The organism is Actinospica acidithermotolerans (assembly GCF_018139625.1).
GTDB classification, from domain to species: Bacteria; Actinomycetota; Actinomycetes; order Streptomycetales; family Catenulisporaceae; genus Actinospica; species Actinospica acidithermotolerans.
Window position 1 is genome coordinate 1 of record NZ_JAGSOH010000043.1, and the last position, 51774, is coordinate 51774.

The window sequence follows — 51774 nt, forward strand, 5'->3', positions numbered from 1 at the left end:
GGGCAGGGTGTGGCGACCGCCGGGCGCTGCCGAACCGGCATCGCCCGGCGGTTGGTTCAGTGGGGGAGGGCCGTCTGTTTCGGTGGCGGGGGCCGTCAGCCGCCGAGGGCGTGGACCATGTCGACGATCGCGGTCATCTGGGGGGCGGACTTGACGGCGAAGTTCGCGCCGTCGTACCCCCACCAGTCCCAGCAGCCTTCGGGGTTGACGGGCAGGACGCTGGCAACGGCCTGCGGATAGAGGATGACGAGGTTGTTGGTGTCGGCGTAGGTGTCGAGATTGCCGAGTTCCGGAAGCAGGTCGCCGATCAGGTACTGGCCGGAGAGGCACCCGTGCAGGGCGACGACGAGCTTGCATGCGGCGCCGGCGGCGCAGGAGGGCGGGGTGTAGAGCATTCCGCTGGAGTCCATGGACAGTGCGCCCGCATTCCCGCCGGGGGCATATGCGTCCTGGTCGAACTGGCTCAGGGTGCCCTGCGGGGTGCCGTCGTTGGCCGCGTTCACGTGGCCGAGCCACTGGGTGAGCATCTCGCGCTCGGGGTCGTCGAGGCAGTTGTTGAGGAACGGCGCGGATGTGGCCGCGCAGGGGACGACGCCGAGCGGGGTGACCCAGGAGTGGCCGGCCGGGTCCCAGTCGTGATAGTCGACGTTGGCGCCGAAGTGCTGGTAGAAGGAGACGCCGGCGTTGGCGATCAGCGTGTTGACGACGGGGTCGAGGACGCCGTGGTAGGTGTAGACCGGCTTGCCCTGGAGGTTCGCGAGGGGGTCGATCTGGCCCTGCGCGGCCCAGGTCTGGGCTTGGGCCTCGAGTTGGGCGTCGCTGATGCCGAGGGCGCAGGTTTCGAAGTCGATGACGTTGCCCTCGCCGCAGTCGTACGGGCCGGCTGCGAAGATTCCGGCGCCGTCGAACGTGCCGGAGTAGGCGACCTGCAGTTGGGTGGCGAGGAATCCGCCGGAGGAGACTCCGGTGACGTACACGCCGGTGATGTCGTAGTGCGGCAGCGGGCCGGGCGTGGCGGCGTGTCCGGCGGCCGGTGCGGTCAGGACGAGGGCGGCCGCGGCGGCCGCGGTCAGGGCCCTGCGTAGCGGGGTGGTGGGATGCGTGGATCGGGAGGAGCGGAACGCCATTGAACACACTCCGAGGGGGTCGGGTCGGGTTGGTCGCCCGTGGGCTCGCGGGTCTGCACGCGAGCCCACGGGCCGTCCGTGCGGCGCTGCGTTGCGCTGCGCGGAGGCGGTGGGCCTGGAATCAGGCGGGCTGGTCGGCGGGTGGCTGGATCTCGCGTTTGAGGATTTTTCCGGTCGGGCCCTTGGGCAGTGTCTGGAGGATCCACACGTGGCGTGGGTACTTGTACGGAGCCACCAGTGCCTTGACGTGTTCGCGGAGATCTGCGGCGGTGGCGGTGGCGCCGGGGCGCAGTGCGACGGCCGCGGCGACTTCTTCGCCGTGGGTGGGATGCGGGATGCCGATGACGGCGGCCTCGGCTACGTCGGGGTGTTCGTAGAGGACTTCCTCGATTTCACGCGGGTAGACGTTGAAGCCGCCGCGGATGATCATGTCCTTCTTGCGGTCGACGATCCGGAAGTAGCCCTCGTCGTCGCGCACGCCCACATCCCCGGTACGCAGCCAGCCGTTCGAAAGAGCGCCGAGGGTGGCGTCCGGCCTGCGCCAGTATCCCTTCATGACGTTGTGGCCGCGGATCTCGATCTCGCCGACCTGTCCGTCGGGCACTTCGCGGCCGTCGGCGTCGACGATCCGCATGTCGACCGCCTCGATCGGGGTGCCGATGGTGCCGGGCTTGCGGACGCGGCCGGGGTGGTTGAAGCAGGCGACGGGGGAGGTCTCGGATAGCCCGTAGCCTTCGAGGATGATGGTGTCGAAGGCCTCTTCGAAACCGTGGAGCACTTCGACGGGCAGTGCCGCGCCGCCGGAGACGCACACCCGCAGGCTCGAGAGGTCGTGCTGCGCCCGCCTGTCGTGGGCGAGCAGGGACATGTACATCGTCGGGACGCCGAGGAACACGGTGACCCGGTCGCGTTCGATCACTTCGAGCGCCTTGCCGGCGTCGAAGCGGGCGATCAGGCTCAAGCACGCCCCGGAGGCGATCGCGCAGTTGAGTGCGACTGTCTGGCCGAACGAGTGGAACAGCGGCAGCCCTCCGAACAGCTTGTCGTCCGGCCCGCACTCGAGCAGCGTGCGCACTGTGACCTCGGCGTTGCGTGAGAGGTTGTCGTGGGTGAGTTCGGCGCCTTTCGGCCGGCCGGTCGTGCCGGAGGTGTAGAGGATCACTGCGGTGTCGGAGGGATCCCGCGGCGTGAGCGCGGGTGCGGGAGGGTGCCCGGCCAGTTCCGTGGCGAAGGCTTCGGGGTCGATCACCACGCAGGGCACGCCCGCGCGTGCTGCTCCCTCGGCCGCCTCCGTTGTGACCGTGTGCCAGCAGAGCACGCCGGCGGACTGTGCGTCGGCGAGGTGGTAGGCGACCTCGCGGGCCTTGAGCAGCAGGTTCATCGGCACCACCACGCCGCCTGCACGCAGGATGCCGTAGTAGAGCACCGCGAATTCGGGCACGTTCGGCAGCATCAGCCCGACCTGCGATCCGGGTTCGATCCCGCGGGAGCTGAGGAAGGCGGCTACCCGTGAGCTCGCGGCGTCCAGTTGGGCGTAGCTGAGGACCTGTTCGTCGAGTTTGATCGCGGCGTGCCCGGGGTGGCGGGCCGCAGACGTGGTCAAGATCGCGGCCAGGTTGGCCTCTGGGCTGCTCACGGGGCGCTGCTCCTTTGCGGCGACGAGATGGGGGACCGGAAGCGCACCAGCCGACCGGCGAGCCGAGTTAGCCAAGCAATCGATTGGTTGTGTCCGAAGCGTTACGGGACACCATCCGCCCTCCGCGCTACGCTGTCAACCAATCGATTGGTTGCAACTCGGTATCGCGTACCGTCTGCGAAGGAGTGAGCGTCAGTGGACGTGCCGGACTGGAATCCGCGCCGCGTGGCCGCCGTCGAGGCCGCCCTGCCCGAGGGCGCCACCCCGCCGGGCACGCGCGGAAGGATCCTGCACGCCGGGCTGGCGCTGTTCGCCGAGACCGGGTTCGCCGGCACCTCGATCCGCGCGATCGCCGAGCGTGTCGGGATCAACTCCGCGACGCTCTATTCGCACTATCCGTCCAAGGAGCAGGTGCTCGCCGACCTCGTTCTGCTCGGGCACCGTGAATTGGCAGACCGGCTGACGTCGGCGGCCGCGGCGTTGCCCGGCGATGCCGCGGCCGATGCCCGGCTGACTGCGCTGGTGCGCGCCCACGTGCGGGTGCACACCGACTTCCCGCTCCTGGCCACCGTGACCAACACCGAGCTGCACGCCCTCGCGCCCGCGCTCGCCGCCCCGGCGCTGGAGTTGCGCGCCGAGTGTCGCAGGATGCTGATCGACATCCTGGAGCACGGGGTGAAGGACGGCGTGTTCGCCGTGCCGGACCTGCTGCTCACGGCCACCGCGATCGGCGCGATCGGCATGCACGTGGCCTCCTGGTTCGGCCCCGATCAGCCGTTCACCGGCGAGCAGGTCGCTGATACGTATGCGGCCCTCGCTCTGCGCATGGCCGGGATCCCCGAGCCGGCCTGACCCGACCAACACCAGCCGCCGACGGCTCGCCACCGGCCCGCACTCCCCGAGGACCCCGTTCATGCAGCCTTCAGTGGAAACCGCCTGCGGGACCGTACGCGGCACCGTCGTCGACGGTCGGATAGCCGTGTTCCGCAACATCCCTTACGCGGCAGCGCCGATCGGGGCCCGCCGCTTCCAGCCGCCCGCGCCCCCTGCGCCGTGGCCGGGGGTGCGCGTGTGCGACGCCTTCGGCTCCACGGCGCCGAAGGCTCCTTACGCGCCTCCGTTCGACGTCTTGCTGCCGGAGACGGACATCCCCGGCGACGACTACCTCAACCTCAATATCTGGACACCGGATGTCGACGGGCGCGCGCCGGTCATGGTCTGGCTGCACGGTGGCGCCTTCACCAACGGCTCCGGATCAGCCGCCTGCTACGACGGCGCGGCCTTCGCCCGCGACGGGGTGGTCCTCGTCACGCTCAACTACCGGCTCGGCGCCGACGGGTTCCTGTACTTCGAGGAGCCGGACGCGAGCGCGAACCTCGGCCTGCTGGACCAGATCGCGGCGCTGCGCTGGGTCCGCGAGAACATCGACTCCTTCGGCGGGGATCCCGCGCGCGTGACCGTGTTCGGCGAATCGGCCGGCGCTATGAGCATCGGAGCGCTGCTGGCCATGCCGCAGGCCGCAGGCCTCTTCCACCGCGCCATCCTGCAGTCCGGTGCCGCTCACCACTGGCTCGACCCCGACTCCGCGACCCTGATCACCGGGCGTCTGGCCGAGATCCTCGGCGTCGCCCCGACGAGGAAGGCGTTCGCCCAGGTCGAAAGCGCCCGTCTGCTGCGGGCGCAGCAGGCACTGCGCGCCGAGATCTCCGCCGAACCGACGCCGGCCCGCTGGGGCCGGGCCGCGGTCAACCTCATGCCCTTCGAACCCGTCGTCGACGCAGTCGCGCTCCCGCGAGACCCCGCCGCAGCCGCCGTCGACGGCGACCTGCCCGACGTCGAGATCCTCATCGGCACCAACAGCGACGAGTTCCGGCTGTTCACCGTGCCCACCGGCCTGATCGATGGGATCGGCGAACCCCTCGTCCGCGCCACCGCCGCCGCGTACGGCCTCGATCCGGGAACCGCTGTCGCCGTCTACCGGGAACACCATCCGGAGGACAGCTTCGGCGCGACCCACGCCCGCCTGGTCACCGACTGGTTTTACCGCATCCCCGCTCTGCGCCTGGCCGAAGCCTGCTCTCGACGCCGTCCCGGGTCCGCGTACCTCTACGAATTCGCCTGGCAGCCCCCGGCGTTCGGCGGCAGACTCGGCGCCTGCCACGCCGCCGAAATCCCGTTCGTCTTCGACTCGCTCAAGCAGGGAGATTTCGCCGGGCTGCTCGGGCCCACCCCGCCGCAACATCTGGCCACCGCGATGCACGCCGCGTGGGTCGCCTTCGCCACCCATGGCGCACCCGGCTGGCCCGCCTACGACGAGCAGCGCCGCACCACCATGTACTTCGACCTCGAACCGCACGCGCAGCACGACCCCCGTGCCCGGGAACGCGAACTGTGGGAGCACGCCCGCCCGTAGCATCCGGTGTCGCCCGCATGCCCGAGCATCCGGGGGGTCGATCGCAGAGCCCAGCTGATCCAGCTCACCACACGCGGGCGCGACACATTGAAGCTGATAGATCCCGCGTGCGGACCGTCAACTGCTGGACGGTCAGCTGCTGGCGCGCTGGACGACGACGGCGTGCGCCGGGTTCTGCGGGACTTTGGTGCCTTCGGGGAGTCTGCCGAGGAGGGCTTGGATGTGCAGGAAGAGGTGCTCGGCCAGTTCGGGCACGCCGAGGGCGACCGAGGAGAGCGCGGGGCGCAGGTAGGAGGCGATGGGCTGGTCGTCCGCGCCGATGAGGGCGACGTCCTCGGGGATGCGCAGGGCGCGGTCGGCCAGCGCGGCGTGGAGGAGGGCGCCGTATTCGTCGTTGTAGGTGAACACGGCCGTGGGGGCGCCGGGCTGCGCCAGTGTTTCGGCGGCTTCGGCGGCGGCCGAGGGGGATTCGGCCAGCGGGATGTGCGTGACGCGCACGCCTGCGCCCTCGGCCGAGGCCCTGTTCCCATCTGCGCGGGCATCGCCCTGGTCGGGGCGCTGGCCGTCGTCTTCGTCAAGTCCGTGCGCTGACCAATGCGGTGGCGCAGGGCGGAGCTTTCTGGCCCGGCTTACCGTTGATCAGGCGCCGATCCGCGCGAGGCGCCGGACGCCCTCGGCCAGTTCGTGCTCGTTTGCCGCTGCGGCGAATCCGAGGCGCAGGAACGCGCCGTCCGGCTCGGCCGGGAAGAAGCGCGTGCCCGCGTTCACGGCGACGCCGAGGGTGCGGGCCGCGTCCGCGGCCGGGCCGTCCGCGAGGCCGTCGGGGAGCTCGAACCACAGGTGGAGTCCGGCTGCCGGATACCCGGCCGTGCGCCATGCCGGCAGTTGAGTGGCGACCGCGGCCGACAGTGTCGCGCAGCGGTCGCGCAGCGCCGTCGCGAGTGTGCGCAGGTGCCGGTCCCAGGCCGGGGTGCTGAGCATTTCGATCGCGGCTTCCTGCAGGGGGCGGGCGGTGAAGAAGTCGTCGACATACCGGAGCGTCTGGAGTCGTCGCATGACCGGGCCGCGGGCGATCACGGCGCCTATCCGCAGGCTCGGCGCCGTCGGCTTCGTCAGCGACGTCAGATACACCACGGTGCCGTCCACGTCCTCGGTGAGCAGGGGGCGCGGGAGGGGGCGGCCGTGGCCGAGGTGGCGGCCGAAGTCGTCCTCGATCAGGAACGCGCCTGCCGCGCGTGTCACGGCGATCGTCTGATCCCGGCGGTGCGCGGCCAGCACGGTTCCGGTCGGGTTGTGCAACGACGGCTGGCAGTACAGCACGCGCGCGCCTGTCATCGCGAAGACGTCCGCGAGCAGGTCGGGGCGTATGCCTTCGGCGTCCATGGGTACGGCGACCGGCCGCAGCCCGGCTGCGCGCGCGGCCGCCAGGGCGCCCGGATAGGTGGGTGATTCCACCAGCACGGGTGCGCCGGGCGCGGCCAGGGCACGGAAGAGCAGGGCGAGCGCTCCTTGACCGCCGCCGGTGATCAGCACGTCCTCCGCGTCGACGGCGCCTGCGGGGTCGGCCATCCGCGCGAAGATCGCCCGCAGTGGGGCGAGTCCCGCAGCGGGCGCGCGGTGCCAGGCGTCCGGGCGGCGGGCGGCCCGGGCGAGCGCGGCCGCGAGGGCGCGTGTCGGCTGGAGCGCGGCGTGCAGGTAGCCGCCTGCCATCGAAATCTCGCCGTCCGGCGCGACCGCCTGCGCCTCGACCGGCATGACGGCCGCGGAGGTGTCGATGTCCCGGCCGGCCAGCGCCACCGTCTGCCACGAGGTGTCCGCGCGGCCCGCTCGTGCCGGTGTGGAGCGTGCGGCCACGTAGCTCCCGGCCCCGGGCCGCGTCACGACGAGGCCTTCGGCCGCCAGCTGTGCGATGGCCCGCGAGACTGTCACCGGGCTCACGCCGTGCCGGGCGACCAGGTCCCGGCTGCTCGGCAGCTTGTCTCCGGGGGAGAGCTGTGCGAGCAGCCGCTTGAGGCTGGCGATGACGGAATCAGTACTGCTACTGTCTGGCATGAGGACACAGAATAGCGCTACAGTCTCCGGGCGGATACCGCTTCCCCCTCTGTCGACGGCGGTCGAACTGGACGCCGGGGACATCGCGGCACTGCGCGCCGACACCCCCGGCTGCGAGAACGTGCTCCACCTGAACAACGCCGGGTGCGGCCTGATGGCCCGGCCGGTGCTGCAGGCCACGATCGAGCACCTCGAACGCGAAGCGGAGATCGGCGGCTACGAGGCGGCCGCGGCCGCAGCCGAGAACGTACGCGAGTTCTACGCGGAGACCGCTCGACTCGTCGGTGCCGAGAGCCCGGCGAACATCGCCTTCGCCGGCAGCGCCACCCATGCGTACAGCAAGGCCCTCTCAGCGGTCCCGTTCGAGCCCGGCGAGGTGATCCTGACCACCCGCAACGACTTCGTCTCCAATCAGATCGCGTTCCTGGCGCTGCGCAAGCGGCTCGGAGTGGAGATCGTGCACGCGCCTGATCTGCCGGACGGGGCGGGCGTCGATGTCGAGGCGATGGCTGTCCTGATGCGCACGAGGCGCCCGCGTCTGGTCGCGGTGACCCACGTGCCGACGAATTCCGGGCTCGTCCAGCCGATCGCCGAGATCGGCAGGTACGCGCGTGAACTCGACCTGCTCTATCTCGTCGACGCCTGCCAGTCCCTCGGCCAGATCCCGCTCGATGTGGCGCGCATCGGCTGCGACATGCTGACCGCGACATGCCGCAAATTCCTGCGCGGGCCGCGCGGTTCAGGCTTCCTCTACGTCTCGGAACGGGTCCTGGCCGGCGGATACGAGCCGCAGTTCATCGACATGCACGGGGCCCGGTGGACCGAGACCGGCGACTACCGTCCGGCCACCGGCGCAGCCCGGTTCGAGGAGTGGGAGTTTCCTTACGCCACGCTGCTGGGCTGCGCGGCCGCGGCGCGCTACGCCCGGCGTGTCGGCATCGAGCGCGTCTCGCCGCGGGCGCAGACCCTGGCCGCCCGGCTGCGCGGCAGGCTCGAGCAGCTCCCGGGGGTGCGCGTGCTCGACCGCGGCCGGGACCTGGCCGCACTGGTCACCTTCACCGTCGAAAGGTGGGACCCGCGGCCGTTCAAGCAGGCGATGGATCGGCGCGGCATCAACTCGGCGCTCAGCTTCCGGGAATTCGCCCTCTTCGACTTCGGCGACAAGGACATCGACTGGTGCCTGCGCCTCTCACCGCACTACTACAACACCGAGGACGAGGTGGACGAGGCCGCTTCCGCGGTCGCGGAACTCGCGGGAAGCGCAGCATGACCCAGACGGACGAACCCGTCCAGGCGCAGCCGGGCGCCGGAGCAGCGGGGGAGCCCTTCCCCGATCGGGTCCCGAGCCTTTGGCAGAACCGGGCGTTCCTCACCTTCTGGTTCGGCGAGAGCATCTCCCTGCTCGGCACCCAAGTGACCACCCTCGCGCTGCCGCTCACCGCGATCGACGCGTTCCACGCCGACGATCGGGAAGTCGGCGTCCTGCGCTTCTGCCAGCTCCTGCCGTACATCTGCCTCGCGCTGCCGATCGGCGTGTGGACCGATCGCATGCGCCGCAGGCCCCTGATGCTCGCGGCGAACACCGCCCGGCTCCTGCTGCTCGCCCTCGTTCCCGCGCTCTACCGGCTGCACGCGCTGGACTTCGCCCTCCTGCTCGTCATCGCCACCACCGTGGGGATCGCGTCCGTGCTGTTCGACCTGTGCTGGATGTCCTACGTGCCTGTTCTCGTGCGCAGCCCGGCGATGTACGTCGAGGCGAGCGCGAAGATGGGCGTCAGTTCCTCCGCCGCCGACGTCGCGGGCCCGGGTATCGCCGGAGCGCTCATCGCCGCGATGAGCGCTCCGCTGGCGATCCTCGCGGACGCGGCCTCCTATCTCGTATCAGTGGTCTCCCTCCTTCTGGTGCGGGCACCGGAACCCGCGCCGGAACCGAGCGGTCCGCGCAGCGTCACCGGCGAACTGCGCGACGGCCTCCGGTGGGTCTTGGGCGACCGGCTGCTGCGCGCCTTGGCGCTCGTCGGGGCCTGCTGCAACTTCTCGATGGTCACGGTATGGACCATGTTCCTGCTCTACGCCTCGGCCACGCTTCACCTGGGCTCCGCGGAAATCGGTGGCATCTTCGCCTCAGCCTCGGTCGGAGGGCTTCTCGGTGCGACGATCTCCCGCCCGGTGATCAGCCGGTTCCGCGCCGGCCGGGTCTACCTCGTCGCCCAGTCGGCGCTGCTGCTCGGACCCGTCCTGGTTGCCGCGGCCCCGGCCGGCGGACCACGCTCGCTGCTGCTCGGACTGTGCGTGGCTTCGTTCTTCCTCACCTACCTCGGCCTCGGCGTCGCGGGAGTCATCATCGTCAGTCTGCGTCAGGCCATGACTCCGCAGGCGATGATGGGCCGGATGACCGCGGCGTTCCGGACGCTGCTGTTCGGCGGCGGCGCGCTCGGCGGCCTGTTCGCCGGCCTGCTCTCCGGGGCCGTCGGCGCCCGCACCGCGCTCGTCGTCGCCGCGGGCCTTTCGGCGTTCGCGGTGCTCGGACTCGTTCTCTCCCCGGTGAACCGAATCACCGCCATCCCGGGCACGGCGCCCAGATGATCACCTGGTCCGCAGCGCCCCAGACACCTGCAAGCAACTCGACCATCCGCGATGAACCGAACATGTGGAGGACACAGGCATGCCAGTAGACGATTACCGCGTCGGAACGGTGCGGTCGGCGGACGGCACCGACATCGGCTACCGCCGACGTGGCGAGGGGCCCGCAGTCGTGCTGCTGCACGGTTCCATGGAATCCGGGCTCAATCACGTGGCCCTCGGTGACGCCCTCGCGAACGAGTACACGGTGGTCCTGCCGGACCGGCGCGGACGCGGCCTGAGCGGGGCGCACCGTCCCGGGCACGACATCGGCACCGAGGTAGCCGACCTGTCCGCGGTGATCACGCACTGCGGCGCCGAACGCGTCTTCGGCGTCAGCGCGGGCGGACTGGTCGCGCTCGAGACGGCTCGCCGGCACCCGGAGATCAAGAGGCTGGCGCTCTACGAGCCCGCGCTGCTGTCCGCGGCCGTTCCTTTCGACTTCGACTGGATCGGACGCTTCGACGACGAGATCGCGGCAGGCAACGTACCGGCCGCGATGGTCACCTCGATGATCGGCCTGAAACTCGGGCCCGGGGTGCTGCGTTTGTTCCCGCGCTCTCTTCTCGCCGGCCTGACGAACATGATGCTCAAAGCCGAGGACAAGAAGGCCGGGCCGTCGCAGGTCACCCTGCGCAAGCTCGCCCCGACGATCCGGTACGAGGGCGTCATCATCGAGCAGCGGCGTGGAGCAGAGCAAGAATACGCGGCCGTGGCGGCCGATGTGCTGATGATGAGCGGTGGCAAAGGCCTGCCGTGGCTCAGACCGGGCATGGACGCGCTGGCACAACGGCTGCCGCGGGTACGCCGCGTCGAGTACCCGGACCTTGACCACGGCGGCTCAAGCGACGTGACGAAAGCCAACCCGAAAGGTCGACCGGACCTCATCGCGAAGGACATCCTGGAGTTCTTCCGGGGCTAGTCCCCGGCCGACCTCTTGACGGCCCGACCTGCGTATCGAATGGCTGCAGGTCACCCCGGGGGATATGCACCCGAGGAACTCCGCGTCGTCCGGAAAGGCGATCACATGATCGCCTTTCCGGGCTGGCTGAGCCGGCGGACCTGCTCAGTCCATGTCATCGAACGTGGGCGGCTCTCTCCTTGCGCAGCCGGCCGGAAGACGCGAAGGACCGTGCGGACATGCGGCCGCCCTCAGGTCTGCGTCTGTCGATTCGCCGGGGTGATGGGTCGACGCGCCGAGGGGATCACCGGGGAGGCTGGGGGACGAAGGCGTACAGGGCGTCCTGCCCCTTTCGAACCACCCCGTACGACGCCTCGGGCACTTCCTGCCAGGCGCCGGGCAGGTTCCCGACCGGTTCGGATACCACCAGGCGGGTGTCGTCGGACACTTCGTGCAGAATGTTCGCCTCAGGGTACTGCTCGCGCAGTGTCGGTACGTCCCTGGTGAAGAACAGGGTCCGCGACGTGCCCTCGCTGGAGTAGCGGAACGCCCACATCGACTCGCCGTCGCTGGTCACGATCGTCCCCTGGTAGGGGTACTCGACGCCGGCCTGCCGCCCCTGGGCCTCGACGAACCCGATCGCCTTGGCCACGGCCTCCGCCGGGTCGTCCTCGAGGCCGAAGGTGAGCGCCAGGTAGAACATGAGCTCGCTGTCGGTGGTCCCGGCGATGTGCGGGTAGTACTCGGGTTCGACGGCGAAGGCCAGGTCGCGCTTGATTTTCGCGTATCCGTCGATGAATCCGTTGTGCATCCACAGCCAGCGACCGTGCCGGAAGGGGTGGCAGTTGGTCTGCTGGACCGCTGACCCGATGGCGGCCCGGATATGGGCGAAGAACAGGGGCGAGGTGGTGTGCTGGGCCACCTCGCGAAGGTTCGCGTCATTCCAGGCCGGCTCGGTGCTGTGGAAGACTCCGGGCGTGTCCTGGCCGTCATACCATCCGATGCCGAAGCCGTCGCCGTTGGTGGTCTCGGCGCCGAGCCGAGAGTGCAGGCTCTGGTCGATGAACGAGTGGATCGGCGTGTACAGCACGTTGGAGAGCAGGACAGGGGAGCCGGAATAGGCAAGCCATCGGCACATGAGCACTCCTCGGTAATGCGCTCGGACTTTGCACCACTTTGCCCGATTATTCATGGGATGGCGGCAGTCCGCAGGCCGAACAGTCCCGGTGAGGTACGGCAGCCGAACTGCAACGCGGCAGGCGCGGGCTCCGGTTCGCTCCGGAGCACCCCCTTCGCGACACGCCGGGGCTTCGGGCTAGCGCCTCCGGTTGTCTGCGGACGCGACGGACCCCGAGGGGTGTGGCCGATGGGCCATCCAGGCGAGGCGTCCGAGTCCCCAAGGCGCTCGTCAGCGATCCACGTGAGCCGCACGGGGCGGCGGTGCCGGCTGTGGTTACCGCGTTCCGGCGGTCAGGGAGAAGGGGACGTTGATCGTGACCGAGGCCGGGAACCATCGTGCGCCGCCGACCGACTGCGGAGCCCCGCAGTTCGTTTGCAGGTACCGCATGTCGTCGCCGACGTTTCCGACGAAGTGGTCGTTCGTCGAGAAGCCGTAGCTGTCCTGGACGGTGTAGGTGAGCGTGCCGGTGTAGTGGCCGTCGACGAGGCGGCCGGTCCCGCTGACCTGCAGGCCCTGAGTGCCTCCGAACGAGTACTTCAGATCGTTGGGCATGTACAGCGCGATCCTCCGGAGCGCCGGTTGGCTGAGCACCACCGTGTTCTCGCCCAGCTCGAGGGCGTCTACGAGAGCGTGCTGCGCGGAGGAGTTCAACGCCACGAACTGAGAGTTGGAAAGCAGCTGACGTGACAGGCTCGACCCCGCCGGGAAGTTCACCGGAGTCCCGGAGCCCTCGATGAAGTGCTCCAGCAACGTGGCCGCGTCACGCGCGTCGACCTCCTCGAAGTATGCCTCGACCGCTGTCGCGGCCGCCTCGTACTGATGGAACCTACTGCTCGAGCAGACGGAGTCCGGGTAGGTCGCGTGCGTATCCTGACTCGAACTCGCCAGTACCGGGAGTAAGCCCGATACGGTGAAGTCCAGCGCCCCCTGAACCGCTGTCATGTGCCGCGAGGTCAGGGCCCCCTTGAGCGAGAAGTACGCCGACCTGCCAGGCGCGAGCCCGTCGGCGAAGTCGATCTGCGCCGAGTCCGGCAGCGAGGGGTCGGTGACGAACGAGGTCCCCGGTCCTTCATAACCGGTGGGCCCGTAAGGGCAGTCGGCGGAACCCGTCCAGGAGGCGTGGCCGCGGCCGCAGATCCCGCCCCCGTCGAATCCGGAAAGGCCCGATCCCGGCTCGGTCACGGTGACGGCGTGAACCGCCTGGCGCGAGTCGTTGACGATCCCCACCACGGTGTCATCCTGGCCGCCGCCCCGCCCGGCGGACCCGTCCCCCTCGACGCTGACCGCCCCGCCGGCGTTGACGACAAGCAGGATTCCGCAGCCGGGCGACGGGTCGGCGGCCACGCAGTGCCTGACGGCCACAGCCGGAGTATGTACGACCCCTACTCCCGCAGCAGATCCGAGCCCGAAGACCAACCCGACCGTGATAATGCCCGCAGCCGCATAGCGCGCACGCCACGTGAGTGCCCGTTTTCCCTCCACAAGCCGATCCTAGGGCGCCAGCCGCCTCAACATCGCACCTGCCCAGTACGCCAGTTGATTGAGCAACGGGCAGCAGGCGGGGAGCATCAGGGCCCTCCCGGATACCCGGCGTGCATCAGCAGCAGGTGCGGGAGGCGGTTCGGCGTGCCCGCGCGCGGGGGGAGCGGCTCATGCCGAACTCCACCAGTGGTGACCGAGGCCTCGCTGGTGCAAGAGGGTGACGCTGCCGGCGGATTCGGTCGTCCAGGCGCGAGGATGCTTTACATGCCCTCCGCCCGTTGCTGGAATGGGGTGCTCGGGTCCGCCCGTGTCCCGGTCATCGCTGTGCGGGACGCGGAAGTCTGCGTGGGAGGTCCGCGATGCCCAATCGTGCGAGCCCGGCGTACCAGGCGCGTTACGCGCTGAGGCACCCGGGGCGCATCGGGAATCACCTGCGCCGGTGGGCGCGCGATGCGCAACTGAGGCTGGCCCATCGCGGTCATGTCGCCTACTACCGGGCCGTGATGCGCGCGGACGCGGCGCGCGGAGCCGAGGCGGCCGTGGGCAGCAAGACCCACGAGTCCTGGCTGCGGCTCGGGCAACTCCAGTTCGACTATCTCCTCGATCACGGATTGAAGCCCGCGGACCGCGTGCTCGATATCGGGTGCGGCAACCTGCGCGCCGGGTGGCGGTTCATCGAGTACCTGGACACCGGCAACTACTACGGGATCGACATCTCCCCGGAGATCCTTCTGGCCGCGCAGGAGACGCTCACGGACCGGAGTCTTCAGGCGAAGCTGCCGCACCTGACGCTCGTGAGCGATCTGACCTTCGCATTCCTGCCGGATGAGCACTTCACGGTGGTCCACGCGCACAGCGTCTTCTCCCACTCTCCGCTGGAGGTGATCGACGAATGCCTGATGCACGTGGGCAGGATTCTGGCGCCGGACGGGTTTTTCGACTTCACGTTCGACCGCACCGAGGAAGTCGAGCACCAGGTGCTGCGTGAGGACTTCTACTACCGCACCGACACCCTGGTCTCGCTGGCCGCGCGGCGCGGGTTGTCCGCGACGTTCATGGACGACTGGGAGGCGCTCCCGCACGGACAGTCCAAGATCCGCGTTACCCGCCGCGGCGGGCGGTCAGCGTAAGGCGGCGGCCCGGTCGGGCCCGACACCGACCGTGCGCACGTGCGGCTGCGCGGGCTTGCGAAGAAGGCGCTCGCGGACGCGGTGTCGGATCACGTCGCGGCGCCCTGACCCCGTGCGCCCGGACTCCATGAGCCCGGACCCTGCGGCAACCGCGGTCGTTCGGGTTCGGGCGACCGCCGGGTCGTCGTCTCGAAGCGGGCCCGGAACTCGGTCGGGGTGGTGTTCAGGTGGCGGGCGAAGGCCCGGCGAAGCGTTTCGTCGCTGCCCAGGCCGCTGATGTGGGCGGCCGCCGTCACGCTGTGCCCGTCGAGCAGGAGCTGCTGTGCTCGGTCCAGACGGACGCGTTCCAGCCAGCGGGCCGGCGTGGTGCCGAGCTCTGAGCGGAAGAGCCGGGTCAGATGGCGAGGGCTGACGGCCGCGCGCGCGGCCATCGCCGTCAGGGTGTGGTCCGCTGCCGGATCGGCGAGTACGGCCTCGACCAGGGGCCGAAGCAGACCGCTGCGCACAGGCGGAGTGCTGATCGCGGTGGAGAACTGCGACTGCCCGCCGGGCCGCTGCATGAACACGACCAGCTCCCGGGCCACGGACCGGGCCGCGTCCGGGCCGTGGTCCTCCTCGACCAGCGCCAGGCTGAGGTCGATCCCCGCGCTGATGCCGGCGGAGGTGACGTAGCGCCCGTCGCGGACGTGGATGGCGTCGGGCTCGACCCTCACCCTGGGATAGCGCCGCGCCAGGGACGCGGCATGCCGCCAGTGGGTGGCAGCCCGCCTGCCGTCGAGCAGACCGAGCTCGGCGAGCACGAACGCGCCGGTGCACACCGAGGCGACGCGCCCGGCCGTCGCGGCGACGGTCCGGACGGCGTCGAGCAGCTCCGGCTCCGGCGGCCGCTCGGCGAGCCGGTCACCGCCGACGACCACGACCGTGTCCAGCCGCCCGGCGTCCGCCGCCGGCACGGCACCGGTGAGCGCCAGCCCGGAGGATGTGGTCACCCGGCCGCCGCCCGGTGAGACCATCACCAGCTCGTACGGCGCGGCGAGCCGCCCGGCCAGGTGCAGCACCTCCGTGGGACCGCTGATGTCGAGCATGGTCGCGCCGTCGAACACCACGATCCCGACCCGGTGCGTCACGGCCGCGCCGTCCCGTGATGTGTCCGGATCTGTGGGTCGCCTGACTGAAAGGACATGGCCCCAGCCTACTGCGTCGGGAGAACGTGGAGAGGCACCACAGACCCATCGACAGCGCCGATCAACGGCGAAACGACGGAGGAGCCATGACCACCATCATCGCGGGCGTGCCCGTCCCGGACAGCGACCTGGCCCGGGAGGCGGGCGAACTGGTACGGGACGCGGCGTCGCCGCTGCTGTTCCACCACTCCCGGCGCGTGTTCCTGTGGGGCGCCCTGCGCGGACGCGCCCTCGGGCTCGACTTCGACCCCGAACTGCTCTACGTGGGCGCGATGTTCCACGACCTCGGGCTCACCCCCCGCTTCCGGCGCACCGACCAGCGCTTCGAGATCGACGGCGCCGACGAGGCCCGCCGGTTCCTCCACGCTCACGGCATCACCGGCGAACCGGCCGAGCGGGTCTGGACCGGCATCGCCCTGCACACCACGCCGGAGATCCCGCTGCGCATGGCGCCCGAAGTCGCCCTGATCACCCGGGGAGTCGAGCTGGACGTCCTCGGCATCGGCTACCACGCCGTCTCGGAACACGAGCGCGACGCCGTCGTGGCGGCCCACCCTCGGCGCGAGTTCAAGAACCGAATCCTGGCTGCGTTCACCGAAGGCATCCGGGAGCGCCCCGAGACCACCTTCGGCAATGTCAAGGCCGACGTGCTCGAGCACTTCGTTCCCGGATTCGTGCGCGGGGACTTCGTCGAAGCCGTCAACAACTCCGATTGGCCGCAATGACCTTCCCGCCCGCCCCCGGCACCACACCGACCGCCGAGACCACGCCAGCCCCAGAGACCGAGGAAGAAGGCACCATGGAACCCCAGAACCGGACGCGCCCCGCGCTCACCACCGAGGCGGGCGCCCCCGTCGCGGACAACCAGAACGCCGAGACCGCCGGCCCCGGCGGGCCGCTGCTCGTCCAGGACCAGCAGCTGATGGAGAAACTCGCCCGGTTCAACCGGGAACGGATCCCCGAGCGGATCGTGCACGCGCGCGGCGCCGGTGCCTACGGCACCTTCACCGTGACGGCCGACGTCACCCCCTGGACCCGGGCCGGATTCCTGTCCGGGATCGGCAGGCGCACCGAGGTGTTCGCCCGCTTCTCCACCGTCGCCGGCTCGCTCGGCGCGCCCGACGCGGTGCGCGACCCGCGGGGCTTCTCGCTGAAGTTCTACACCGCGGAGGGCAACTACGACCTCGTCGGCAACAACACGCCGGTCTTCTTCATCAAGGACCCGGGCAAGTTCCCTGACTTCATCCACACCCAGAAACGAGACCCGCACACCGGCTCCCAGGAGCCGGACAACGTCTGGGACTTCTGGGGGCTGAGCCCAGAGGCGACCCACCAGGTCACCTGGCTGTTCGGCGACCGCGGAATCCCGGCCTCCTACCGGCACATGAACGGCTACAGCTCGCACACCTACCAGTGGCACAACGCCGCCGGCGAGGTGTTCTGGGTCAAATACCACTTCAAGACCGACCAGGGCATCAGGAACCTGACCACCGGGCAGGCCGCCGCGCTCGCCGGCACCGACCCGGACAGCCACCAGCGCGATCTGCGCGAGTCCATCGAACGCGGCGAGTTCCCGAGCTGGACCGTGCAGGTGCAGATCATGCCGGAGGCCGACGCCGCGCACTACCGCTTCAACCCCTTCGACCTGACCAAGGTCTGGCCGCACGCGGACTACCCGCCGATCACGATCGGCACCCTCGAGCTGAACCGCAACCCCGAGAACATCTTCGCCGAGGTCGAACAGTCGGTCTTCTCCCCGGCGCACTTCGTCCCCGGCATCGGCCCGTCCCCGGACAAGATGCTGCAGGGCCGGCTGTTCGCATACGGCGACGCCCACCGCTACCGCGTCGGCATCAACGCCGACCAGCTCCCGGTCAACCGGCCGCACGCCACCGAGGCCAGAACCTACGGCCGCGACGGCGCGCTGTACGACGGGCGGCACGGCCGGGCGGCGAACTACGAGCCCAACAGCTCCGGCGGACCGGCGCAGACCGGCCGGCCTCTGTGGGGCGCGACGACGGTCACGGGCGCCACAGGCAACCACGCCGCCCCGCCGCATCGCGAGGACGACGACTTCGTTCAGGCCGGCAACCTGTACCGGCTGATGCCTCCAGCAGAAAAGGACCGGCTGATCTGCAACCTCGCCGACAGCATCGGCGGCGTCAGCCCCGACCGCGCCGACATCGTCGAACGGGCCGTCGGCAACTTCCGCCGGGCCGACGCAAACCTCGGCACCCGCCTCGAAGCCGCCCTGAAGGAGCGGCGGTGAAGGAGCGGCGGTGAAGGGTGTCGCACGCGAGCGGCGCGGGCTCGCCCGCGCCGCCCACCGCCGTCCGGTCCGAGGCGCGGTTCATACGCCCATGCTTCACCAGTTCCGATCACTGTCTAGGAACTTCTTTCACGGCAGGACCAGGCGCCGGATTGTGCGAGCACGGTGATGAAGCTGGAGGTGGCGAAGAAGGTCCCGGTGGTGAGGTGGGTGAGCCACGTGCGTGCGTCGTCGGCTGTGAGGTAGCCGGCTGTGACGGCGCGTCGGGTGTTGCGGCGGAGCCCGAGGATCGTTTCGGCTGTCGCGAAGTCGGTGAAGACGGCGGCGGTGTTGCGGACGGCGTGCAGCGTGTAGCCCGCCTGGGTGGCCAGTCGGGGTAGTTGGCGTCCGATGGCTTGGTTTCGGTTGACGCGTTCTGCGATGTAGCGGGTGAAGGCGCGGCTGATGGCTAGGTCGGGATGGTCGATCGCGAGGGCGTCCCAGTCGGGTTCGGCGAGGGTGAGCAGGCCGCCGGGACGCAGGACTCGGCGGATCTCGGTCAGCACGGCTGCGGGGTCGGCGACGTGCATGAGCACGCGGTCGGCGCGGGCGCGGTCGATGCTGTGGTCCGCGAACGGGAGTCGGTGCGCGTCCGCCTGGCGCACTTGGACGCCCGGGTGGTCGGCCGTGCGCGTGCGGGCGGTGGCGACCATGTGCGGGTCCTGGTCGATACCGAAGACCGCGCCGCCCGGGCCCGTCGCGGAGGCGAGTGCGATGAGGTCGGTGCCGGGACCGCAGCCGACGTCGAGCACGTGGTGGCCCGGCTCGATCGCCAGGGCGGTGAGGAGATCGTGCTTATAGGAGCGGGCGATGTCGGTGGCCGCGACGGCGTCGAGATAGGGCGTCGGGGCGGAGCTCGCTGTGCCGTTGTCGGTCATTGTCTCTCACCGCATCAGGATGCTGGGAAGATATGGGGGAGATGCCCGTGTGGGTTGTGTGCGGGACCGGACCGCCGAAACCGGCTATGGACCGCCGAGACCGGCTACGGCTGCGGTCGCTCAGGCCGCCGGCGGCCTGAGCGCCCCGCGATCGTCTCCGTGGCGTAGGTCAGCGCTGCCGTGGCCACTGCTGCACCGAGCATGAGAGTGATCAGTTCGTAGGGCTGAAGGCGCTCAGGCCGGCTGATCAGCGACCACAGTTGCGCGCGGAAGGCGCCCGCCACCGGGATGCTCACGCACGCGGCGATCCCCGCGCGCACGGTGCGCCGTCGCGCGGACGCGGACCGCGTTGTGGCACGCTGCTGCGGAGGTGTCCCCGCGATCCCGAGAAATGCGCCGATGAGGGCTAGGTAAGCGAACATGCCGGCCGCGTGGTTGATGAAAAGCACCAGGTAGACGCCGAGCGTGTATCCCTCCTGCAGCCCTTGCGCGAGGGCGGTCGTGAATCCGAACGCCAGTGAGAGGCCGCCTGCGACGAGCAGCGGGTGACGGCGGACGGCCCTCACGGCGAGGCGGTCGGCCAGGAGTACGGTCCGTGCCGCGGGTGGGCGCATCGGCCCGACCCGCGCCGCCACCTGATCGCCGAGCGAGATCATGTCGGTGAGCCAATCCGGCCCGTCCGCCTGTGGAAGTGGCTGGCGCGAGGCTCGGCGCAGCGCTCGTGCGGTCGCGAGCGCCGCGAGGCTGACCGCGGCCAGCCCGGCGACGGCGGCGGCTGTGGCGCCGGTCCAGCTGGCCTCGTGGACGCGTAGTGCGACGCTGATCCAGTCGCTCGCGAGCGTGGCCGTGATCACGGCCAGCAGTACGCGGCTGGCCCGCAGCAGTTCGCGGGTGCGGCGGATGGGCTGTGGTGCCGTGCGGCGCCATGGCAGTACGCGCGTGAGGCACAGCGCGGCCATCAGCGGCACCCAGAAGATCGAGAGGGAGATCAGTGCGTCGTACGGATCGTCTTGCCACGGCTCATGCAGGTAGAGCTCCGGCACTTTCTTGGCCGGCCAGGTGAAGAGCATGAACAGCAGTGCGAGGCCCAGCGTGCCCGCGGTCGCGCGGTCGGCCAGCCGGCGCGCCGGATCCCCGGCAGGAAGCTCCGGGATCATGCGAATCCTTCCCGGCTCCGGGAGTATCTGGCTGTTCTGCCCCCAGCGCCGGCGATCACCGCCACCGTGCCCTCGCTCGGTTTGACGAGCCCGGTCATCACCCGCATCGCGGACCGGGGTTTCGGTTTCCACCATGACCGAGATAGTACACGCCGCGTACTACATAGTGCGTAGTACCTGTCGCGTAGTAGCGTGGAGGCGACGAAGGAGGATGCGATGCAGGCCAACGACGCCCAGACGCTCGTGCTGTGCGCGCTGTCCAAGGGGCCGCTGCACGGCTACGCGATCAACGCCGCGATCGAGGAGCTGACCGGGTCGCGTCTGGGCCCCGGCAGCCTCTACGGCGCACTGACCCGACTGGAAGCCAAGGGCCTGGTGGAGTCGCTCGACGAGGTCGACCGCGCCCGGCCCGTCCAGCTGACGCCCGAGGGGCGCAGGGTGCTCGAGGGGGAGCTACGGGCGATGGCGCGGGTGGCAGCCGCGGGGCTGCGAGGCCTCGGGGTGAGTCCGGCATGAATCCGGTGCGGCTGCTCCTGCGCCTGTACCCGGCGGCGTTTCGCGAGCGGTGGGGTGCCGCGCTCGAGGCGGACGCGTCGGCCGCCGGCCGCCGGTCCTGGCCGGGCCTGCTGGCCAGCGCCGCCGACCTGTGGCTTCACCCGGTCATCTGGCCGGCCGCATCCGCCTCGCAACGCCGCCACCGCGCTGCCGCGGCCGCCTTCACGCTCACCCTGGCCACGTGGTTGGTAGGCCGTGCGGGAACGGCGAACGATCCGCGACTGACCTGGCGCGCCCACCGTGCCCTGAACGTGGCCGAATGCGCTGCCTTCATGCTGCTCGGCGCCATCATGATCATGCCGTTGCCCCGGCCCACCCGGCAGGCCGTGACCGCGCTGCTGCGCAGGACGCTGCAGGCGCTGGCCGCGCCGGCGGTCCTGCTCTTCGCGGAACTGATCCTCGTGCACTTCCTGCGCCCGGCAGCGCACTCCGCCGCCCACCTAGCGTTCACCGCCCTCTACTGGTTCACACTCGCCCTCGGCGCGCTCCAGGCGGCCCGGATCGTCGGCACCGTCAGCAGTTCCGCGGTAACCCCGCCCCGCCCGGCACGCCTGCGGCTCGGGATCGCCGTCCTGGCCACCGGTTGCGCGCTCACCGCCTGGATCAGCCTCAGCTCGACCGTGACGGGCCACGGACTCGACGCCGTGTCAGCCGCCACCAGCGGCGGCATGCTGATGTTGACCGCCTGGTTCCTTTCCATCCTGCGCGACGTGAACGAGTGCTGAGGCCGTAACGGTCACGAACAGCACTGGTTCCGAGCCGGAGGTAACATGCCGTCCGGGGCGGCGCATGCGCAGGGACTCGCGGAGGCCTCCTCCTGTAAGAGGGCGGAGATGTCGTTGCTGTCGTTGAAGATGTCCACGACGCCCTGGATGTCCGGTGCGACCGCTCCGTTGACGAGGACGACGAAGATGAGCGTGCGGCCGTCGTCGGTCCGGAGGTAGCCGGCCTGGCTCTGGTCCGCGACCGCGAGGCCGTTGTTCAGCCGGTCGGTGCCGATGACCGTGCCGGGCTTGGCGAACACCTTTCCCTTGGCCGGGCAGTCGGTGCACGAACTCGCGTTCGAGCCGTCGACCCCGAGGATCGGCAGGGACAGGCGGAAGGCGTCCGCGTCGGGGGTGGTCAGCCAGTAGGCGAGGATGCCCGCGAGACCGGTCGGCGTGGCGCGTTCGGTCGCGTCGCCGCCGCGGCCGTCGTCGAGCTGGAACTGAGCCGGGTCGACGTGCGCGACATCGGCGAGGAAGCCGTGCTCGATCGGGAAGGCGGAGAAGCAGTCGCTACCGCCCTCGAAGGTGGCCATGTTGCACAGCGCGAGGTTTGCGCCGAGGTTGTGGCTGACCTTGAGGATCAGCTTGGCGTATTGGCGGTAGGGCGGGGAGACGTACGCGGCCACCCGCGCATCTCCGCCATAGCCGGCGGGCAGTTCGTCCAGCAGGTTGGGGCCGGTCGGCGCCGCGGAGACGGTGACTCCGGCCCGGCCGAGTGCCTCGATCAGCGCCGTGCGGCCGAACGTGTTGGGATCCTGGATGTTCGAGGTGCGCAGGACGGGCTGGGTGCCGGCGGCGATCGTTCCGGACACGGTGATTCGCGTGCCGTCGGGAGAGGCGGAGACGGTGATGTCCGTCGGTCCGCCGGCCGCCACCGTGCGCACGGAGGACGTGACCTGGTACGGCGCGACCTGCGGCCGCCAGGTCAGCCGCGCAGGCGCTCCCGCGGTGGTGGGGGTGGTGAGCAGGTCGATCAGGTTGTCGTTGATGATCAGCGGAGTGGGTTGCGGGTCCAGCGCCGGCGGCGTGAACAGCCGCGGGTCGATGATCACATCGCCGTTCACCCGCGTGATGCCCGCGTCGCGCACCTGCTGGGCGATCTGGTCGATGCCGGCGAGCGGGTCTTCGGGGGTCAGGGTGGCGCCGGGCAGGTCGTTGGCGCTGGTGTGGTCGACGTCGGTGTAGTCCACCGACCCGTCCGGCTTGGTGCGTCCGCCCATGGTGAGGTCTCCCTGGGCGACGAGCACCAGGTTCCCGGCCAGGGTGGAGCCGTTGTGCGTTCCGACCGCGTACACCGGCGTGGTGAAGCGGTGGTCGGGCCCCAGGGTGTGCCACGCGGAGGAGATGGTGACCAGTTTGGTGTCCGAGCCGGGGATGAAGCCCTGGTTCGCGAACTGGGAGTGGATCACTTTCCCGGTCCTCGGGTCGACCTCCAGCAGGCCCCACTGCGCATGCTCGTAGCCGGGCTTGTGCATGATCGCCTCGATGGCGGGGCTGAGATCCCCGGCGTGTGCCGTCGCCGTCGGCGCTCCGGCCACGGGCGTGTCCGCCAGAACCGGGGGAGCGGCGGCGATCCCGCCTGCCGTCATCACGAGAGCCGCTCCGGCGGCGGCCCATGCCGACAGTCGGCCCCGCATCAGCTTCTTCATCATGCCAGCACCGTAGGTGCTTGCATCTCGCATTCCGGGGAGCCCGGCGGCCGGCTGACGGCGTGTAAGGCGAAAATCGACCGGTCGATGCAGCGCGCCGACCGGAAGGGCCCTGGATCCCGCGATACTGCCTTTCAGTAGCTTGAGGCCACACCCACGAACATCACGCCGCCGACCGGTCAGCTCCTCAGCAGCGCCATACGGCATCGGCTGCCGGTGCGAGGTAGAGGTCCCAGTTCGAGCCGTTGGGCAGAACGAGTGAGCAGTGCTTCCACGAGCGTGCGACGTCCGGCAGGGGCCGGCCGGCGGGCTGTGCCATCGCCAGGTGCTCCTGGGGCGCTGGGCTCGCGCTGGGCTGCCATGAGCAGCCCAGGTAGAAGGCGTACTCGAGCATGTCCAATCCGGCCAAGGTGCAGGGGGCGTGCAGCCCGGTCGCGGACACCTTCCGCGCGAGCTCGGCGATCTGAGTGCGGGCGTTCGTGATCTCGCGTGCGCGGTTGTGGAGGACGTAATACTGGCTGCCGGCCTGTGCGGCAAGGGCCAGCGCGGCGACGGCGACGGCCGCGGGTCGAAGACGCGCGGGTGAAAGGCTCACGAGGCCGACGATGCATGCGGCCACGGGCAGGGCGAGCAAGGCATAGGTGGGCATCAGGAAGCGCGGTGCCGCGTAGTCGATCAGAAGCAGGTATTGCGTCGAGACGACGGCCGCGCACGCTGTCGGCAGAAGGAGAGTGCCGAGACTGGTGCCGCGGGCTGCGATCAACACGCCCGTGGTGGCCAACAGCGGCATTGCGAACCACCACAACGACAGCTGCGGGTGTGTCCAGGGCACGGTGCACGGCCGGCACAAGGTGGGGCCGTTGAGTGCCCGCAGCTCCATGCCGACCGCGTTGTGCAGGCTCATGCCGTCCTGTTCCGCGCTGCCTGCCTGCAGGCGGGCCACGACACCGCCGAAGCGCATGTCAGCCTCGATGATCCAGGGCAGGGTTCCGGCCGCGAGCCCGGCGACGAGGCCGACCACCACGCCGATGTGACGCCACGTGCGCACGGCCAGGCCTGCCACGAGCAGCGGCACTGCGAGAAACATCGCGTCGGAGGGGCGGATGAGCGCGGTGAACCCCATACTGGCGGCCAGGGCGGCAGACGTGCTCCGCGGCGCACGGGGTACGGCCACGCTACGCAGGAACCAGCCGACGGCCGCGACGGTGCCGTAGGCGACGTAAAGGTTCGGCATCACCTCGTCGGCGTAGAAACCCACCACCCACAGGCTCGCGAACAGCGCGGCAGCCAGCACCACGACCCGTGCGGCGAGCAGGCGCCGCCAGGGCCAGTACGCCGCGACCAGGCCGACTCCGGCGAGCAGCGACATCCATAGGCGCAGAAGGACCGTCGAGGAGCTCAGCGCCGCCGCGCCGGCGGCCAGCAGGGTGACTCCTCGCGCGCGAGGCGCGTCGAAGTACGCGGCCGGCGCGCGCACGGCGACCTGGCTGGTGTACACCACCTCGTCCCAGCCCAGCGGCAGCCGCGGCGGCACGGTTGCGATCTGCAGCGCAGTGAAGCAGGCCGCTACCAGAACGAGCCCCACCTCGCATCGGCGCCGCCACGCCACCGCGCACTCCCATCCGCCGGACGATCCAACGCCGACAGTCCGGCGGCGTCGAAGACGACTCCCCATTCTCAGACCCGGCGCTCCAGCGGAAGCCACCCGTGATGGTGCGTTCGGGTACCGGGCCGAGCCACCCCACCCCGCGCCCACTCCGCGACCACCTCGCGATTCCTGGTGCGGGCTGGCGGCGCCGTGGACGTGCCTAGTCCGCGACGCGGACGGCCACCGCCGGCCGGATGCCCGCGGCGCGCCGGGCCGGAAGGACCGTGGTGAGCAGCGAGGCGGCGAAGGTGATCCCGACGAGCGTGAGGATCTCGCCCCAGGCGATCGGGAAGCCGAGGTTGATGCCGTTGAACGCGGAGCTCTTGGTATAGAGCAGGTACGTGGTCAGCAGGCCGAGAGCGGCGCCGAGCAGGATGCCTTCGAGGGCGACGAACGTGCTCTCCATCAGGAACGAGCGGCGGATGGTGCGGGCCTGGATCCCGAGGGCCCTGAGCACGCCGATGGTGCGGCGCCGTTCGCGCACCGCGCGCGTCATCATCACTCCGAGGCCTGCGATTCCGACCACCAGTCCGAGCGCGAGGAAGCCGTTCATCAACTGGAAGAAGCTCTGGCTTGCCGAGAAGTTGTCCCGGACCAACTGCTCCACCTGGGTGGCGACCAGCCCCGAGGTGAAGAACCGCCGCTGCAGGTCCGCGGCCAGGGTCTGGGCGCTGACGCCGGGTGCGGCCTGGACGAGCAGGACGGTGGGACGCAGGTCGGGGCCGAACTGCGCGGCGGCGGCGCGTTGCGACATCAGCACCGGATGGGCGTAGGTTCCGGTGTTCGCGCCGTAGAACATCAGCGGGTCGCTCAGCAGCCCCGCGACGATCTTGTGCTCGGTCCGGCCGGTCTGCGGGTCGGTGACCGTGAGGGGGGCTCCGGGGGAGAACCTCGAACCGGGCGGGCCGCCGCTGACGGCGAAGGAGGATTCGAGCACGACATAGCGCGGGTCGGATTCGACGGCGCGCCAGACCGACCGGTCGTCGGGGCCGAGCGAGGCGAGCCGGCTGCTGAGGGGGAAGTCGCGGGCGGACAGTTCGCGGCTCACGCCGTATACGCGGGCGACGACGGTGGTGGCGGGCGACGACGTGCCGGGGTCGCTGGCCTTGGCGGGCGCGCTCGAGACCGGGGTGACGTGGGCGACCTCGCCGGCGAGATCACCGGAACGCAGCGCGGTCTGCGGCTGGGCGATCGGCGTGGCGGGGTTCACGTCGGCGCGGATCGTGTAGCCGGCAGAGGCCTGCGAGACGGCGTGGTCCACCGTCATGCCGACCATCGCGCTCAGCTCGGTCATCAGCACCAGGGTGAGCACGACCAGGCAGTACATCACCAGCGTGGCGCCGGTGCGGAACTTGCGGCCGATCGGGTAGGCGATCGCCAGCCGCGTCGCCAGGCCGTTGTCGGTCGGACCCCCGACGAGCCGGGTCAGGGGCTTGAGCACGAACTCCTGGTTCTCGACCACCAGCACGACGGCGGCGAAGGCGAGCAGCGTCCCGAGGATGATGTACGTGGTCGTGGTGGGGTTGTCGAAGATGCGCGGGCGCAGCAGGTTGGCGGTCAGGCCCCAGGCCAGGATCAGCAGGGCCGCGCCGGAGTAGACCCAGTTCCGCGGCGCGAGGCGGGCGGCCAGCGGAACGGCGCACAGCACCGCCAGCGAGGGCAGCAGGTAGGTGTTCGGGCCCGTGCTGCCGACCACCGCGGGCACCGCCGCCGCGGTCAGCACGGCGCAGGCCGCGCCGCTGAGCAGCAGGGTCCGGCGGCGGGAGCGGCGGGCTCCGTCGGCGGGCAGGTCCCGGATGGCCGCGATGATGTTGAACCTGCTGATCCGGATGCTCGTGGCGGCGACGGTCGCCAGCGCGATCAGCAGGCCCGCGCAGAACCCGTTGACGAGGCTGACCGAACTGACGGAGAAGTGCAGCGTCATCGAGGAGTTCCAGCCGGCGAAGATCCGCTGGGCGGCGAACTCGATGATCCGCCCGACGCCGATGCCCAGCGGGGTGCCGATCAGGCCGGCCGCCAGGCTGTAGCAGCATCCTTCGATGACGAAGCCGCCGACCAGGTGGCTGCGTTTCATGCCGACCGCTCGCGCCATGCCGAGCTGGCTCTTGCGCTCCTCGCCGAGCATCACGAAGACGTTCACGAGCAGCAGGGCGCCCGCGATGATCGCGAAGCTGCCGATGAACAGGAACAGCGCGCCGAGCTGGTCGCCGGCGCGGCTCGCCGAGTCCAGCACGTCCTTCTTCGGCTGTGCCACGGCGGTGCCGTGCGCGTTGAGCGGGCCCAGCAGGGTGCTCATCTCGGCCGCGACCCGGTCGCTGAGCACGTTGCCGCCCTCGACGCCGCCGCGGTTGGACACCAGCGTCTGGGTCACCGGCGCGGCGAGCGCGGCCGCCGCCCCAATCCCGGTCGCGGAACCTGCTGCGGCGCGGTAGGCGCTCCCGAGCGTGCCCGGGGCGACGAAGAGGTCGTAGTTGCGGGCGTCGCCCAGGCCCATGCCGGCCAGCCCCTGCGCCGGGACGACGCGCTCGACCACGAACCTGCGCGGCTGGTGGTACAGGTACACGTCGACCGGGTCCCCGGCCCGCACGTGCAGTGAGGACGCGAGCAGGTCGTTGACCACGGCCCGCCCGGGCCCGGGGGTCGCGCCGGACAGGCCCGAGCCGCCGCCCGTCCCGCCGAAGCGCGCGGCCGACGGGAAGTCGGCCTCCCAGACCAGGCCGCGCGGCTGCACCGTCTCGGCCCGCCCGGAGCCGGCGGTCACCGCGGACTGCAGGCCGGTCACGGTGAGCAGGCCGTCCACGTTCGGATCCGCGCGCAGCGGAGCCAGCCGGGCTGCCGCCTGCGCTCCCTGGCTCGTACTGGTCGAGGTCGCGGTCTCGTCGATCGGCCCCAGCACCTGATAGGCGACCTGGCGCACCGAGGAGTTCAGCGTGTCGCCCACGCTCAGGCTCGCCACGATCAGCGCGGTGCCCAGTACACAGGCCGCGACGATGGTGAGCGCCTCGGCGGGCCTGCGCGCCACCTGGCGCAGGGCGAGCCGGCGAAGGTACGGGCGGCGCACCGCGGCCGCGAGCGTGAGGCCGAGCGCGAGGGCGGCCAGCGCGATCAGCGGGAGAGTCAGATTCGGATACACGCTGCATCACGGCCGTCGGGCCGCCTCCAGCAGTTCCGGCGCCGCGGGGCGGGCCACCCAGCGTCCGTCCACCCGCACCTCGTCGCTGACCAGCCGGCCGTCGCGCATGCCGACCAGGCGCTGCGCGGCCCGGCCCACGGCCGGGTCGTGGGTGACCAGCACGACCGTCTGGCCCTGTTCCCGGTTCAGTTCGAGGAAGAGCGCCATGACCTGCTCGGCCATGCCGCTGTCCAGGTTGCCGGTAGGCTCGTCCGCCCACACGATCGCCGGGTGCCCGACCAGGGCCCTGGCCAGCGTCACGCGCTGCTGCTCCCCGCCGGACAGCTCGTTCGGCCGGTGCCCCACCCGCGAGGCGAGGCCGACCCGGTCGAGCATCTCAAGCGCCCGCGTGCGTGCGGTCTCCGACGCCGCGCCGCACAGCAGCAGCGGCAGCTCCACGTTCTCGGCGGCGGTGAACACCGGAATCAGATTGAAGGACTGGAAGACGAAGCCCATCGTGCGGGCCCGGTGCGCGGTGCGCACCGCGTCGCTCATCGCGAACAGATCGCGCCCCTGCACCAGCACCCGGCCCGCGTCGATCTCGTCGAGTCCGGACAGGCAGTTGAGCAGCGTCGTCTTCCCCGATCCGGACGGCCCCATCACCGCGACGAACTCGCCGCGCCGAACCTCGAGGTCCAAGCCGGCCAGCGCCCGCACCTCGACCTCGCCCGACCGGTAGATCTTCTGCACGCCCTGGGCGCGCAGCAGCGGTTCGGCCCCGGCGTTCCTCGGTTCGCGATCAGCCATGGGACTTCGCGGGCCGCGGGTCGACGCTGCGCGGGCCGCTCCTCCAGTCCGTCCCAGCCAACCGGAGCCGCGCCCGTCCGATCAGAGGCGTTCGCCGCACGTGGCCCGGGACCCTCGGCCCCTCCGGCCCGTGCGTGCAACGCGGTCACACCACGCGGTCATATGTGGCCGAAGGGAGCCCGCCCTGAGAGACGTGGCCGGCCGCCGGACTCCGGCAGCGCCCGGATCTGAGCGATCCCCGGCCTCGACATCCGCTCTGGTCCGGGTATGCCCGAAACTCGCTTGCCCGCGCGGCGCCTCGGGCGGAAGTCGCTGAAGTAGGACCTGGTCATAAGCTGAAGTAGCGCCTGGTCGTAACCGGTCGATCCGCAGGCACGATGTCGCTGCGGTCGCGGAAATGTGCGATCGTATCATCGTCCTCGCGCGGTCAGGCCATCTCAAGGGGGGTTCCGTTGACGCTGTCGCCGTTCTTTGAGTCAACTTCGCGGCGGCCCGACCGCGCCGGCCAGGCCCATCCGCTCCAAAAAACCGAAAGGTCGTCGTGAAGGTCTTCGTCCAGGTCCCATGCCTCAACGAGGAGGCGACGCTCCCCGCCGTTCTCGACAGCATCCCGAAGTCGATCCCCGGCGTCGACGAACTGCACGTGCTTATCATCGACGACGGGTCCACCGACCGCACCGTCGAGGTCGCCCGTGAGCACGGCGTGACGCACTTCGTGCACCACGTCCGCAACCAGGGCCTCGCCCGCTCGTTCCGCGACGGCGTCCACTACGCGCTGAGCCAGGGCGCCGACATCGTGGTGAACACGGACGGCGACAACCAGTACCCGCAGGCCATGATCCCGGACTTGATCGCGCCGGTCCTCGCCGGAGAAGCCGACATCGCGATCGGCGACCGCCAGACCCACCTGATCGGGCACTTCTCGCCGTTCAAGAAGCGGATGCAGCGGTTCGGCAGCCGGGTCGTCAATATCGCGGCCGAGACGAATCTGCCCGACGCCGCCTCCGGGTTCCGGGCCTACAGCCGGGACGCCCTGATCAAGCTGAACGTCGTCACGCAGTTCAGCTACTGCATGGAGACGATCATCCAGGCGGGCAACAAGCGGATGAAGATCGCCAGCGTCCCGATCACCACCAACGCGAAGACCCGCGAGTCGCGACTGTTCAGCTCGATCGGCGAGCACATGCTGCAGTCCGGCAAGGCGATCGCCCGCAGCTACTTCATGTTCAAGCCGTTCAGCTTCTTCATCGGGCTCGGCGTGTTCTTCGGCGTCGTCGGCCTGATCCCGTTCGTCCGGTACACGATCCTGCTCGCGACCGACTCCGGCGGCAACCACCTGCAGTCGCTGATGCTGGGGATCTTCCTGCTCGTGGCGGCCGCGCTGTCGCTCGCGCTGGCGGTCATCGCCGATCTTCTGCGGACGAACCGGATCCTGCAGGAGGAGACCCTGGAGCGGCTGAAGGAGCTGCACTACGGGGTCGTCCGAGACGAGGCGCTCCCGAATGCAGGCCAGCCCGCTTCGACGCGCCGCGCTGATCGCATTTACGGCCAGGCCGGCGCGCATGAGCGGGGCGAGCGCATAGCCGATCAACTCCTTGCTGCAAAGAGCCAGCACGGTGGCGAGATCTAGCCCAGCCCTCGCTGGTCGGGTGAGGCAGGCCGCCGGCGAGGCGCCCGTGGTTCGGGTCCCTTTCCGACGGCCCCTTCCGAGCCGGACGTGACCGCTCTCCGCGGCCTCGCCCGCTACGCGCGGACGGCTGGCCTGCGCGGGAGGCGCTGATGGCGCTGAGGGCGGTGTTCACGGGTACGAGGCGGGGCGAGGTGTGCGGGATGCAATGTCGGGTTAGGCTGGAAAAGCGAAAATGGACACAGGCTCCGGCAGGGCGGCCAGACACTCTAGGTGGCCGGTCCTGCGCCGCGAGGGCCTCCAGCAGGCACGCCGTCGAGTAGCGGGCCGGAACAGCTTGATCATGCCTGTGGCTCGTTGTTCGGGTGGCGTGAGGCGCCGCACCGGGGGTGCGGCTGGGGTCGGGCCGGCCGGGCATCGCGGGGCGGACTGTCATCGCACTGGCCGGCAGCGGCCGGATCCGACCGGCCCATTCGGAAGGAGCGTATCGATGTCGACGACGGCCTGGCGATTCCGTGGCACCGAAGAGGCCGATGACGCAGTCCTCAGGCTCAAGCAGCTTGGCGGCCAGGACCTCATCGATCTGCGTGACGTCGCCGTGATTCGCTGGCCGCTGTACGCGGCGGCCCCCCAAGTGCAGGAACACGTGACCGACGAGGGCAGCAAGGCCTCGTCGCTCGCCAAGAAGTTCAGCAAGGCCGGTATCGACGGCTCGATGATCGACTCGGTGAAAAGCGACATGACGCCGGGGAGTTCGGCCCTCGTGCTGCTGAGCAGCGACGCCGAGATCGGCACCGTCGCAAAGGCGTTCGAGGGACACGCCATGGAGTTGATGCGCTCCGACCTTTCGGTGAAGCAGGAGGACCAGCTCAGAGCCGCCTTCGGCGAACCGTCCGACAGGGGCCCGGGGCCGGCCGCTCGGTGACGCTGGCAGGTATGGCACGGCCGAGCACTGCCCGGAACGCGCGACGTGCCTCGACGCCACCCTTAACGCCGTCGATCAAGGTTGACCTCGCTCCTCGGCTCGGTGGGGCGTCGAGTCGGTTCGGCTGATCGGGCTTGCGGCGGATTCATCGGAACGATGGGACACGCTGCCGTGACCGGCGATGCGAAAACCGAGCCCCACGGCCTCGTGCATCGGCTCTACCAGCGCGTGCGGTTTCCACCGCCGGTCAGTGACGATCTCTTCTCCAGCCGGGCCCAGGGTGCCTCCTATCTGGCCGCGTGGGGGCTCACCGGCGTCCACATCGTCCTGTGGATCCTCATCACCGCCGGCGTGCTGGCCTCCGAGGCGCTGCTCATCGGCACCTCGCTCCTTTCCTTCATCGCGACCTGCCTGCTCGTCGGGATGGTCATCGCTACTCATCGCCGGCTCACCGGCGGGCGCTCACCTGCGCAGAACGGAGATGCGGGACGCCCATGAACCGCAAGTGCGAGACCATCGCGATGTACACGGTGAAGAGCAACCCGAACGGTGTTGTCCGAGCCGCGCGTGAGCGAACCGCCGGTCACCATCAAGATCGCCCTTCAGGATGGCCATGGCGATGTCCCTGGCGGCTCGACGGTTGTGGGCCGGCCGGGCCGGACGCAGGATGGGGGAAGAAAGGGATGCAGGTACCGGATCGGCGAGTGGAGGCGGTTGAGCGATGCCCAGGATTCTCATCCTGACCGGAGACGCGGCCGAGGACTTGGAGGTGATGTACCCCTATCAGCGGCTGCTCGAGGAGGGGTACGAGGTCGACATCGCGGCGCCGACGAAGAAGAAGCTGCAGTTCGTCGTGCACGACTTCGTGGACGGTTTCGACACCTACACGGAGAAGCCCGGGCACAGCTGGCCCGCCGACCTGGCGTTCGCGGAGGTCGACCCCTCAGACTACGCGGCGGTCGTGGTACCCGGCGGCCGCGCTCCCGAGTATCTGCGCAACGACCCCGAGTGCCAGCGCATCATCCGGCACTTCTTCGCCGACGACAAGCCCGTCGCGCAGCTGTGCCACGGCCCGCTGATCGCGGCCGCGGCGGGCGTGCTCTCCGACCGGCGCAGCTCGGCGTACCCGGCGCTCGCCCCGGACATCACCGCGGCGGGCGCGCAGTTCGTCGACGGCGAGGCCGTGGTCGACGGCACGCTCGTCTCCGGACGGGCCTGGCCGGACCACCCGGCGTGGATGCGCGAGTTCATCAGGATCCTGCGCGCCAAGGCCCCGGTCGCGAGCTGACCGGCGACGCCGTCACACGGCGGGAAGCGTCGAGCCCGGGAACCCGCGGCACGGGTGCACGCTGTAGCTCAGGATGCCCGCCCGGATCGCGGGGTCGCCGTCCATGATCGCGGCGACCTCCTCGGGCTCGCCGACGAAGATGCCGATCCCGGCCAGGCCGGTCCCGTCGCCGACCGGGCACACGATGGCGAGGGAGCCGTCGGCCTGGAGCTGCATGTTGCGCCGACCGTGCTCCCAGATGACTTCGTCCGATCCGTCGCTGCCGTACCTGTCCGCCGCGCGGAGGATGACCAGGGTGTATCCGGCCGCCTGCGCCAGACGCTCGCGCATCATCTCGTCGGTGAAAGTGGTCATGGCCGTCAGATTACGCCGTGGTCCGGTCCGTCGCAGATGCCTTCGCCGTAGCTGAGAAATTATGTGTGGCGGACTGTCGATCCGGGCTCGTCGCCGTTCGTCGAAGGAATAGAAGGGGGCTCACCGGGAGCCTCCGCCCACAGATCGGAGTATGGAGATGTCCCAGTACCTGGTGCTCATCTACGAGGACGAGGCCGCCTACGCCACCGGCGACGCCGCCCTGTTCCAGCGGGTCATGGACGCGCACAACAAGTTCGGCGCGGAGAACAAGGACGCCATCGTCGGCGGCGAGGCGCTGCAGCCCACGTCCACCGCGACCAGCATCCGGGGCGGAGTGGTGACCGACGGGCCCTTCGCCGAGACGAAGGAGGCGCTCGGCGGCTACTACCTGATCGAGGCCGCCGACCTGGACGCCGCGCTGGCCGTCGCCAAGCAGGTCCCGGCCGAGTTCGGCGGGGTCGAGGTGCGTCCCCTCATGGTGTTCGACCAGCAGTGACCGGTTCCGACTCGCGGGGCGCCGGGCCGCGGAAGGGCGGCGCCCCCGATCGGCCGACGGCCGTCGCCGATGCCGTTGCGGACGCGCACCGCCGCGAGTGGGGCTTCGTCCTCGCTGCGACGGCGCGCGTCACCCGGGACCTCGACCTCGCCGAGGAGTGCGTTCAGGACGCCTACGCCAAAGCCCTCGTGGCGTGGGCCGCGTCCGGCGTCCCCGATCGCCCCGCGGCCTGGCTCACCACCGCGGCCCGCAACCGCGCCGTCGACGTGCTGCGGCGCGAAGCCACGCTCCGCAGCCGCCTCCCGTTGCTCGCCGACGAAGCACCCGAACCCGAGCACGAGATCCCCGACGAGCGGCTCCGCCTGATCTTCACCTGCTGCCACCCGGCACTCGCGCTCGAAGCGCAGGTCGCCCTCACGCTCCGGCTGCTCTGCGGCCTCACCACGGCCGAGGTCGCCCGCGCGTTCCTGGTCAGCGAGCCGACCATGGCGGCGCGCATCACCCGAGCCAAGAAGAAGATCGCCGGCGCGAACATTCCCTACCGCGTCCCCGATTCCGAGGACCTGCCGCACCGTGTGGAAGCGGTCCTGACCGTCGTCGACCTGGTCTTCACCACCGGCCACACCGCCCCGAGCGGCGCCGACCTGGTCCGCACCGACCTGGCCGACCGCGCCTTGGACCTGGCCCGCATGCTCAGGGCGCTCCTGCCCGGCGACGCCGGGGTCGCCGGCCTGCTGGCCAACATCCTGCTCACCGACGCCCGCCGCGCTGCCCGGGTCGACGCCGCGGGCCGGCTGGTGCTGCTCAAGGACCAGGACCGCGGGCTTTGGGACCGCGAAGCAATCACCCAAGGTCGAGCCCTCGTCCGCGAAGCCCTGCGCCGCCGTCCGCCCACGCGCTTCGCGCTGATGGCGGCGATCGCCGCCGTCCACGACGAGGCGCCGTCGTGGGAGGACACGGACTGGCGCGAGATCGTCGGCCTCTACGAGGTCCTGCTTCGCCACCACCCGTCACCGATCGCCGCACTCAACCGGGCGGTCGCGGTGAGCTTCGCCGAAGGCGCCGACGCCGGCCTGGCCGCGCTCGACGGACTCGTCCTGGAACCGCAGCTCGCCTCCTACGGCTACGTCGGCGCGGCGCGCGGCGACATGCTCGCCCGCCTCGGCCGCCGCGACGAGGCCCGCGCCGCCTACCAGGAAGCCCTGCTGTTCACCGAGAACGAGGTCGAGCGTGAGTTCCTCGCCGCCCGGGTCGCCGAACTCTGAGCCTCCGCCGTCGTCCTCCATCAGGGGTCGGGGACCGGACCGCTGGCCGTGTTCTGACTACGCGCCATATCTCGCGTCATATCGCTGAGAGCGAGTCACGGTGCGGGTTTGGACCAGTGGGTTTCAACGAGCCCTGGTACCGCTGCGACAGCGGCGGGGGACTGGGTCGCGAGCTGCATGACGTAGCCGACGTAGATGCAGGCGAACGTGGATGCCGTCGCCTCCACCTCGGCCTCGGGGGTGCCGGTCGCCGCCCGGAGCACGTCCGCGAAGATTCGGTGAGTCTCGGAGAACGCGGCGTTCAGGTGCGCGGCGATGGCGGCGTTCCGGAGGCTCTCCGACCAGACGAGCAGGGCGAGCGCCGCCGTGTCCCGGCTTTCGTGCTCGGCGCGGATGTACGCGCAGAGTTCGGAGAGGACCGCGCCGGCGCCGCGCTGGCCGTGCTCCTCGGCGATGCGCTGTGCCGCCTGCGTGATCCCGTCGAGGTTCTGCGCGGCGAGCGCCGCAACGATCTCGTCCTTGCCCGCGAAGTAGAGGTAGACCACCCCGGCCGAGACCCCGGCCTCGCGGCATACGTCCGCGATGGATGTGGCGTGGAAGCCGTCGCGCACGAAGCAGCGGCGAGCGGCGTCGAGGACGTGCGCGCGGCGGGCGTCCCGGTATGCGGCGGTGACCTTCGGCATGGCGGAAGTGTACCCCCTAAAAAGAATGAGCGCTCGGTTTACAAGAGCGGCCGGTCGGCGTACGGTGGTTATTAAAGCGAATGAACGCTCGGTTTTTTAGGAGGTCCCATGCGGCTGCCGTACATCCCGCCGGATCGGCTGAGTCCGGCGCAGCGACTGCTCTACGACGCGTTCGAGGCGGCGACGAAGGACGCCGCCGAGTACCAGGGCTTCGAGGTCAGGCGCGCCGACGGCGCATTCGTCGGCCCGTGGGGCGTGATGCTGCACTTTCCGCAGCTCGCCGTGCCGCTCGGCCAGTTCATCGGGCTGGCGCAGCAGCTCGACGGCATCAGCGAGCGCGCCCGGCAGGTGGTGATCCTCACGGTCGGCGGACGGTTCAACGTCGCCTACGAGCTCTACGCGCACGACACGCTCGCCCGGCGCGCGGGACTGCGCCAGGACCAGATCGCCGCGCTCAGCGCCGGAGCCCGCCCGACCGACCTCGCCGAAGACGAGCTGCTCGCCGCCGACGTCGCCACCGCACTCGCACGCGGCGGCGAGTTGCCGGGTCCGCTGTACGACGCGGCGGTCGCGACGCTCGGCCAGGACGGCTTCGACGCCGTCGTGTTCATCACCATCCACTACCTGGCGCTGGGCACCCTGCTCAACGCCTACGACGTTCCCGCCGGAGGTGCGAAGTCATGACCGACATCGACGCGATGAAGGCGATGCTCGAGGATGCGAGCGACTTCGGGACGTTCGGGCGCTACGTGGAGACGCCGGTCGCCGAGATGCAGCCGGCCGAGCGCGAGGCGTTCGACTACACGAAGAACCTGCGCGGCCTGGTCCCGGGCCCGCACAAGATCTGGGCGGCCAATCCCGCGCTCCTCACGAAGATCGCGCCGATCGGTGCGTACTACCAGGCGGAATCGACGCTCTCGAAGGCCGAGATCGAGATCGCGACCTGCGTGATCTGCGGTTTCTGGGGCGCCGCTTACAGCAGCCACGAGCACGAGAAGATCGGCGTGGCACTCGGCCACCTCGACCCGGCCGAGGTCGAAGCCCTGATCGCCGGGCTGCCGACGAAGTTCGGCGACGCCCGCCAGCAGGTCGTCTACGAACTCTCCACCGCCCTCGCCGCGACCCGCGTGGTGCCCGGCGGCCTGTTCCGCCGGGCACAGGACCTGCTCGGTGACGCCGGGATCGTCGATGTCACGGTCCTGCTGGGCTGGTTCAGCGCCGTCTCGCTCACCCTCAACGCCTACGACGTGCCGGCGAACGCCACCGGCCTCGACCAGTGAAGGAGCAGTGATCATGGCGCTCGCGCCGCTTCCCGAGGTCACCCTGACCCCGGTCGCCTACTTCCCGGAGAAGTACTTCCTGGAGAACCTCGCCGTCCGGGCCGACGGCTCGGTGCTGATCACCGCGGTGCTGCAGAAGGAGCTGTGGCTCGTGCCGGGGCCGGCTCCGCGCAGCCTCGTCGAGCCCGTGCTCGTGCACGCCTTCGACCACCCCGTGACCGGCATCGTCGAGGTCGAACCCGACGTGTTCGTGCTCAGCCTCACCGAGGGCTACACCACGCACGAATCGCACCTGGTCCGCCTCGACCTGAACGGCTGGACTCCGGGCACGCCGGTCGCCCCGGAGACCGTCTACACCTTCGACCACCGAGTGCGCGCCCTGAACGGCAGCTGCCTGCTCGGCCCCGGCGTCATGGCCGTCGCCGACTGCTTCGCCGGACTGATCTGGCGGGTCGACCTGGCCGACCACGCCCGATCCGCGACCGCCCGCGTCTGGGCCGAGCACGACACGATGGGCGACGACCCGGACGGCGGACTGCCGTGGCCGCCGCAGCCGGGGGTCAACGGAGTGCGCTACGGCGAGCGGACCGGATACCTCTACTACACGTCCACCGCGCAGCAGGTCTTCATGCGCGTCCCGATCGACCCGGCCACTCTGGAGGCGGCCGGCCAGCCGGAGTTCATCGCGGCCATCACCGACGGCGACGACTTCTGCATCGACGAGACGAAGGGCTTCGCCTACGTCACCCGGCACCGCGCCAACACCCTCGACCGCGTCCCGCTCACCCCGCGGCACGGCACCGAGGTGCGCCACATCGCGGGCGACCCGCTCGATCCGGTGATCGTCGGGCCGTCCAGCGCCTACTGGGGCCGCGAGCCCGGCGACGAGGGCCGCGTGATGTACGTGACCACCGACGGCGGCACCACCGCCCCGCCCGAAGGCATCGTGCGCAACGCTGCCCTGCTCCGCGTCGAACTGCGGGAGAAGGAGGCAGAACTGCGGGAGAAGGAGGCATGAGCAGGCATAGCGAGCTCACCACCATCGGCGCGACGGCGATCGAGACGTACGTCGATGACGCGGCCGGGGACAAGGACGCGGGGTTCGTGGCCGATTTCCTGAGCGGGCACTCGAATCTGGCGGGCTCACAGGCAGATGCCGAGGACACAGAGCACGGGGGACTGCGTGGAGGATGCCGAGGCCGACGGGGTGGCAGTCGCAGTGGCGGAAGTGGTCGTCGTCGACGTCGATGACCTCGTTGACACCGTCGACGCGCTCGACGCAGTCGCGATCGGGGCCGCGGTGGCCGACGCGGCGGCCGTGGACACGGACTGCGACGTGGTCTGGGCTGCGTGGCGCGGCGTGTAGCCCGGGGCGTCCGCCAGACTCTGCGACGCGGTGGCGGAGGCCGTCGGCTGCCGAGTCGCGGTCGCAGTGGCTCCGTGGTCGGACTGGGACGCCGTCTGCCGGGACTGCGTCTGCGCCGTGGACGATGTGTGCGAGGCGGCCTGGACCGGCACAGACGCGACGGCGGCGGATCCGGCCGAGCTGCTCGTGTGGGCCGTCGTCGACAGATTGCCGAGGGCGAGGGTGCCGAGGACGGCGATACCCGCGAAACCCCCCGTGGCGGTGGTCACCCTGGCCGCGAGGGACCGGCGGCGGTGGGAGTGGCGGACGCGGCGGGCGCTCGCGTCGGCCCCGGCCTCGTTGCCGTGCGAGCCGACCTCCGAGTCGGCGTAACCGTCCGCGGCGAACACCGCCGAGCGCGGTGCGGCATGCGCTCCGGTCCGGGCCTTCGGACGGCCGCGGCCCGGTCCGGCGGCGCGCCCGGAAGCGGCGGCCGCGTCGGCTCCGTGGCCCGCCTTCGCCGGCACGGGCTGCCGCGCACCCGCGCCTGTCTGGCGCATTGGGCCGCCCACGGGCGGCTCGGCCGCGCCCGCCATCGACTCGACGACGGCTCCGCATCCCGGGCAGGACACGACGCCATTGAGTTCCCTGAGACACGAAGTGCAGTAATTCACCATGGATCCTGAACATTGAATTAACGGGCTTCGACCAGGCACGCTAACGTGCGCATGCGGTGCCGCACGGCCGGTTGAGGTCAGCTCAAGGCAAAAGCCACGGAAAGGATTGGCGTTTTCCGGCGGGACGTCACCGCATCAAGTCTGTGCCATTTTGCGCGTCTCGCGGCGTCATTGTGCGTCAGACGTTTGCCGCCCTCGTGGCCGGCTCCGCACAGGGGTCCGCCTGCGCCGGTGAGGCGCGATCGGCGAGACTGGCGGTGTGAATCCCGCCTGGCTCGAGCTTCCCGTCCGCAGCGCCGTCCCTGAACTCCGGCGCGCCCTGGACCAGCGCGGGACCGCCGTCCTGGCCGCACCGCCCGGGACCGGGAAGACGACGCTGGTACCGCTGGCCCTGGCCGGCCTGGTGCCGGAGGCCGACTTCGATGCGCAAGCAGCCGGGCCGCGCCGGGTGCTGGTCGCCGAGCCCCGTCGGCTCGCGGTCCGCGCCGCGGCGCGGCGGATGGCCTGGCTGCTGGGCGAACCGGTGGGGGAGCGGGTCGGCTTCACGGTGCGCGGCGAGCGCAAGACCGGGCCGCGCACCGTGGTCGAGGTGGTCACCACCGGCGTGCTGCTGCAACGGCTGCAGCGCGAGCAGGAACTGGCCGGCGTGGACATCGTCGTACTGGACGAATGCCATGAGCGGCACCTGGACGCAGACACCGCACTGGCCTTCCTCCTCGATGTCCGGGCCGCCCTTCGCCCCGACCTGCAGGTACTCTGCGCCTCGGCGACCTCAGACACCGCCGCGTGGGCCCGGCTGCTGGGCGGGGCGGATCAGGCGCCCGCACCCGTCGTGGAAGCCCACGGCATCCAGCACCCGGTAGAGGTCGTCTGGTCGCCGCCGCCTCGGCCGGTGCGCGCGCCGCAAGGGCTGCGCGTAGATCCCGCGCTGCTGGAGCATGTCGCCGCGACCGTGCGGCGCGCACTGCGCGAACGCGAAGGGGACGTATTGTGCTTCCTGCCCGGCGCGGGCGAGATCGCCCGGGTCGCCGGGATGCTGGCCGGACTGCGTAACAGCGTGGACGTGCTGCAGTTGCACGGGCGGGCCGAGTCCGCGATCCAGGAGGCGGCGCTGACCGCCGGTGGCCGCCGGCGGGTGGTGCTGTCCACCTCCGTCGCCGAGTCCTCGCTGACCGTGCCAGGGGTACGCACCGTCGTGGACTGCGGTCTCGCCAGGGAGCCGCGCACCGACCACTCCCGCGGCCTGGCCGCATTGGTCACCGTCCGGGCGTCGCTGGCCACCGGACGCCAGCGCGCCGGACGCGCGGGGCGCGAGGCCCCCGGAGCGGTCTACCGCTGCTGGGCGCAATTCGAGGACGCGAGGGCCAGGCCCATGCCGACCCCCGAGATCATGCAGGCAGACCTCACCTCTTTCGCACTCCAGGTCGCCTGCTGGGGCGCCCCGGGAGCCCGCGGCCTCGCGCTGCCCGACCTGCCCCCGGACGGCGCGATGGCCGCCGCCCGAGACGTGTTGACCGCTCTGGGCGCCGTCGACGCCGAGGGCCGCGCCACCGAGCGGGGCGTGAGCATCACCCGCACGGGCCTGCACCCTCGGCTCGGCCGAGCCCTGCTGGACGGTGCCGCGGTGGTCGGCGCACGCCTGGCGGCCGAACTGGCGGCGCTGTTGTCCGAGGAACCCCCGCGCGCACTGGGCGACGACCTGGCCGCGGTCCACCGCGCCGCCGCCGCCGGCCGCGACCCCTATGCCGCCCGCTGGCGCGACGAGGTCCGCCGACTGCTGGGCCACATCGGGTCCGCAGGCGATCCCCGGCCGCCGGTCAGCCCGGCCGAGGCGGCCGGTCTGATCGTCGGGCTCGCCTTCCCCGAACGCATCGCGCGGGCCCGTGCGGGGAGGGGCTCGGGTTCGGGTTCGTCGAAGCCCGAACCCGGCGCACGCGCCTCCTACCTGATGGCCTCGGGCACCGCCGCCGACACGGCGCCCGGCTCCGCCCTGTCCGGCGCGGAGTGGATCGCCGTCGCGGTCGCCGACCGCCCGTCCGGATCTCCGGCCGCCCGGGTCCGGTTGGCCGCCGTGCTGGACGAGGCCGCCGCACGACGTTGCGCCCCGTCCCTGCTCACTGAGCGTGAGAAAGTCCGCTGGGCCGTTCCTGCCGGCTCGCGCCGGGGCGAGATCGCGGCCAGAAGGGTCCAATCCCTGGGCGCGATCGAACTCACCGCCAGACTCCTCGCCGACCCCGACCCCGCCGACCTGCGCGCCGCGCTGCTGGAAGGCCTGGCCGCCGAGACCGTCAGCGAACTGCTCACCTGGCCGGCCGAGGCCACCGCCCTACGTCAACGCCTGGCATTCCTGCACCGCACTCTCGGCCAACCCTGGCCCGCGGTCGACGACGAGGCATTGCTGGCTCGGGCCGACCAGTGGCTGGAGCCCGAACTCTCCCGCGCCCGGCACCGCGCCGACCTGGAACGCATCCCCACGACAACTGCCCTGACCCGGCTGCTGCCCTGGCCCGCCGCCGGGCGCCTGGATGAACTCGCCCCCGAACGCATCACCGTTCCCAGCGGCAGCCGGATTCGCGTCGACTACTCCGCTGACCGCCCCGTGCTCGCCGTCAAGATCCAAGAGCTTTTCGGCCTGGACGCGGCCCCGCAACTGGCCGACGGCCGCGTCACCCTGACGATCCACCTGCTCTCTCCCGCAGGGCGCCCTGCCGCCGTCACCAGCGACCTCGCCTCCTTCTGGCGCGAGGGCTACCGCGCCGTCCGCGCCGACCTGCGCGGCCGCTACCCGCGCCACCCCTGGCCCGAGGACCCCACCGCCGCCCAGCCGACCCGGCGTCTCAATCAGCGCAAATAAGCCATGAGAGTAACCGGCGGGGGTCTTCCGGCGGGACGTACTCTGGCTCCATGTTCTCGCCTCAAGGTCCATCAGCGCTTGAGTTGCTGATCCAGGCGCTTTCCTCGGTCGAACGCGGCTATGACCTGCTCGCGCCGAAGTTCGACCACACTCCCTTTCGTACGCCCGAGGACGTGCTCGACGCGTGCGCCGACGCACTGACCGGACTCGGGCCGTTCGACGGGGGACTGGATGTGTGCTGTGGCACCGGAGCGGGCTTGCGGGTGCTCGAATCGCTGTGCGCGGGACGCATCAGCGGTGTCGACTTCAGCGCCGGCATGCTCGCCCAGGCACGCTACGCGTACCCCGAGGCCGAATATGTGCGTGCTGATGCCAGGGCCCTGCCCCTGGCCGGAGCTTTCGACCTGGCCGTCACCTTCGGGTCGCTCGGGCACTTCCTGCCCGCCGAGCGGCCCGCGTTCTTCGCCGGCGTGCACCGAGCGCTGCGACCCGGCGGGGTCTTCGCCTTCCCGGTGGGCGCGCCGCCACCCCTGGCCTCGCGCGCGTACTGGTCGGCCCAGGGATTCGACCTGGCGATGCGAGTGCGCAACGCTCTCTGGCGCCCCCCGTTCGTCATGTACTACCGCACCGGCGCACTGTCCGCGCTCCGCACCGACCTGGTGGCAGCAGGATTTGCCATGCCGAGTGTCACGCCCCTGACGGCGCTGGGCCGACGCGACGACGGAAGCCCGAAGTACGGACTCGTCCTCGCCCGCAGAGCCGCCACGGCTTGACCGCTTTCCTTCCGAACCGCTTTCCTTCCGCCGTATCAGACTGACGGTCTTATGCCGTAATCTCATGAGATTTTCAGCCTATTTTACAGGCATTTGATATCAGTTTGCAGAAAACTTGAGCGACAGGACTCTGATACCTCAGGCATTCTTCCTGGCAACCTGCCTAATCAGGGCAGGGATCCCCGCCCACAGGAGGACTGAGTGTCGCACCACCTTGTACGACGCCTCATCACCGTGGTGACGTTGCTGGCCGCCACCGCGGTTCCGGCGCTCTCCGCGACGCAGGCGTCCGCGTCCACCCGGACCGCGGCCGTCAGCACGTCCGACACCCACACGGTCGTGCGCGCCGGCTGCGGCGCCACGCCGGCCGCCGGTTACGCCGCCTGCAACGCCTACGTCCGCACCAGCAAGGTCCACCCGAACTCGGGAACCTCGACGACCAGCGGCTACATCCCGTCGCAGATACAGGCCGCGTACGGACTGGCCGCAGCCTCGGCCGCCGACGGCTCCAGCCAGACCATCGGCATCGTCGACGCCTACAACGACCCGACCGCCGCTGCCGACCTCGCGGTCTACCGCTCGGCCTACGGCCTGTCCGCGTGCACCGTCGCCAGCGGCTGCCTGAAGATCACGTCCCAGACCGGCTCCACCACCTCCCTGCCGTCGAACGACGGCGGCTGGGCCGAGGAGGAGTCGCTGGACCTGGACATGGCCTCGGCGACCTGCCCGCTCTGCAAGATCATCCTGGTCGAGGCGAGCAGCGCCTCCTACGCCAACCTCGGCACGGCCGTGAACGAGGCGGTCGCGCTCGGCGCCAACGTCGTCTCCAACAGCTACGGCGGCTCCGAAAGCTCCGGTGAGACCAGCTACGACACGTACTACCACCACAGCGGCGTGATCATCACTGCTTCGACCGGCGACAGCGGTTACGGCGTCGAATACCCGGCGGCCAGCCAGTACGTCGTCGCCGTCGGCGGCACCTCACTGTCCACCTCCACTACCGCCAGCCGCGGCTGGACCGAAACCGCCTGGGCCGACGCCGGCTCCGGCTGCTCGAAGTACGAGACCAAGCTCACCGGCCAGTCGCTGGTGACCACCGGATGCTCGAAGCGGGCCGTGGCAGACGTCTCCGCCGTGGCCGACCCCAACACCGGCGTGGCCGTGTACGACTCGACCTCCTACGACGGCTATGTGGGCTGGCTCCAGTTTGGTGGTACCTCGGTGTCCTCACCGCTGATCGCAGGCGTCTTCGCGCTGGCCGGCAACGAGTCCTCGGTCAGCAACAACACGCTCTACAACTACGTCGGCACCGCATACCTCAACGATGTGACCAGTGGCTCGAACGGCTCCTGCTCGGTATCCGAGCTGTGCACGGCGACCACGGGCTGGGACGGCCCGACCGGCCTCGGCACCCCAGAAGGCATCACCGCCTTCTAGGCGGCCTCGGCGCTGACCGATCGCTTCAAGCGGAACAGCGTGCAGTGCCCTCGATCTGAACAGCGGCCCGACCGGAGGAGAGACGCAAGCCTCGTCCTCCGTGCCGGGCCGCTGCGCCGCCCGAGCCGGTTCGATAAGAGCCGGATCAGGTCCTGCCGTTGGTCGCCGTACCCCACAGCGCCTGGCCCTCAGCCGCCGCGAAGCGACGCCAGCACGTCATCCCGGAGCCGAACCCGAGTTCCTGCGGCAGCCACTCCCACGGCAGACCGGTGTGCAGCACGAACAAGATCCGGCACAGCGCCTTCGCCGTCAGCCAAATCAGAACCAGTTCATACCGTATGTGGTAGCGGTTCCAAGAGGACGATAAGCAAGTCTTAGTGTTTTAGCCGCGTGTTTGGATCAGGAGTGCTGGTCGGCTTGTCGGGTGCGGGGTGGCAACGTGTCAGGGTGTCAGGCTTGGCCCGCAGTGGGTCTTGACAAAAGAATTCCTTGTAGCGGCCTCGATCTGCTTTCTATCGTGCGGTCATGCAGACGCCAGGACTGGTGGAGATCACCCCGGAGAACGTGACCGCCGCGTGCCGCATCGAGGTACGCCCTGAACAGCAAGCTGTCGTGTCGCCGGTCGCGTGGTCGCTCGCCGTGGCCTACGCAAACCAGGCGATCGCGTGGCCACGGCTTATCGTCGATGGCGACGAAGTAGTCGGCTTTGTCATGGCCGGCTTCGACACGTCCATGCCGCCGGAGTCTTTCTTCCGGTGCGGCGTGTGGCGCCTGAACATCGCAGCCGAGCATCAGGGCCGCGGCTACGGCCGCTTCGCGGTGGAGGCGGTATGCGAACAAGCGCGGCGCCGTGGCGAACGGCGTGTAACAGTGCTCTGGGTTCCGCACGAGCACGGGCCTGAGCGCTTCTATCTCGGGCTCGGCTTCCGACCCACCGGCGAGGTGTTCCACGGCGAGGTCGTCGGCGAGCTCCTCCTGTGAGGGGATGGCAGTGCCGGGTAGCTTACTTCTCGGCCTGGGTTGCTCAATGTCGCTGGTCGACGAAGGCAGCCTGGGCCTGGGAGCGGGGCTGTGTGAACAGTCCGGGTTCGGCCTCGTTGAGGAACCCGAGGCTGACCAGGCGCTTGAGCTTCGCACGGGTGCCTGCGACGTGCTTGGGCATCACAGGCAGGTCCAGAGCGAGGCACAGGTCGCGGGCGCGTAGCGGTCGCCGTTCGTGCGCGCACGCATCCATGATCTGCCGGTAGGCCGCGCCGTCCGGCAGCGCCAGGGCCGGCGGTTGTTCGAGGTCGAGGCCTGGCGCCATCGCGCGGTCGGTCTCGGCCGTGACCTGCAGTGCTTCGTGTCAACCCTATGACGTCCACGGCCAGCCCGCGCAGGCGTCCCGGGGTCTTCTTGGCCGCGTCCAGGCCGGTGGTGGACTTCGGCACCCCGGCCCCTGCACGCACCGACTGCGAGTCGAGCACCACCAGCGACGGGTCCGCAGAGCGTGCGGCCTTCTCGCGCACCATCATCCGCAGCACGTCGTTGATCCGCGCATCGAGCCCGTCACTCTTCCAGACACCGAAGTAGTAGCGCACCGCGCCGGTCGGCGGCAGGTCGTGTGGCAACAACTCCCACTGGCAGCCGGTCCGGTTCTGGTACCGCAGCGCGTTGACGATCTCGCGTATCTCGTAACGCCCCTGATGGCCGGAGACCGACGGATGCGCCGCCTTCCACGCCGCGATCAGCGGCTTGATCACGGCCCACTCCGGCTCGGTCAGGTCGGTCTTGTACGCCTTGCGCTCACCCACCCGACGTCCTACCAGCAGACCCTTGACCCCAGCCCACACCACCTAACTGAACGGCGTTGGTACCAGACGGGCTGCAGCCATCAGCGCCTCCAAGCTGGATAGGAGCGCCCGGCGGACGCGCCCGGGTCAGTGCGGGCGGAGGGCCGCCTCCTCCCGGTCAAGGTCCTGTTGGAGGCGGCGGCGAGTGGTTTCGCTGATCCGGTGCTCGTCGTACAGGCGCTGCAGGTGGGTGTTCTGCACGCCGATCACCTCGCGGCGCAGCTCGCGGTAGGCGGTGCCGAGGGTGGTGCCGTCGGGGCTTTCGACCTCGTGGTCGAGGCGGGCGGCCAGGCTCCGGCGTACCCGGTCGATCACGGCTTCGGGCATGGCCTCGAGCGAGGCGAGGTGTTCGACGTGCGCGAGGGCGGCGTGGTTGAGCGCGGCGTGGGTCTCCGATTCTTCGCGGGCGGTGTGTTCGGGTTCGAGGGCGAGCCCGGAGCGATTGACGACCGCGGCGAGCGTGAGGCCTTGGCCGACGAGAGTGCACACGACCACGGAGGTGGTGAGCACGAGGACCAGGGGTCTGCCGGGCAGCGGGCTGCCGTTGTCGGCGGTCAGCGGGATCGTGAGCGCCGCGGCCAGCGGCATGACGCCTCGGGTTCCGGCCCAGGTGACCACCGCGGCCAGCCGCCACGACAGCCGGTTCTGCCCGGGTTTGACCACGCGGGTCAGTGGCAGGGTCCACAGGATGCGTGTGCCGAGCAGGACGGTGGCGAGCGCGAGGGCTTGGAGGGGCCACCAGGTGCTGCTTGGCGGCAGGTTGCGTACCAGGGTGGGCAGTTGCAGCCCGATGATGCTGAATACGACGCTTTCGAGGAGGAACACGACGACGGCGTAGACGGCGTCGACCTGCAGGCGGATGCGGGCGTCGGTCAACTGGTGGTGGGAGCGGCCCAGTATGACGCCGGCGACCACGACCGCGGTGACCCCGGAGGTGTGGGCGCTTTCCGCGAGCACGTAGGCGGCGTATGGGGTGGCCAGGGCGATGACGGTCTCGAGGACCGGGTCGGTGGTGCGGCGGCGGATGAGCCCGACCAGGGCCGCGAGTGCGGCTCCGATGAGGGTGCCTCCGCCGGCGAGCAGCACGAACTGCGCGCCGGCCCCGCCGACGTGCACCGTGCCGCCCACGGCCACCGCGATCCCGACCGCGACCTTGAACAGAACCAGGGAGGTGGCGTCGTTGAACAGGCTCTCGGCCTGCACGAGCACCTGGATGCGGCCGGGTAGCGCCAGGCGCCGGCCGAGCGCGGTCACCGCCACCGGGTCGGTGCTGGCCAGCACGGCGCCGAGGACGAACGCCATCGCCGGCGGCAGGCCGGTGAGGGCGACCGCTGCGAAGCCGACGGCCGCTGCCGAGGCGAAGACCAGGCCGAACGCCAGTATGGTGACTGGGCGCCAGACCGTGCGCAGATCGCGCAGGGAGAGTTCTTCGGCTGCGGCGTAGAGCAGTGGCGGCAGTACGACGATCGCGATGGTCTGGGGCGCGACGTGCACGGCGGGAGCACCCGGGATGAGGGCGATGCCCAGGCCGGCGAGAACGAGCAGCGATGGTGCGGGAATGCTCCAGCGGTTGGCGATGCTGGCCACCGTGGTCGCGAGCACCACGAGGAAGAGAACGGCTCCTACCGCACCCATCTGCGCAGCCCCTGATCCTTCAGGCGGGCGCTGCCGCCGGACGCCGCAGACTTCTTCCCCGCGCCGACCAGGCTTCCCGGCACACCGGAGATCATCTTATAGGGGTTTCTAACACTCCCGTACGTTTGCGTGACGGCCGATGGTCCCGGCCGGGCCGGGCAGTGCGGCCCTGTCGGATAGCGGGGCGTGCTCTCAGGCTGGTGGGGTGGCGAAGCGTGGGAGTCTGCGTATCTACCTCGGCGCGGCGCCGGGGGTCGGTAAGACGTACGCGATGCTCGCCGAGGGCCAGCGGCGTCGGGCCCGCGGGACGGACGTGGTGATCGGGCTGGTCGAGCCGCATGGGCGGCCGTTGACCGCGGCGATGGCCGAGGGGCTCGAAGCCGTTCCGCGCCGTCAGGTGTCGCATCGCGGTGTCGTCTTCGAGGATCTTGACGTGGCGGCGGTGCTGGCGCGGGCGCCGCAGGTGGCCTTGGTCGACGAACTGGCGCACCCCAACCTCGACGGGTCCGGGCACCCGAAGCGCTGGCAGGATGTCGACGATCTGCTCGCCGCGGGCATCGACGTGGTCACCACACTCAACATCCAGCACTTGGAGTCGCTCGGCGAGGTTGTCTCGCAGATCATCGGGGTGCCGCAGCGCGAGACCATTCCGGATGCGGTCGTGCGCCGGGCCGATCAGATCGAGCTGGTGGACATGACCGCCGAGGCGCTGCGCCGCCGGATGGTGCACGGCAACATCTATCCACCCGATCGGATCGATGCCGCGCTCACGCACTACTTCCGGCCGGGGAACCTCACCGCGTTGCGCGAGCTGGCGCTGCTGTGGATGGCCGATCGCACCGAGGAGGGCCTGCGCGCCTACCGTGCCGCCCACGACATCGTCGCGCCGTGGGAGACGCGCGAGCGCGTCGTGGTCGGCCTGGCCGGCCGAGTCGAGGAGGAGCCGCTCGTGCGGCGCGCGGCCCGGATCGCCGAGCGCATGCCCGGCGCCGAACTGCTCGCCGTCCACGTCCGTGCGCAGGACGGTCTCAGCGAGGCCGACCAGGAGGCGCTCGGGAAGCTGTTCGCCCTGGTCGAATCGCTCGGCGGCAGCGTGCACCGGGTGACCGGGGACGACACCGCCGAGGCGCTCGTCCAATTCGCCCGCGCGCACCAGGCCACCCAGCTCGTCCTCGGGTACACGGCGAGCACGCATCGTTTCCCGCTGCGCACCCGTTTGACCACTCGGGTGCTGCGGCGCAACGAGGGTATCGACGTGAATCTGGTGAACGACCGCGGCGGCGGGTCGGGGCCAGAGCGTCGGCTGCCGCGGGCGGCCCGGCGACGCGCCGTGCTGGCCGAGGCAGAGCTGATCCGGGCCCTGTCCGTCAGCGTGCTCGACGGGCACGAGGATCTACCCAGCCTGCTCGAACAGGTGCGCCGAAGCTGCGATCTGCGTGCCGTGAGCCTGCTGGAACCGCTGCCGGAGCATCCAGGCGAGTGGAGCGTGGTGGGGAGCGCGGGCGAGCACGCGCCCGAAACTCCCGCAGGCGCCGATGCCACGGCGACACCGGACGGCTCGGTCACGCTCGCCGCTCGCGGCCGAATCACCGACCCCGCGGTGCGCGAGGCGTTCGCCGGAGCCGCCGAGCGCATACGGTCCATGCGCGTGCACGCCGCCGAACGGGGCGCGCGGCGCGAGGAGCGGCGGCATAGTGTCAGGGCGACGCTGGCCACCGTGCAACTCGTCCTCGTCCACGAACTCGCCCCCCGCCTGCACACCGTGCGCGCAGACCTGACGTCCGGCGAACCGGCGGAGATCAAGAACGCGGCGCATACGCTGGACGCGCTCACCCGGCGCGTCGAGGAGCTCATCGATCTGTGCCGGGTGGACACCGGAGGGTTGGAGCTGCAGTTGCGGCCGGTAGAGCTCGACGAGGTGGTCGAGGCGGCCCTCGAGGATCTCGGCCCGGGCGGGCGCGGCCTCGTCATAGATCTGCCCGAGGATCTCCCGGACGCGGTCGCCGACGCCGATTCGCTCTCCCGGGCGCTGACGGTGCTGGCCGCCGACGCGCTGCGGCGCAGCGATTCCGATCGACCTCCTGTCTTGAGTGGCCGAAGCAGCGACGGTCGAGTCCAGCTTGATCTGACGGTGCGGCAATCGGCGCGGCAGGGGCCGGAACCGGGTGCCGACGAGGACGGAACGCCGCGAACGGCATTGGCCCAGGAGCACGACCTGGCCGTGCGCCTTGCGCGGGGCCTCATCGACGCGATGGCAGGGACGTTGGACCTCAAGCGGACCGACGGAGCCGACCGTTACAGCGCGGTCATCGACCTGCCCGCGGCGCGACGCGGCTGACGATCATGGTTCTCGGGCGGCCCTCGTCCCCTGTGCGCCGTGGCGCGACGCGTCCCCGGGCCGTTGCGGGCGGTCCGGGGACGCGTCGCGCCAGGTCAGGCTCCGGGGCGCTTGCCGTGGTTGGCGTTCTTCTTGCGCCGGGCACGCTTGCGTCGCGCGCGTTTGGCCACGTGTCGTCCTTTTCAGATGCGGTGTGGGCGGGCTCAGGCGGCGGCAGGCGTCGGCAGCCGGTCGAAGCCGACGGTCTTGGCAGTGGCCTTCCACAGCCGGGCGACCGCGCGCTCGTCGGCCACCAGACCGGCGAACGGGCCCTGGACCTCGCCGTCGTAGTACGCGCCGTCGGTGAGCTCGGTCTCGGGCAGGCAGAGCCTGGAGACGGTCTCGGCGCCCTCGGCCGCGGGAGCTCCGGTACGCGCGTAGAGCGGGAGCAGTCCTGAGGCGATGACGCCCGGATGCACGCTGGCGGCGAGCAACTGATCCCCGCCCGCGGCGGCCGCCGCGCGGGTGAACATCGTCAGCTGCAGCTTGGACTGCGCGTAGGCGGCGGTGCGGGAGTAGTGCTTGGCGCGGTCCATGTCGCCCCAGTTGAAGTTGCCGGTGCGGTGCAGGGAGGAGGAGACGTTGACCACGCGTCCCTGCCGCGTCATGCACAGCGGGACCCACAGTAGCCGGGTGAGCAGGTACGGTGCGAGGTAGTTGACCTGGTGGACGAGTTCGTGTCCGTCGCGGGTGACCGCGCGGGTGTCGCTGCCGGATACTGCGGCGTTGTTGACGAGCACGTCCAGGCAGGGGTGGCGTGCCTCGATGCGCGCGGCGAGGTCGGCGACGGCGTGCAGGTCGCGGAAGTCGGCGACCTCGAACTCGATCCTCTCGGCGGGCAGCTTCGCCAGCAGCAGCCGGTCGCGCGCGCCTTCGACGAGCTCGGGAGTGGGGCCGTGCACGATGACGGTCATGCCCGCGGCCAGCAGCCGCCGGGCGATGCCGTGCCCGATCCCGTTGGTGGCTCCGGTCACCAGGGCGACACGAGCCGACGTGGGCACAGCGGACATGGTTGTAGACATAGTTATATATCCAAACAATGAGAAATGGGATCATGCGAAGGCGCGGCGCACCCGGCCGCCCGTGAACCGGGCGGATGGCGGGAAGCGCGGGAATATAGCCGCGCTCAGGCGCGGCGTAGGTCAGCGGCCGGGATGCGGCGGCCGATCGTCATGCCGAAGGCCGCCACGCAGCGGCGGGGACATGACGGAGGTGTTCATGACCGCCAGTCAACGCCGTCGCGGCTACCGGGGCAAGGACTCAGCCGGCGACTCCACGCCGATCTGACGCGGATTCAACGCCGCTCACCGGTCTTTCGCGGACCTCGGCGGCAGGGGGAGCGGCCCGGGTCGTGCCGATGCGTCGAGCACGTGGTTGATCTGTTGCCGTCGGCTGCGCCACGAGCGCAGTGCGGCGTGCAGGGGTGACGGTGGGACGGCGATGACCGGGCACGTCGCGTGCGCCAGGCAGTAGCGGGCGGTACCGGCGTGCAGGGCGTGCCGGATCGTTCCGCGTCGGCCCGCGCCGACGATCAGAAGATCATGCTGCCTGTTCGCGGTCTGCACCAGGACGGGCCCGGGCTCGCCCATGATCACCCAGGGTTGGACGGGAAGGTCGGTCGGCGGTCCGCCCAGGCCTTCCTCGAAGGCGCGCCGCAGATCGCCCTCGGCGAACTCGCGCAGGACGCTGTTGTAGTGCGCGGACGACGCGCGCCTGCCGGCGAGCGCTCCGCCCGGCGATCGCCAGGCCAGGACCGGGACGAGTACGGCCGCGAGCAGGCGGGCCTGGGCTGCCGCGAAGCGCAGCGCTTCGAGGCTGCCGAGCGAGCCGTCGACTCCGACGACGACGCGACCGACGATTTTCGACTCCATCTGGTCAGCACATCACGACCCATTCGGGTTCATGCGGTTGCTCACACCGACTCAACATGATCCGGCGCGCTCTCAACGTTCCGCACACGCCGCGCGACATACTGGCCCAAATCGGGCGAGTGTCGGTGGCGTGTCGCGCAGGTAACGGTCGGGGCTCGGCCTGTAAGCCGGGTGTGGAGATTCCCATAACGCCCGTTAGAGGCGCGTGAGCAAACGGTGCATCCGGCCGGCGTTGCTGTTCCATACCTGGTGGTTCGGAGTGTGCCGCGCTGGTGCGCCCCGCATGTTCCGGACCGAGCCTATCCACATGTCTAGTCAAGAGGAGCCCGAGATGGCCGACGTCCTCTACGTCGTGCTCGTTATTGCGGCCTTCGCCGTTTTGGCGTTGGTCGTGAAGGGGGTCGAGCGTCTTGAGCGCTGACGACGTCATCGGTTTGATCGCCGCTG

Annotated in this window: 44 protein-coding genes and 3 pseudogenes; 24 read left to right on the top strand and 23 right to left on the bottom strand. The window is 70.5% G+C overall.

Annotated elements, in window-relative coordinates:
- Nucleotides 1-95 precede the first annotated feature (95 nt).
- Nucleotides 96-1127, bottom strand: a complete 1032-nt coding sequence (locus KDK95_RS16050; RefSeq protein WP_212518979.1) for an extracellular catalytic domain type 2 short-chain-length polyhydroxyalkanoate depolymerase — start codon at nucleotides 1125-1127, stop codon at nucleotides 96-98.
- 121 nt (nucleotides 1128-1248) lie between these two features.
- The gene (locus tag KDK95_RS16055; RefSeq protein WP_212518980.1) at nucleotides 1249-2763 is read right to left on the bottom strand and encodes a long-chain-fatty-acid--CoA ligase; all 1515 of its coding nucleotides are present in this window, start codon (nucleotides 2761-2763) and stop codon (nucleotides 1249-1251) included.
- Nucleotides 2764-2958: 195 nt separating this feature from the next.
- Here KDK95_RS16055 and KDK95_RS16060 point away from each other — a divergent pair, with 195 nt between their 5' ends.
- Together KDK95_RS16060 and KDK95_RS16065 are read left to right on the top strand one after the other, a co-directional pair.
- Nucleotides 2959-3615, top strand: a complete 657-nt coding sequence (locus KDK95_RS16060) for a TetR/AcrR family transcriptional regulator (RefSeq protein ID WP_212518981.1) — start codon at nucleotides 2959-2961, stop codon at nucleotides 3613-3615.
- Nucleotides 3616-3676: 61 nt separating this feature from the next.
- Nucleotides 3677-5176, top strand: coding sequence for a carboxylesterase/lipase family protein (locus KDK95_RS16065; RefSeq protein WP_212518982.1), 1500 nt, complete (start codon nucleotides 3677-3679; stop codon nucleotides 5174-5176).
- Nucleotides 5177-5308: 132 nt separating this feature from the next.
- Here KDK95_RS16065 and KDK95_RS16070 read toward each other — a convergent pair.
- Together KDK95_RS16070 and KDK95_RS16075 are read right to left on the bottom strand one after the other, a co-directional pair.
- Nucleotides 5309-5719, bottom strand: a pseudogene (locus KDK95_RS16070) (substrate-binding domain-containing protein); the annotation flags it as partial.
- 96 nt (nucleotides 5720-5815) lie between these two features.
- Nucleotides 5816-7228 carry an aminotransferase-like domain-containing protein gene (locus KDK95_RS16075; protein WP_212518983.1) on the bottom strand — a complete coding sequence of 471 codons (1413 nt, stop codon included), beginning with the start codon at nucleotides 7226-7228 and terminating at the stop codon, nucleotides 5816-5818.
- Between KDK95_RS16075 and KDK95_RS16080 the strand changes: the two genes are divergently transcribed.
- The 3 genes from KDK95_RS16080 (at nucleotide 7227) to KDK95_RS16090 (ending at nucleotide 10772) form a co-directional block, all read left to right on the top strand.
- A complete protein-coding gene (locus tag KDK95_RS16080; protein ID WP_212518984.1) occupies nucleotides 7227-8498 on the top strand; it encodes an aminotransferase class V-fold PLP-dependent enzyme in 1272 nt (423 codons plus the stop codon). The two genes, KDK95_RS16075 and KDK95_RS16080, sit on opposite strands and share 2 nt — an antisense overlap.
- Nucleotides 8495-9814 (top strand): MFS transporter, encoded by a 1320-nt coding sequence (locus KDK95_RS16085; RefSeq protein WP_212518985.1) that lies wholly within the window; start codon nucleotides 8495-8497, stop codon nucleotides 9812-9814. Before KDK95_RS16080 ends, KDK95_RS16085 begins: the two co-directional genes overlap by 4 nt.
- Before the next feature lie 79 nt (nucleotides 9815-9893).
- A complete protein-coding gene (locus tag KDK95_RS16090) occupies nucleotides 9894-10772 on the top strand; it encodes an alpha/beta fold hydrolase (RefSeq protein WP_212518986.1) in 879 nt (292 codons plus the stop codon).
- A 283-nt stretch (nucleotides 10773-11055) separates the two neighbouring features.
- On the opposite strand, the gene KDK95_RS16095 is transcribed toward KDK95_RS16090, so the two are convergent.
- Together KDK95_RS16095 and KDK95_RS16100 are read right to left on the bottom strand one after the other, a co-directional pair.
- Nucleotides 11056-11889 (bottom strand): class II glutamine amidotransferase, encoded by an 834-nt coding sequence (locus KDK95_RS16095; protein ID WP_212518987.1) that lies wholly within the window; start codon nucleotides 11887-11889, stop codon nucleotides 11056-11058.
- Nucleotides 11890-12204: 315 nt separating this feature from the next.
- Nucleotides 12205-13293 (bottom strand): hypothetical protein, encoded by a 1089-nt coding sequence (locus tag KDK95_RS16100; protein ID WP_212518988.1) that lies wholly within the window; start codon nucleotides 13291-13293, stop codon nucleotides 12205-12207.
- Between the two features lie 479 nt (nucleotides 13294-13772).
- Here KDK95_RS16100 and KDK95_RS16105 point away from each other — a divergent pair, with 479 nt between their 5' ends.
- A complete protein-coding gene (locus KDK95_RS16105) occupies nucleotides 13773-14543 on the top strand; it encodes a class I SAM-dependent methyltransferase (RefSeq protein WP_212518989.1) in 771 nt (256 codons plus the stop codon).
- Nucleotides 14544-14632: 89 nt separating this feature from the next.
- Here the strand turns inward: KDK95_RS16105 and KDK95_RS37725 are convergent, their stop codons facing one another.
- A complete protein-coding gene (locus KDK95_RS37725) occupies nucleotides 14633-15670 on the bottom strand; it encodes a GlxA family transcriptional regulator (protein ID WP_212518990.1) in 1038 nt (345 codons plus the stop codon).
- A gap of 143 nt (nucleotides 15671-15813) precedes the next feature.
- Here KDK95_RS37725 and KDK95_RS16115 point away from each other — a divergent pair, with 143 nt between their 5' ends.
- Both KDK95_RS16115 and KDK95_RS16120 read left to right on the top strand, forming a co-directional pair.
- Nucleotides 15814-16452 carry an HD domain-containing protein gene (locus tag KDK95_RS16115; RefSeq protein WP_212518991.1) on the top strand — a complete coding sequence of 213 codons (639 nt, stop codon included), beginning with the start codon at nucleotides 15814-15816 and terminating at the stop codon, nucleotides 16450-16452.
- A gap of 74 nt (nucleotides 16453-16526) precedes the next feature.
- On the top strand, nucleotides 16527-17996 hold the full coding sequence (locus KDK95_RS16120; RefSeq protein WP_212518992.1) for a catalase: 1470 nt from the start codon (nucleotides 16527-16529) through the stop codon (nucleotides 17994-17996).
- A gap of 116 nt (nucleotides 17997-18112) precedes the next feature.
- On the opposite strand, the gene KDK95_RS16125 is transcribed toward KDK95_RS16120, so the two are convergent.
- Together KDK95_RS16125 and KDK95_RS16130 are read right to left on the bottom strand one after the other, a co-directional pair.
- Nucleotides 18113-18913 (bottom strand): methyltransferase domain-containing protein, encoded by an 801-nt coding sequence (locus KDK95_RS16125; RefSeq protein WP_212518993.1) that lies wholly within the window; start codon nucleotides 18911-18913, stop codon nucleotides 18113-18115.
- A 104-nt stretch (nucleotides 18914-19017) separates the two neighbouring features.
- Complete coding sequence (locus tag KDK95_RS16130; RefSeq protein WP_212518994.1) at nucleotides 19018-20070, bottom strand: hypothetical protein; 1053 nt, start codon at nucleotides 20068-20070, stop codon at nucleotides 19018-19020.
- A gap of 192 nt (nucleotides 20071-20262) precedes the next feature.
- Between KDK95_RS16130 and KDK95_RS16135 the strand changes: the two genes are divergently transcribed.
- Together KDK95_RS16135 and KDK95_RS16140 are read left to right on the top strand one after the other, a co-directional pair.
- A complete protein-coding gene (locus tag KDK95_RS16135) occupies nucleotides 20263-20586 on the top strand; it encodes a PadR family transcriptional regulator (RefSeq protein WP_212518995.1) in 324 nt (107 codons plus the stop codon).
- The gene (locus KDK95_RS16140) at nucleotides 20583-21350 is read left to right on the top strand and encodes a hypothetical protein (RefSeq protein ID WP_212518996.1); all 768 of its coding nucleotides are present in this window, start codon (nucleotides 20583-20585) and stop codon (nucleotides 21348-21350) included. The genes KDK95_RS16135 and KDK95_RS16140 overlap by 4 nt, the downstream gene beginning before the upstream one ends.
- Before the next feature lie 11 nt (nucleotides 21351-21361).
- Here KDK95_RS16140 and dacB read toward each other — a convergent pair whose 3' ends face one another.
- From dacB to KDK95_RS16160, 4 genes are all read right to left on the bottom strand, one after another.
- A complete protein-coding gene (dacB, locus tag KDK95_RS16145) occupies nucleotides 21362-23044 on the bottom strand; it encodes a D-alanyl-D-alanine carboxypeptidase/D-alanyl-D-alanine endopeptidase (RefSeq protein ID WP_212518997.1) in 1683 nt (560 codons plus the stop codon).
- Nucleotides 23045-23228: 184 nt separating this feature from the next.
- Nucleotides 23229-24626 (bottom strand): hypothetical protein, encoded by a 1398-nt coding sequence (locus KDK95_RS16150; protein ID WP_212518998.1) that lies wholly within the window; start codon nucleotides 24624-24626, stop codon nucleotides 23229-23231.
- A gap of 223 nt (nucleotides 24627-24849) precedes the next feature.
- Nucleotides 24850-27822, bottom strand: a complete 2973-nt coding sequence (locus KDK95_RS35860) for an ABC transporter permease (protein WP_212518999.1) — start codon at nucleotides 27820-27822, stop codon at nucleotides 24850-24852.
- Between the two features lie 6 nt (nucleotides 27823-27828).
- The gene (locus tag KDK95_RS16160) at nucleotides 27829-28608 is read right to left on the bottom strand and encodes an ABC transporter ATP-binding protein (protein ID WP_212519000.1); all 780 of its coding nucleotides are present in this window, start codon (nucleotides 28606-28608) and stop codon (nucleotides 27829-27831) included.
- 541 nt (nucleotides 28609-29149) lie between these two features.
- Here KDK95_RS16160 and KDK95_RS16165 point away from each other — a divergent pair.
- From KDK95_RS16165 to KDK95_RS16180, 4 genes are all read left to right on the top strand, one after another.
- Nucleotides 29150-30238, top strand: coding sequence for a glycosyltransferase family 2 protein (locus tag KDK95_RS16165; protein WP_212519001.1), 1089 nt, complete (start codon nucleotides 29150-29152; stop codon nucleotides 30236-30238).
- Between the two features lie 487 nt (nucleotides 30239-30725).
- Nucleotides 30726-31160, top strand: coding sequence for a DUF1269 domain-containing protein (locus KDK95_RS16170; RefSeq protein WP_212519002.1), 435 nt, complete (start codon nucleotides 30726-30728; stop codon nucleotides 31158-31160).
- Between the two features lie 171 nt (nucleotides 31161-31331).
- A complete protein-coding gene (locus KDK95_RS16175; RefSeq protein WP_212519003.1) occupies nucleotides 31332-31658 on the top strand; it encodes a hypothetical protein in 327 nt (108 codons plus the stop codon).
- 223 nt (nucleotides 31659-31881) lie between these two features.
- Nucleotides 31882-32448 carry a DJ-1/PfpI family protein gene (locus tag KDK95_RS16180; protein WP_212519004.1) on the top strand — a complete coding sequence of 189 codons (567 nt, stop codon included), beginning with the start codon at nucleotides 31882-31884 and terminating at the stop codon, nucleotides 32446-32448.
- Between the two features lie 12 nt (nucleotides 32449-32460).
- Here KDK95_RS16180 and KDK95_RS16185 read toward each other — a convergent pair whose 3' ends face one another.
- Nucleotides 32461-32802: a YciI family protein gene (locus KDK95_RS16185; RefSeq protein WP_212519005.1), complete on the bottom strand. Its 342-nt coding sequence runs from the start codon at nucleotides 32800-32802 to the stop codon at nucleotides 32461-32463.
- Between the two features lie 157 nt (nucleotides 32803-32959).
- Between KDK95_RS16185 and KDK95_RS16190 the strand changes: the two genes are divergently transcribed.
- Together KDK95_RS16190 and KDK95_RS37730 are read left to right on the top strand one after the other, a co-directional pair.
- Nucleotides 32960-33298, top strand: coding sequence for a YciI family protein (locus KDK95_RS16190; protein ID WP_212519006.1), 339 nt, complete (start codon nucleotides 32960-32962; stop codon nucleotides 33296-33298).
- On the top strand, nucleotides 33295-34563 hold the full coding sequence (locus KDK95_RS37730; RefSeq protein WP_212519007.1) for an RNA polymerase sigma factor: 1269 nt from the start codon (nucleotides 33295-33297) through the stop codon (nucleotides 34561-34563). Before KDK95_RS16190 ends, KDK95_RS37730 begins: the two co-directional genes overlap by 4 nt.
- Nucleotides 34564-34658: 95 nt before the next feature.
- Here KDK95_RS37730 and KDK95_RS16200 read toward each other — a convergent pair whose 3' ends face one another.
- Nucleotides 34659-35246 carry a TetR/AcrR family transcriptional regulator gene (locus KDK95_RS16200; protein WP_212519008.1) on the bottom strand — a complete coding sequence of 196 codons (588 nt, stop codon included), beginning with the start codon at nucleotides 35244-35246 and terminating at the stop codon, nucleotides 34659-34661.
- A 108-nt stretch (nucleotides 35247-35354) separates the two neighbouring features.
- On the opposite strand from KDK95_RS16200, the gene KDK95_RS16205 reads away from it, so the two are divergent.
- Genes KDK95_RS16205 through KDK95_RS16215 form a run of 3 tightly spaced genes read left to right on the top strand, consistent with a single transcriptional unit; the run spans nucleotide 35355 to nucleotide 37544 of the window.
- Nucleotides 35355-35930: a carboxymuconolactone decarboxylase family protein gene (locus tag KDK95_RS16205; RefSeq protein WP_212519009.1), complete on the top strand. Its 576-nt coding sequence runs from the start codon at nucleotides 35355-35357 to the stop codon at nucleotides 35928-35930.
- Nucleotides 35927-36526 carry a carboxymuconolactone decarboxylase family protein gene (locus KDK95_RS16210; RefSeq protein ID WP_212519010.1) on the top strand — a complete coding sequence of 200 codons (600 nt, stop codon included), beginning with the start codon at nucleotides 35927-35929 and terminating at the stop codon, nucleotides 36524-36526. Before KDK95_RS16205 ends, KDK95_RS16210 begins: the two co-directional genes overlap by 4 nt.
- A gap of 13 nt (nucleotides 36527-36539) precedes the next feature.
- A complete protein-coding gene (locus tag KDK95_RS16215) occupies nucleotides 36540-37544 on the top strand; it encodes a hypothetical protein (RefSeq protein ID WP_212519011.1) in 1005 nt (334 codons plus the stop codon).
- 125 nt (nucleotides 37545-37669) lie between these two features.
- Here the strand turns inward: KDK95_RS16215 and KDK95_RS16220 are convergent, their stop codons facing one another.
- Nucleotides 37670-38398, bottom strand: coding sequence for a hypothetical protein (locus tag KDK95_RS16220; protein WP_212519012.1), 729 nt, complete (start codon nucleotides 38396-38398; stop codon nucleotides 37670-37672).
- 409 nt (nucleotides 38399-38807) lie between these two features.
- Here KDK95_RS16220 and hrpB point away from each other — a divergent pair, with 409 nt between their 5' ends.
- The 3 genes from hrpB to KDK95_RS16235 all read left to right on the top strand — a co-directional run bounded on the left by hrpB (nucleotide 38808) and on the right by KDK95_RS16235 (nucleotide 43612).
- On the top strand, nucleotides 38808-41402 hold the full coding sequence (gene hrpB, locus KDK95_RS16225; RefSeq protein WP_212519013.1) for an ATP-dependent helicase HrpB: 2595 nt from the start codon (nucleotides 38808-38810) through the stop codon (nucleotides 41400-41402).
- A gap of 50 nt (nucleotides 41403-41452) precedes the next feature.
- The gene (locus tag KDK95_RS16230; RefSeq protein ID WP_212519014.1) at nucleotides 41453-42175 is read left to right on the top strand and encodes a class I SAM-dependent methyltransferase; all 723 of its coding nucleotides are present in this window, start codon (nucleotides 41453-41455) and stop codon (nucleotides 42173-42175) included.
- Between the two features lie 201 nt (nucleotides 42176-42376).
- Nucleotides 42377-43612, top strand: coding sequence for a S53 family peptidase (locus KDK95_RS16235; protein ID WP_212519015.1), 1236 nt, complete (start codon nucleotides 42377-42379; stop codon nucleotides 43610-43612).
- Between the two features lie 172 nt (nucleotides 43613-43784).
- On the opposite strand, the pseudogene KDK95_RS36980 reads toward KDK95_RS16235, so the two are convergent.
- Nucleotides 43785-43913 (bottom strand): annotated as a pseudogene (locus KDK95_RS36980) (transposase); the annotation flags it as partial.
- Nucleotides 43914-44137: 224 nt separating this feature from the next.
- On the opposite strand from KDK95_RS36980, the gene KDK95_RS16245 reads away from it, so the two are divergent.
- Nucleotides 44138-44593 carry a GNAT family N-acetyltransferase gene (locus KDK95_RS16245; protein ID WP_212519016.1) on the top strand — a complete coding sequence of 152 codons (456 nt, stop codon included), beginning with the start codon at nucleotides 44138-44140 and terminating at the stop codon, nucleotides 44591-44593.
- Nucleotides 44594-44636: 43 nt separating this feature from the next.
- Here KDK95_RS16245 and KDK95_RS35865 read toward each other — a convergent pair whose 3' ends face one another.
- The 3 genes and pseudogenes from KDK95_RS35865 to KDK95_RS16255 all read right to left on the bottom strand — a co-directional run bounded on the left by KDK95_RS35865 (nucleotide 44637) and on the right by KDK95_RS16255 (nucleotide 47079).
- Nucleotides 44637-44918, bottom strand: a complete 282-nt coding sequence (locus KDK95_RS35865) for a hypothetical protein (RefSeq protein ID WP_249161388.1) — start codon at nucleotides 44916-44918, stop codon at nucleotides 44637-44639.
- A 40-nt stretch (nucleotides 44919-44958) separates the two neighbouring features.
- A pseudogene (locus KDK95_RS38225) lies at nucleotides 44959-45405 on the bottom strand (transposase); the annotation flags it as partial.
- Between the two features lie 126 nt (nucleotides 45406-45531).
- Nucleotides 45532-47079, bottom strand: a complete 1548-nt coding sequence (locus tag KDK95_RS16255; protein ID WP_212519018.1) for a Na+/H+ antiporter — start codon at nucleotides 47077-47079, stop codon at nucleotides 45532-45534.
- 271 nt (nucleotides 47080-47350) lie between these two features.
- Between KDK95_RS16255 and KDK95_RS16260 the strand changes: the two genes are divergently transcribed.
- The gene (locus KDK95_RS16260) at nucleotides 47351-49417 is read left to right on the top strand and encodes a histidine kinase (RefSeq protein WP_249161396.1); all 2067 of its coding nucleotides are present in this window, start codon (nucleotides 47351-47353) and stop codon (nucleotides 49415-49417) included.
- A gap of 95 nt (nucleotides 49418-49512) precedes the next feature.
- Here KDK95_RS16260 and KDK95_RS38230 read toward each other — a convergent pair whose 3' ends face one another.
- The 3 genes from KDK95_RS38230 to KDK95_RS16270 all read right to left on the bottom strand — a co-directional run bounded on the left by KDK95_RS38230 (nucleotide 49513) and on the right by KDK95_RS16270 (nucleotide 51327).
- Entirely contained in the window at nucleotides 49513-49587 is a 75-nt protein-coding gene (locus KDK95_RS38230) for a 50S ribosomal protein bL37 (protein WP_372463331.1), read from the bottom strand.
- A gap of 33 nt (nucleotides 49588-49620) precedes the next feature.
- Complete coding sequence (locus KDK95_RS16265) at nucleotides 49621-50466, bottom strand: SDR family NAD(P)-dependent oxidoreductase (RefSeq protein ID WP_212519020.1); 846 nt, start codon at nucleotides 50464-50466, stop codon at nucleotides 49621-49623.
- Between the two features lie 294 nt (nucleotides 50467-50760).
- Nucleotides 50761-51327: a universal stress protein gene (locus tag KDK95_RS16270; RefSeq protein ID WP_212519021.1), complete on the bottom strand. Its 567-nt coding sequence runs from the start codon at nucleotides 51325-51327 to the stop codon at nucleotides 50761-50763.
- Nucleotides 51328-51774 lie beyond the last annotated feature (447 nt).

What these genes read in the sequence shown, in the direction of transcription:
- dacB (WP_212518997.1), bottom strand. Translation starts at nt 23,044, where the DNA reads ATGATGAAGAAGCTGATGCGGGGCCGACTGTCGGCATGGGCCGCCGCC.
- KDK95_RS16050 (WP_212518979.1), bottom strand. Translation starts at nt 1,127, where the DNA reads ATGGCGTTCCGCTCCTCCCGATCCACGCATCCCACCACCCCGCTACGC.
- KDK95_RS16190 (WP_212519006.1), top strand. Translation starts at nt 32,960, where the DNA reads ATGTCCCAGTACCTGGTGCTCATCTACGAGGACGAGGCCGCCTACGCC.
- KDK95_RS16170 (WP_212519002.1), top strand. Translation starts at nt 30,726, where the DNA reads ATGTCGACGACGGCCTGGCGATTCCGTGGCACCGAAGAGGCCGATGAC.
- KDK95_RS16185 (WP_212519005.1), bottom strand. Translation starts at nt 32,802, where the DNA reads ATGACCACTTTCACCGACGAGATGATGCGCGAGCGTCTGGCGCAGGCG.
- KDK95_RS16085 (WP_212518985.1), top strand. Translation starts at nt 8,495, where the DNA reads ATGACCCAGACGGACGAACCCGTCCAGGCGCAGCCGGGCGCCGGAGCA.
- KDK95_RS16215 (WP_212519011.1), top strand. Translation starts at nt 36,540, where the DNA reads ATGGCGCTCGCGCCGCTTCCCGAGGTCACCCTGACCCCGGTCGCCTAC.
- KDK95_RS16120 (WP_212518992.1), top strand. Translation starts at nt 16,527, where the DNA reads ATGGAACCCCAGAACCGGACGCGCCCCGCGCTCACCACCGAGGCGGGC.
- KDK95_RS16160 (WP_212519000.1), bottom strand. Translation starts at nt 28,608, where the DNA reads ATGGCTGATCGCGAACCGAGGAACGCCGGGGCCGAACCGCTGCTGCGC.
- KDK95_RS16260 (WP_249161396.1), top strand. Translation starts at nt 47,351, where the DNA reads ATGCTCGCCGAGGGCCAGCGGCGTCGGGCCCGCGGGACGGACGTGGTG.
- KDK95_RS16130 (WP_212518994.1), bottom strand. Translation starts at nt 20,070, where the DNA reads ATGATCCCGGAGCTTCCTGCCGGGGATCCGGCGCGCCGGCTGGCCGAC.
- KDK95_RS35865 (WP_249161388.1), bottom strand. Translation starts at nt 44,918, where the DNA reads ATGGCGCCAGGCCTCGACCTCGAACAACCGCCGGCCCTGGCGCTGCCG.
- KDK95_RS16265 (WP_212519020.1), bottom strand. Translation starts at nt 50,466, where the DNA reads ATGTCCGCTGTGCCCACGTCGGCTCGTGTCGCCCTGGTGACCGGAGCC.
- KDK95_RS16080 (WP_212518984.1), top strand. Translation starts at nt 7,227, where the DNA reads ATGAGGACACAGAATAGCGCTACAGTCTCCGGGCGGATACCGCTTCCC.
- KDK95_RS16230 (WP_212519014.1), top strand. Translation starts at nt 41,453, where the DNA reads ATGTTCTCGCCTCAAGGTCCATCAGCGCTTGAGTTGCTGATCCAGGCG.
- KDK95_RS16270 (WP_212519021.1), bottom strand. Translation starts at nt 51,327, where the DNA reads ATGGAGTCGAAAATCGTCGGTCGCGTCGTCGTCGGAGTCGACGGCTCG.
- KDK95_RS16065 (WP_212518982.1), top strand. Translation starts at nt 3,677, where the DNA reads ATGCAGCCTTCAGTGGAAACCGCCTGCGGGACCGTACGCGGCACCGTC.
- KDK95_RS16105 (WP_212518989.1), top strand. Translation starts at nt 13,773, where the DNA reads ATGCCCAATCGTGCGAGCCCGGCGTACCAGGCGCGTTACGCGCTGAGG.
- KDK95_RS16090 (WP_212518986.1), top strand. Translation starts at nt 9,894, where the DNA reads ATGCCAGTAGACGATTACCGCGTCGGAACGGTGCGGTCGGCGGACGGC.
- KDK95_RS16125 (WP_212518993.1), bottom strand. Translation starts at nt 18,913, where the DNA reads ATGACCGACAACGGCACAGCGAGCTCCGCCCCGACGCCCTATCTCGAC.
- KDK95_RS16115 (WP_212518991.1), top strand. Translation starts at nt 15,814, where the DNA reads ATGACCACCATCATCGCGGGCGTGCCCGTCCCGGACAGCGACCTGGCC.
- KDK95_RS16200 (WP_212519008.1), bottom strand. Translation starts at nt 35,246, where the DNA reads ATGCCGAAGGTCACCGCCGCATACCGGGACGCCCGCCGCGCGCACGTC.
- KDK95_RS16140 (WP_212518996.1), top strand. Translation starts at nt 20,583, where the DNA reads ATGAATCCGGTGCGGCTGCTCCTGCGCCTGTACCCGGCGGCGTTTCGC.
- KDK95_RS16095 (WP_212518987.1), bottom strand. Translation starts at nt 11,889, where the DNA reads ATGTGCCGATGGCTTGCCTATTCCGGCTCCCCTGTCCTGCTCTCCAAC.
- KDK95_RS16180 (WP_212519004.1), top strand. Translation starts at nt 31,882, where the DNA reads ATGCCCAGGATTCTCATCCTGACCGGAGACGCGGCCGAGGACTTGGAG.
- KDK95_RS16245 (WP_212519016.1), top strand. Translation starts at nt 44,138, where the DNA reads ATGCAGACGCCAGGACTGGTGGAGATCACCCCGGAGAACGTGACCGCC.
- KDK95_RS16255 (WP_212519018.1), bottom strand. Translation starts at nt 47,079, where the DNA reads ATGGGTGCGGTAGGAGCCGTTCTCTTCCTCGTGGTGCTCGCGACCACG.
- KDK95_RS16075 (WP_212518983.1), bottom strand. Translation starts at nt 7,228, where the DNA reads ATGCCAGACAGTAGCAGTACTGATTCCGTCATCGCCAGCCTCAAGCGG.
- KDK95_RS16210 (WP_212519010.1), top strand. Translation starts at nt 35,927, where the DNA reads ATGACCGACATCGACGCGATGAAGGCGATGCTCGAGGATGCGAGCGAC.
- KDK95_RS16205 (WP_212519009.1), top strand. Translation starts at nt 35,355, where the DNA reads ATGCGGCTGCCGTACATCCCGCCGGATCGGCTGAGTCCGGCGCAGCGA.